Genomic DNA, 47424 nt, shown 5'->3' on the forward strand with positions numbered 1-47424 from the left:
ACCGGATAGACAGGTTATGGTGTCGATAAATTGTTGTTCAAGGTTGTCGTGCTCGATGAGCCACTCTTTTTCCGCCAGGGAACGCAGCAGGTGTCCCTGCTCGGTGCCGTGCCAGCGTGCAATCAGCTGTAGTGGCGCCGGTTGTGGCGTTTTTTGGAGCGCTTCCAGCAGTGAGACGAGCAATTGCGCGTGCGGGTCATCTTCTGCGGCAAGATTACTGGCAGATTCCACCTTGAGCGCCAGTTCCGGGTGGTGCAACAGGCTGCGCATCGCTACCAGGTGGGGTGTCTCGACCTGATGCGGGCTGCGTTGCCGCGCCGGACGTGGCTGCTGTTCCGGGGCCGGATAAGCATGGGGCGGCGGGGCATCGTAGTTGCCGGGGCGGCCACTGTAGCCACTAGTGTCGGCTGCCGGTGCTGTGGCGCGAAATGCCGCAGGCCGTTCCGGCTGGCTCGCCGGGGCCGATACCGGCCTTGGTTGCGAGATGCCCAGCCCGGTCAGCTGCAGCAGCTGGCGCTCCATCAGTTGCTGCAGGTTGTGGCCGGGGATTTTTCCGATCAGCGGGCTGGCCAGCGTGGCCAGATGAGCCTTGCCTTCCAGGCTGTCCAGATCCAGCTCTTCACTCAGGTGGCGGAAGAAATAATCCGACAATGACTGGCTCTGGCTGCTGATACGTGCCCTGAAAGCCTCGGCTCCTTCGTTGCGCACCAGGTCATCCGGGTCGAGACCGTCAGGCAGGAACAGGAAGCGGGCACTGATGCCGTCCTTCATGTGCTCCAGCGTGGCTTCCAGTGCGCGCCAGGCCGCCTTGCGTCCGGCGTTGTCGCCATCAAAACAGAAGGTGATGGTCGGCACGATGCGCAGCAGGCGCTTGATATGCTCCGGCGTGGTGGCGGTGCCCAGCGTGGCCACGGCGTTGCGCAGCCCCTGCTGGGCCAGCGCGATTACGTCCATGTAGCCTTCCACCACCAGGATGTCCTGCAGCTGGCGGTTGTGCTGGCGTGCCTCGTACAGGCCGTACAGTTCCTGTCCCTTGTGGAACACCGGAGTTTCCGGCGAGTTCAGGTATTTGGGCTTGTCGTCACCGAGCACCCGGCCGCCAAAGCCGATTACCCGGCCACGGCTGTCGCGGATCGGAAAAATGATGCGGTCGCGGAACCGGTCATAGCGGCGGCCACTGTCGGGGTTTTCCGCCAGCAGGCCGGCTTCCAGCAGGTATTTTTCTTTCAGGCTGTCGCCGCCAAGCTCGCGCAGCAGGTTGTCCCAGCCGGGCGGGGCGTAGCCGAGCAAAAAGTCGCCGGCGATATCCTTGCTGATGCCGCGCTTGCCCAGGTATTGCACGGCGGTCTGCCGGGCAGGGTGGGCGTGCAGGGCGTTGCCGTAAAAGTCGCTGGCCGCCTGCAGGATGCCGAACAACGGTGACTGTGCCGGCTGGCGCGGTTGTTGCTGGTGCCTGCCTTCTTCGCGTGGCACCTCGACGCCGGCGCGGCGGGCCAGGCTTTCCACCGCCTCGGGAAAATCGACATGGTCATGGTCCATGACAAAGCCGATGGCATTGCCGCCGGCTCCGCAACCAAAGCAGTAGTAGAACTGCTTGTCGGGGCTGACGCTGAACGAGGGGGTCTTTTCCTGGTGAAACGGGCAGCAGGCGGTGTAGTTGCGGCCGGCTTTTTTCAGCTGGATACGCTCGCCCACCACTTCGACCAGGTCGGTGCGGTTGAGCAGGTCGTCGATGAATCCTTGTGGAATCAGTCCAGCCATTGTCCGTAATCCGTGTTGTTGGGGGTGACCGGTACCGCCGGGGCGGGCCGGAATGCTGCTTTTGAGGTGTCCGGGTTGGACCGGCAGCAATGCTGCGTGTTCAGGCTGTGAAGCGCAAAAACCCGGAACATGTCCGGGTCTTTTGGCTGCGAATGTCTGTCAATTAATACAGACGCTCGCGGCGACGTTGTTCGCGCTGTACTTTCTTGGCGTGACGCTTGACGGCGGCGGCCGCTTTGCGCTTACGCTCTGCAGTAGGCTTTTCGTAAAATTCGCGACTGCGCACTTCAGAAAGTACACCGGCTTTTTCGCAGGCGCGTTTGAAGCGACGCAGGGCAACGTCAAATGGTTCGTTGTCTTTCAGTTTGACAGCTGGCATTCAATTCGTACCTTCATCGGGGACCGGTGGTTGATGTGTTTGCTTTCCTGTTGAACAGCAGGCAATGCACATCGCGTATTAAGGGTTGCGGATTATAGACACTTTGTTTGGGGAATGCAAAGTGGGGGGATGAATATTCTGTATACCCCGCACTGCTGCACCCCGTAGGTTCGAATTCATTCGAACAGGCACGCCCGCCCCCAGCGTTGCTGCAACCCCGTAGGTTCGAATTCATTCGAACAAACACGCCCCACCCACGAACCCCCAAAAAACCTACCGAATATCCCCCCGCAACTCGCGGACCTGCTCGAACAGCTGCCCGGGGCTGGCCTCTTCCGGGGCGACGGGAGCGCCAATCCTCAATCCGACACGAGAAAAGAACCCCCGGCGGAACGGCTTGCTCATGGCCTTGCCCTCAATGCGCGAGAAGAAGCTTCCCCACAGCCCCGACAACCCCATCGGGATCACCGGCACCGGCTGCGATTGCAGGATGCGTGTCACGCCGGGGCGAAATGGCTGCATTTCGCCATCACGGGTAATCGCCCCCTCGGGGAAGATGCCGACCAGCTCGCCCTCGGCCAGTGCCTGGTTAATGCGCACAAAAGCCTGCTCCAGCAGCTCCGGGTTTTCCTTGGCCGGCGCAATGGGAATGGCTCCGCTATGGCGGAAAATGAAGCCCAATAGCGGCGTCTTGAAGATACGGTGATCCATGACAAAACGGATCGGCCGTGGCGTTGCACCCATCAGGATCACGGCATCGGCAAAGCTGACATGGTTGGCGACGATCAGCGCGGGGCCGTCCTGGGGAATGTGATCGGTGCCTTCCAGCCGCAGGCGATACAGCGTCTTGACCAGTAGCCAGGCCAGAAAGCGGATGAAAAATTCCGGCACCAAACTATAGATGTAGACGGCAATCGCGGCGTTGCACAGTGCGGCGACGGCAAACAGGGCAGGGATCGACAACCCGGCCGACAGCCCGGCAATCGCCAGCAGTGCGCCAGACACCATGAACAAGGCATTGAGGATGTTGTTGGCGGCGATGATGCGCGCCCGCTGTGTCTCGTTACTGCGGAATTGCACCAGTGCATACAGCGGCACGATAAAGAAACCGCCAAACAGCCCGAGCAGCAGCAGGTCCAGCATCACCCGCCAGACTGGCCACTGGCTGAGCAAAAACAACAGCGAATGCGCCTGCTCGCCGGCCAGATCGACCGGCGCAGCAAAAAACACATCCAGCCCGAACAGCGTCAGGCCGAGCGAGCCCAGCGGCACCAGGCCGATTTCCACCTGGCGGCTGGTCAGGCGTTCGCACAGCAGCGAGCCCGCACCGATGCCGACGGTGAACACCGCCAGCAGCAGGGTGACCATGCTTTCGCTGCCGCCCAGCACCTGCTGGGTAAAGGCCGGTAGCTGAGCGAGAAACAGCGCACCGTATAGCCAGAACCAGGAAATACCCAGAATCGACAGAAACACCGAGCGGTCCTGGCGGGCATAGCCGATGGTTTTCAGGGTGGCGGCGAACAGGTTGAAACTCAGCCGCAAGCCCGGCTCCGGCGCGGGTGCGGGAGGAATGCGCAGGCTGGCAACCAGCCCGGCCACCGCCACCAGCATGCCGGCACCGGCAATCCAGGCCGGGTCGGGCAGGTAGCCGGCCAGCACGCCGCCGGCCAGGGTGCCGAGCAGAATGGAAACAAAGGTACCCGCCTCGATCAGCGCGTTGCCGCCCAGCAGCTCGCTTTGGCGCAGGTGTTGCGGCAGCAGGGCATATTTGATCGGGCCAAACAGGGTGGACTGCAACCCGAGCAGAAACAGCGCCCCAAGCAGAATGTACAAGCTGTGCTGCATGAAGCCCCACAGCGCCACCAGCGTGATCAGCAGCTCCAGCAGCTTGGTCAGACGGGCCAGCGTGGCCTTGTCGTACTTGTCGGCCAGCTGGCCGGCAAAGGCGGAAAACAGGAAAAACGGCAGGATGAAAATTCCCGCAGCCAGGTTGGCCAGCACCCCGGCCGACAGCGTGCTCCACTGCGCGGTATGGAAGGTCAGCAGCACAACCAGGGCGTTCTTGAACAGGTTATCGTTGAAAGCACCCAGAAACTGGGTGACAAACAGGGGGGCAAAACGTTTTGTCTTGAGAAGCCTGAACTGCCCGCTCATCGGCTGGTTCCTTGTGCAGGTTGAGTGGAAGTTTGCACCATACCGCCATGGCCGCCTGCTGACAACAGACAGCGCCATGCGTCAGAAAGCGGTGGAGCTATGGGGCGCGGGGGCTTATCATTGATCCCTTTTTTACGGGCGGGGCTTTATAAATGTTGGTACTGGGGCTGGAAACATCCTGCGATGAAACCGGCGTGGCGTTATATGACAGCGAACAGGGGCTGCTGGCCGATGCGCTGTTCAGCCAGATCGATTTGCACCGCATGTACGGTGGCGTGGTGCCGGAGCTGGCCTCGCGGGACCACGTCAAGCGCATGCTGCCGCTGATCCGCCAGGTGCTGGACGAAGCCGGCCGCACCAGGCAGGACATCAACGGCATCGCCTATACCGCCGGCCCAGGCCTGGTCGGTGCGTTGCTGGTCGGCGCGTCCTGTGCCCGTGCCATGGCTTTTGCGCTCAACATTCCCGCTGTCGGCGTACACCACATGGAAGGCCACTTGCTGGCGCCCATGCTGGAAGAATATCCCCCGCAATTTCCCTTTGTCGCCCTGCTGGTTTCCGGCGGTCATACCCAGCTGGTGCGTGTTGACGGCATTGGCCGTTACCGTTTGCTGGGCGAGTCGATTGACGACGCCGCCGGCGAAGCCTTCGACAAGACCGCCAAGCTGCTTGGCCTGCGCTATCCCGGCGGCCCGGAAATCGCCAGGCTGGCACAGCAGGGCATAGCCGGCCGTTTCAAGCTGCCACGGCCCATGACCGACCGGCCCGGGCTGGAGTTCAGCTTCAGCGGGCTGAAAACCTCGGTGCTCAACCAGTGGAACAAATGCCAGGCTGCCGGCGAGGCCGACGCGCAGGCCAAAGCGGACCTGGCGCTGGCCTTTGAACAGGCCGTGGTCGATACCCTGACCATCAAGTGCCGCCGCGCGCTGGAGCAGGAGGATTTGCAGCGATTGGTGATTGCCGGTGGCGTCAGCGCCAATACTGCACTGCGCCAGTCGCTGGAGCAGATGCTGGGCGAGCTGGGTGGCGAAGTGTTCTATGCCCGTCCGCGTTTTTGCACCGATAACGGCGCAATGATTGCATACGCCGGCTGCCAGCGTTTGTTGGCCGGCCAGCAGGAAGACAACTCGATCAGCGTGCGGGCACGCTGGCCAATGGTAGAGCTGGAGAGTATTTAAGCAAGCGGGGCCGGCGGCTACAGCTTGCGCTCGGTGCCGGCCCACAGAAGCTTCAGGTTGGTGCGGTGAGCCCAGACCAGCAGCAGCGTCAGGATGCTCATCGGCAACATGCTTTGCGGCAGCTGCCAGGCCAGCAATGGCAGGGTTACGGGCAGGGCGCTGAGCGAAGCCAGCGAGCTGGTGCGGGTCAGGTAGAAGGCCAGTAGCCAGACAGACAACGCCAGCAGCGCCGCCGGCGGATACAGCGCCAGCAGCATGCCGGCCGTGGTGGCAACACCCTTGCCGCCACGGAAACGGTGAAACACAGGAAAAAGATGACCGGCCACGGCACAAAACCCCACCCACGCCTGCCATTGCAGCGGCAAACCGAACCAGGCGGCGCAGGCCACCGGCAGCAGGCCCTTGGCCAGATCGCCAAGCAGTGTGAACAGGGCCAGCCGTTTGCCATGCAGGCGCAGCATGTTGGTGGCACCGGGGTTACCGGAGCCGTGCAGGCGGGGATCGGTGCTACCATGGCGCCGGCTCAGCAGAATGGCGAAAGAGACCGAGCCAAGCAGATAGGCAGCAAGGCAAAGAGCAATAAACATAGGCAGAGACCACAGGTTTCCGGAAGCAGGAAAAGGGCCGCTACAACAGGTGGCCTGCTTTCGTACAACGGATTTTAACGGGAGAGGATACAGGTGGATAGCGTTTTTATCGAGCAACTGGCGGTCGAAACCATCATTGGCGTGTATGACTGGGAACGTACCATGTCCCAGCGCTTGCTGCTTGACCTGAACATGGCCTGGGACATCCGCCAGGCGGCACGGGACGACGACCTGCAACACACGCTGGATTACGCCGCGGTCAGCGAGCACGTCATGACATTTGCCGGCGAACACAGCTTCCAGCTGGTGGAAACCTTTGCCGAGCGCCTGGCAGTCGAGCTGATGCAGACTTTCGGCATTTCCTGGCTCAGGCTGAAAATCACCAAGCCCGGCGCGGTGCCGCAAGCGCGTGGCGTGGGTGTGGAGATCGAGCGCGGATGCCGTTGACCGACGTCTACCTGGGGCTGGGCAGCAATATCGAGCGCGAACGCCATATCCTGGCCGCGCTGGATGCCCTGGCCGACGAGTTCGGCGAGCTGGAATGCTCGCCCGTGTTCGAGAGCGAGCCGGTCGGCATCCGCAGCGGCTGCTTCTTCAACATGGTGGTGCACCTGCGCACCCGCCTTGAGTTGCCGGCACTGGTTGCACGCCTCAAGGCGATCGAAGCCCGTGAAGGACGGCTGCAGGCCGCCCCGCGCGAGCTGCCGCTGGATATCGACGTACTGCTGTATGGCGAGCTGGCCGGCGACTTTGCCGGCGTGATCCTGCCGCGTCCGCGCATCCTCGAGAGTGCTCATGTATTATGGCCGCTGGCCGTGCTGGCACCGGAGCTGCGGCACCCCGGCAGCGCAGCCAGTTATGCCGAATTGTGGCGTAGCACCTGCACGCGTTATGCACTGTGGCCGGTTGCCCTGTGCTGGCGCAACCGCCCGCTGACCCCCGCCTGGATGCTGGGCCAGCCGAAAAACGCGGCCATGCAGGCCCCCGTGTTTTAACCCCCCCCGTACTGGAGAACCCCCAATGCTGTTGCGCGGTCTGACCGTACTGATTTTCTTCCAGCTGCTCGGCACCGGACTCAATGCCCTGCTGCTGCCCAAATTGCCCGGGCCGATCATCGGCCTGGTACTGCTGTTTGCCTACCTGCTGATTACCCGCGAGGTCAGCCCGGCGCTGGACCAGGCCGCCGGCGGCCTGCTGCGTTATTTGCCGGTGCTGTTGCTGCCGCCGGCGGTTGGCGTGATGGTACACCTTGCCGACATCCGTGCCGATCTGTGGGCCATCTCCGGCTCGCTGGTCATCTCGCTGGTGGTCTCGCTGGTATTTGTCGGCTGGCTGATGCAGATGCTGATCAACCGCCAGAACCGGAAAAAAGCCCAACAAGGAGAACAGCCATGAGCCTGCCCTGGCTTGCTGCGCTGGACGCAGTCGTCAGCCATCCGCTGTTTGCCGTCGGCATCACCCTCGGGGCCTTCCAGCTGGCCCAGCTGCTGTACGAAAAAACCCGCCTGCTGCTGTTACAGCCGCTGCTTATCGCCACCCTGATGCTGGTCGGCACCCTGCTGGTGCTGGGCATTGATTATCAGGATTACCGCCAGGGCAGCGCCATCCTCACCTTTTTGCTTGGCCCGGCCACCGTTGCGCTGGCGGTACCGCTGTACCAGAACGTGCGCCGGGTACGCGCCGTGCTGATGCCGGTGCTGACCACATTGCTGGTTGGCGGCACCCTGGCCACGGTACTGGGCGTCGGCCTGGCCTGGCTGTTCGGTGCCGAGAACATGATCGTGATGACCCTGGCACCCAAGTCGGTCACCTCGCCGATTGCCATGCTGGTCGCCGAAGAGATCGGCGGCTCGGCCTCGCTGGCGGCGGTGTTCGTCATGCTCACCGGCATGCTCGGGGCAATGTTCGGCGTCGAGCTGCTGCGCCTGTGCCGCATCAAGCACCCGGCCGCCATGGGCCTGACCCTAGGCATGGTCGCCCACGCCATCGGCACCGCTCGCGCCCTGCAGGAAAGCGAAGAGGCCGGTGCCTTTGCCGCACTGGGCATGAGCATCATGGGTGTAGTCACCGCCGTGGCCCTGCCGCTGGTGGTGGCGGCGGTCAGTTAACAGTCCGCCCGCAGTATTTTGAAGTTCAGACAAGACACCGGTTTTGGAGCCACTTATGCAAAGTTTTCCACCGTTTGACCATGCCGCAGTACTGGTTGTGGGTGATGTCATGCTCGACCGCTACTGGTACGGTAGCACCTCGCGGATCTCGCCGGAAGCGCCGGTCCCCGTGGTCAAGGTGACCCGCACCGAAGACCGCCCCGGCGGTGCCGCCAACGTGGCACTGAACATCGCCGCGCTGGGTGCGCAGGCACTGCTGATCGGCGTCACCGGACAGGACGAAGCCGCTGCCGCGCTGGCCGAACAGCTGCACTCGGTGGGCGTACAGACCGACTTTCAGCAGATCGCCGGGCAACCGACCATCGTCAAGCTGAGGGCCATGAGCCGCCAGCAGCAACTGCTGCGCATGGACTTCGAGGAAAGCTTTGCCGTTGACGTATCCGCCCTGCAACAGCAGGTGGAAAACCGTCTGGATGGCGTCAAGGTCTTGATTCTGTCCGATTACGGCAAGGGCAGCCTGGTCAACCACCAGCAGCTGATCCGCGCTGCCCGCACTCGCGGCGTAGCGGTACTGGCCGACCCCAAGGGTACCGATTTTTCCATCTATCGCGGCGCAACCCTGTTGACGCCCAACCAGGCCGAGTTCGAGGCCGTGGTCGGTGCCTGCGCCGACGAACAGCAACTGCTGGAGCGCGGCGTCGCCATGCTGCAGGAACTGGAGCTGCAAGCACTGCTGGTTACCCGTGGCGAGCAGGGCATGACCCTGATTCGTGCCGGCCAGCCGGCCATCCACCTGCCGGCACAGGCGCGGGAAGTCTACGACGTCACCGGTGCCGGCGACACCGTTATCTCCACCCTGGCCACCGCACTGGCAGCAGGGGAAGAACTGCCCGAAGCCATGCATCTGGCCAACGTGGCAGCCGGCATTGTAGTTGCCAAGCTGGGCACGGCCACCGTCAGCGCCCCGGAACTGCGCCGCGCGGTGCAGGGCGAGTTGCGCCATGGTCGCGGCATGCTCGGCCTGCAACAGCTGCAGGCAGCGGTGGCCGAGGCCAAGGCACGCGGCGAGCGGATAGTGTTCACCAACGGTTGCTTCGACATCCTGCATGCCGGCCATGTGCACTATCTGGAACAGGCCCGCGAACTGGGCGACCGGCTGATTGTCGCCATCAATGACGATGCTTCGGTCACTGCCCTGAAAGGCCCGGGCCGGCCCATCAACTCGGTCGACCGGCGCATGGCGGTACTGGCCGGGCTGGGCGCGGTGGACTGGGTCACCAGCTTTGCCGACGACACGCCGATCCCCCTGCTGGAGCTGCTGCAGCCGGACGTACTGGTCAAGGGCGGCGACTATGGCGTTGACGGCGTGGTCGGCGGCGACCTGGTACGGGCCTACGGCGGGGAGGTGAAAGTGCTGGGGCTGGTGGAAAACAGCTCCACCACCGCCATTGTCGAGAAGATCCGCAGCAAGGATCAGGGCTGACGCGGCCCCGGTTGCGGTCGGGCATTTCAAAAGCCGACCGCTCATCCACAATTTGACGAAAGCGCTACAACTTGCGAGCGCTTTGGGCTAGACTCCGCGCTTCAAAATTTGAATGCAGCATGATTTCCGCTACACAGGTACGACAGCCTGGGGCGGTAGCGTGTCCGCGCATGCTGATTTGCCCGCGTGCCCGGCACCATGAAAGGTCATGTAATAGTGCCGGGTTGCATAAAATATCCATAGTAAACAGCTATCTACGCACCAAGAACAAGAAAACAGCATGAATACAGAAGTACTTTTGCACACCTTGCAAAATGCTCCGGAGGCATCAAGCCAGAGCGCCCTGGCCGGGCGTCTGGGCTTCAGCGTCGGCAAAACCAACTACATCCTCAAGGCGGTGATCGCCAAGGGGCTGATCAAGGTCGAACGCTTCGTCAGCAGCGACAACAAACTGGGTTACCGCTACGTTCTCACCCCGAGCGGCCTGCAGGAACGCATCCGCCTGACGGAACAATACATCGAACTGAAAAAGCGCGAATATGAACAGCTGATGGCAGAGCTTGAGCAGTTGCGCGGCCTTTAATACTCCGCTGAAAGGTCTCGTTCCCCGACAAAACTGCTGTCGGCCAACGTGGTGGACACTCCCTTCGCGCAACCTGCTAACGGATTTTGAAAACATTACTCAGTAAGATTTTTAGGTAAAACAATGCTCAAACTTGAAGATGTGAGACTGGCTGTTATTGGCCTTGGCTATGTTGGGCTGCCGCTGGCCGTCGAGTTCGGCAAAGTGCGCTCGGTAGTGGGATTCGATATCAATGCTACGCGTATACGCGCACTTGAAGAGGGGCATGACGCGACTCTAGAAGTAAGCGATGACGACCTTGCTAGTGCACAGCAGCTAAAATTTACAACGGATATTTCAAATTTGGCGGAATGTAATGTGTTTATCGTTACCGTCCCAACGCCTATCGATGAGCATCGTAAGCCTGATCTGAGCCCGCTAGTAAAAGCTTCTGAAACTATCGGGAAAGTGTTGAAACGTGGTGACATCGTCATCTATGAGTCAACAGTATATCCAGGTGCAACAGAAGAAGACTGTGTACCAGTCCTAGAAAAAGTTTCTGGTCTGAAGTTCAATTTTGAGTTTTTTGCTGGGTATAGCCCTGAGCGGATCAATCCGGGTGACAAGGAGCACCGTGTTACAACCATAAAAAAAGTAACTTCTGGCTCTACTGCAGAGGTTGCCGAATTGGTAGATGCGCTCTATAAGCAGATCATCATTGCTGGCACTCATAAAACGAGTAGTATCAAGGTGGCAGAAGCTGCAAAGGTCATTGAAAACACACAGCGGGATCTCAATATTGCGTTGATTAATGAGCTGGCGATAATTTTCAATAAGATGGAAATAGATACTGAAGCTGTACTCCAGGCCGCAGGTACTAAATGGAACTTCCTCCCTTTTCGTCCGGGCTTGGTTGGTGGACACTGCATCGGCGTTGATCCGTATTACCTGACGCACAAAGCGCAATCAATCGGTCACCACCCTGAAATTATTCTTGCCGGTCGTCGGTTAAATGATGGCATGGGAGAGTATGTTGTATCGCAACTGGTTAAGGCCATGATTAAGAGGCGGATCCATGTCGATGGTGCTCGAGTATTGGTTATGGGCTTGGCCTTCAAAGAGAATTGCCCGGATCTGCGGAATACTAAGGTGGTGGATATAGTTCGTGAATTAGATGAATATAATATCCATGTTGATATTTATGATCCATGGGTGAACATCGAAGAAGCACGGCATGAATACAGTATCACGCCTGTGTTGGAGCCCCGCGATGGCGCTTATGATGCTATCATTCTTGCTGTGGCGCATAGCCAGTTTAAGGTCTTAGGTGCTGCTAGAATCCGGGCGTTTGGCAAGACGAAACATGTGCTCTATGATCTTAAGTATTTACTTAGTGCTGAAGAGTCTGATCTTCGTTTGTGACCAATAGTTAATATATGATTCAATGCTCTTTCAAATTATCGATAATTGAAAGAGTAGGAATACCTTACTTAGAGCAACGTCATGACTCCCTACGAATCCTTATTGGAAAAATTGCCAGCTACGCCTAAAACGTGGTTGATCACAGGTGTAGCCGGATTTATTGGTTCTAATTTATTAGAAACCTTACTCCTGCTTAATCAAGAAGTGATTGGTCTTGATAATTTTTCTACGGGTTATCAGCATAACCTTGATGAAATTAAAGAGTTGGTCAGTCAAGAGCAGTGGAAGCGATTCAAATTCATTGTTGGTGATATTCGAGACATTGAAGATTGTCATCAAGCCTGCCGGGGTGTGGATTATGTTTTGCATCAGGCTGCTCTGGGCTCTGTACCGCGCTCTATCAACGACCCAGTTGCAACAAACAGTACCAATATTAGTGGTTTTCTTAATATGCTAGTGGCGGCGCGGGATGCTCAGGTAGAAAGCTTTACCTATGCAGCAAGCAGTTCTACCTACGGTGATCATCCAGGTCTTCCCAAGGTTGAAGATGTAATTGGTAAACCATTGTCACCTTATGCTGTTACTAAGTATGTAAATGAGCTCTATGCAGATGTTTTTGCTAGGACCTATGGTTTTAATGCGATTGGACTACGTTATTTCAATGTATTTGGTAAGCGTCAAGACCCTAATGGGGCATATGCAGCGGTCATTCCGAAATGGGTGGCTGCAATGATTAAGGGCGAAAAAATTAGTATAAATGGTGATGGCGAAACTAGTAGAGATTTCTGCTTTGTCGAGAATGCGATTCAGGCGAATTTATTAGCTGCAACAGCCAATAATTCAGCAAAAAATCAGATATATAACGTTGCTGTTGGAGATCAAACAACGCTCAACGAGCTTTTTTCTTATCTGAAAGAATGTGTGAACCGTAATGGATTTAACTATTCTCTGCCAGTAAGTCATGGTGATTTCCGGCGTGGCGATATTCGACACTCGTTAGCTGATATAAGCAAGGCGAAAAACTTAATTGGATATGAGCCAGCATGGCGAATACGCCAAGGTTTGGAGTCGGCTATACGTTGGTATGCAAAACAGGTTCGTTGAGTATGCTAAAGCGTATTATAACGGTGTTTCTTGGAGATGGATTTTCAAAGGCAATTAATATAGGAGTGTCTCTATATTTAATAAGTTTTCTAGATGTTGATCAATATGCTTATTTTACGGTTGTGTTTACGTCAATCATGATGGGTTATCAGGTAGCCTGTGGCCTGATTGAGCGACTTTATATAACTGATTATTCTAATTTCATAGTTGTATCTCGGCAAAGCTATATGTTGATTGCTTTGCCAATCGGAAGCATATTTTTTATTTATACGATGACGGTTTTAGAAAGCAAGGCAGGCTTATTTTTTTTTGCAGGATATTTAGCGTTCATATTTTTCCAGGTATTAAGAATAGTCGCACAAAAAAAAGAGAATTTTAGAAGGTTTGTCATTCTGGATGTCTTGAAAAATAGCATTTGGGCCGGCCTGACTACTTTGTTGGTTTTCTTGGGGGCACAGCTAGCAGACTATTTCTTGATGGCGCTAGTGTTATCAACATGGGTGGTTGTGTTGTGTGCAATTCATATGCGTTACTTCGACTCTATAGAAACGGGTAAGCCAAAACTTGGTGGTATAATAAGCGCCTTCAATTATTTAATAATGAGAGCGGATGTTGTTTTTTACTCTATTCTGAGCGGTTGTATGCCATATATTGCACTTGTGCTAATCAGTTTTTTGGGTTCAGTTGAAACTGTTGCAGCATATGGTGTTGCAATGCGTTATCAAGCCTTGTTTTCAATGGTGGTTTATGCCATAAACGTTGTACTGCTACCTAGAATGGCAAGCGGTAGTGCTGAAGAAGTTAAGCATGTTATTACCTTTTTTTATAAAAAAGTACCATACGCGCTTCTGGCTTCAATTGTTGCTATCGCACTTGTGTGGCTAATAATGCCTCTTATTGGTGCAGAGAAATATTCTGGGGCCCAGGCAGCCTTTATTTTGTTTGCATGCTGTTCATTGTGTTCTTTGATTTCTGCTCCGGCTGCTTCATATTTACTTGCGTTAAGGCAGTATAGAAGTATGCTGAAGTGTATTTGCTTGGGTCTGCTAGCTATTTTTGCTACTCTGCCAGCTATGCTGCTTCTAAGTAAAATCTATGGAGTGGCATTGGCTTGTGCATTCGGTTATCTCTGCGTTGCATGCGGGTTTATCATGTATATGAAAAGAGTAGCTCATGAAGATATTAATAATTAATTATTATTTTGAGCCGTTTGTCGGAGCTCATGCTTATCGCTGGAGCCAAATTGCAAAGGTATGGGCTGCAGAAGGGCATGAAGTTGAAGTGATTGCAGGGCGTGTAGGTGACACTCGTTGTGAGGTTAGGGACGATGTGACTGTTGAACGTATCGGTTTTGTGAGGCGGCAGAGCGGTATGAGCTCTTCGAGCACGACATCGTCTGAAAAGGTGAACGCTTTAAGGTCAGCTACTGTTGGTTTACTAAAAAAGGTCAATCGTTTTTTTTTCTGGCCTGATGGTCTTTGGCACTGGCTCCCTTTTTTATTAGCCTCTCTACTCAAGCGCAGGCATGTCAAGTATGACCTGGTAGTAAGTTATTCGCCAACTTTCTCAGCACATGTGGGAGGGTTGTTTTTCAAAAAAATAAATAAAAATATTGGCCGTTGGATTGCAGACTATGGAGACCCGTTTTCTACTTCTAATTCAATGCCGCCGAATAATTTCAAGATTTATAAGTGGTTGAATTTCTTTTTCGAGAACAGAGTCTTTAAATTTTGTGATAAGGTTGTTTTTACTAATAAAAGAACCTTGAGGGAGTATGTAGAGTGTTTTGGTTTAACGTCATGCAGTAAAGCTTCCGTTATACCTCATGCAGTAGATGTAGGTGCTTTTTTTCAGCAAAAGAAGCCTGTTAGGACACAACCTTATAATCTCGTGTATGTGGGTGCGTTTCATCGTGGTATAAGAGAGCCTTTTATGATGGTGGGTTTTTTTAATGAGCTCTGCAAGCGTTTAGATATTGTTGTCAATGTCTATGGACCCTTAAATGGTGTGCCTCATTCAGAGGTGAATACAGGGTGCGTTAAACACCATGGTGCAGTTTCTCGCGACCGAGCTATTGAGTTAGTTAGAGAGGCGGATATCCTGATAAATATTGAAAATTCAAATTGTGTTATGACACCGAGTAAAATTGTTGAGTATGTTGCTACTGGCTTGCCAATAATAAATTTTTATGAAAAAGAAAGAGCGGAATTATTGTGTGATGAAAGATTAAGCGGGAGATTGTTACATGTAAAAAACTTGGCATCTTTAGATTCTGCTTGTGCCTTTATTTCTAGAGCTGTTCTGGAACGGGTTTCTTTAGATCATATAGAGATGGTTCTTTTTTCTTATTCTATAAATAATGTGGCTGATAAATACTTGGATGGTGTTTGTGAGTGATTTTATTTTATTTTTGGTTGTTTTGTGTGTTGGGATTTTAATGTTTTTTTTGAACAAAGATTTGCTATCTCCCGGGAAATTATTTTTTATCTTTACGTTTCTATTTTATCTTGGGGTCTTTGCTGATGATGTTTCTAGTTTAACAATTTTTGCATATTTGTTTTTGATGACCGCTTTAGCGGTGGTAGCGTTTGTGGATTTAAGGGTTCCGCTTAGTGGGCTCTTTAGAAAGCAAATTGTCCCTGTGGGGAAATATATTGTGCTTTTTTTGTTATTTTTGCCAGCGCTTTTCCTGAAAATTAAAATGGTCGTTGATGAAGGGGGGATTATTGCGTATTTAATGTCCCTTGCTTTTAGAGTGATTGAATTTGAGGGGCGTGGCTGGGTCTTGGTTTTGTTTTCTTCGGTTCAGATTGTTTATGTGTATTTGTGTTATATCTTTATGCTTGATAATCGAAAGAATTTACTTAAGTTTTGTTTCATTTTTCTTTCCACTATCATATTTTTATTTATTGGCATAACTTCAGGGTCACGCTCTTCTTTGTTGATGCCATTGGTTTCAGTGTTGGTAATGAGGCATTATCTAGTTAAAAGAATAAGTATTATGGCTATTGCTGGTTGTTTAATTTTGTTTTTGTTTTTTATTGCTTTCTATGGGGCGTTTAGAAATGATTTTGGAGGAAGCGGTTTTTCAGAGTTTAGTTTGTCGAAGCTAAATTTCGCTCATTTTTATTATGGAACAAATCCTTTAGAAATTTTGGCGAGCAGTGACGTAAATGAACCTTTGTTGGGGGCTACATATGCCACTTTCCTTACAAATTTTTTGCCTCGAGGTCTTTACCCGGAAAAACCTGATACTGGCGGCTTGGTTTTCACAAAGATTTATACTGGTGATCAGTGGGGAGGTATGTCTAATCTCGCACCAGGGTCTTTTGTGGAGGGAATTATGAATTTTGGGTTGATTCCCGGGTTTCTTTTTGGTGGGTTTTTAACTATAGTTATAATGATTAGCTCTGTGTGTCTTTTTAGAAAAAGCATTCTTTATTTCTTCAGTGGAGGTTCTGATTTTTATTTTAAAGGGTTTTTTTTTATAGCTGCGTTTAATTATGTTTTGGTTGCGGCGAGGTTTAGTTATTCTGAGTTTACAAATGTTTTTTTCTCTTTTATTTTGTTTGTTCTTTTCCCGCTTAGTGTTTCGTATTTCTTTCTTCGATTAAAGGTCCGACTATGATAGTTGTTATTAACGCGTTCTCTGCTAAGGTGGGAGGAGGGAAGACGTATCTTTATAATTTGCTGGAAAATGTTCCGGCAAAGCAAGTTCAGGTATATATCTTCGGTTACGATGATCTCGATCAGTTTCAGACGGCGAGCGTGCGTCGTATTCGAACCCGTTTTCCAGTTTACAATCCGGTACTTAGATTATTTTGGGAGCGTTTTATTTTGCCTATCTGGCTTTCCAAGTTGCAGGCAGATCTCTTGTTTTGTCCGGGTGGTGTTGTGAATACTCGGCCGCCAGCAGGTTGTCGAGTGGTAACCATGTTCAGGAATATGCTTCCATTTGATGAGCAGGCACTGGCAGACACAAGATCAATAAAGCTTAAGTTTAAAAACTATCTTTTAAAAAAGCGTATGCTCGCCAGTATGGCATCAGCAGACTTAGTTATTTTTGTATCAGACTATGCACGCAGTATTATTGAGCGACAGATAACGATCAAGCAGGCAGTTACTATTTCGCATGGTATTGGAGATAACTTTTTTGTGATGAATGATGAGCCAGAGCGGCCTGTACTTCCATTTTCCGGTAAGTATATTTTGTATGTTTCAAGGTTTGAGTTTTATAAACGTCACTTACAGCTGGTTAAAGCCTATGCTCTATTGAGTGACTGCATTCGTGATGAGTATAAATTGTTGATTGTGGGGGGCGGCGGCGGGCAGACCGCTACCGAAGTACATGATTTTGTTGCAAGCCAGGGGCTGGGAACGTCGGTATTTTTACTTGGCGAGTACCCCTACGCTGCATTGCCTGCGCTCTACAAACATGCGAGCTTGTTTACGTTCATGTCGGCCTGTGAGAACTGTCCCAATATTCTTCTGGAGGTGATGGGCGCCGGTGTACCTATCGTATCGTCCGATTATGCTCCGATGCCTGAGTTCGGGGGAGATGCAGTCCGGTACGTATCCCCGGATGATCCGCAGCAGGTGTCGCAGGTTTTAACGGATACGCTGTCTGATCCTGCGCTCTTAAACACACTTTCTGCACGCGTGGCTGAACGGTCGCTGCTCTACAAATGGTCTCGTACGGCGATGCTTACCTGGCGTGCGCTTTTCAAGGTCGCGAATACGTGAAGATACTATTGGTTACACAGTATTTTTGGCCTGAGACGTTCATCATCAATGATCTGGTAAAGACCCTGGTCGCTCAAGGGCATGAAGTACAGGTCTTTACCGGTAAGCCCAACTATCCGGAAGGGAAAATATTTACTGGATACACATCGCATGGTTGTTACCAGGAACTTTATGCTAACCATGTGCCTGTCTTTCGAGCTCCATTACGACCTCGTGGGCGCGGTCCAATAAAATTGGTGTTGAACTACTTGTCTTTTGTTTGCAATGGTATTCGTTTTTTTCCCAAGGCCCTCCAAAGAGAAGGCGCGCCCTATGACGTGATCTTCGTTTTTGCGCCTTCACCGATTTTATCCGTGCTACCAGCAATACTGTTGAAGTGGAAAACTAAAACACATCTTGCAGTGTGGGTGCAGGATCTTTGGCCGGAAAGTCTCAGGGCGACAGGGTTTGTTAGTAACGGTTTTGTATTATGGTGTATTGGAATTCTTGTAAGAGCGATTTATGCATGCAGTGATACGCTACTCATTCAATCACGTGCCTTCAAGGCTTCGATGATGCGTTATGCCGATGCAAAGAAGATTGTCTACTATCCAAATTGCTACGCACAGGATGCGTCTGAGGCTGCAGGCAAGACGGAGGTTCCCGCAGAGCTGCTAGCTTTCATGGAACAAAGTTTTTGTTTGGTTTTTGCAGGTAATCTCGGTACAGCTCAGTCACTTGAGACCTTAGTGGATGCTGCAACACGGTTAAAGCATCTGCCCGCTTGCAAGTTCATAATTGTAGGGACTGGTAGCATGTCTGCATGGCTTGAGGCGCAGAAAGTGGCATTGGGACTGGATAATATGCACTTGGTTGGTCGTTTTCCATCCTACGAGATGCCTCAGTTTTTCAGTCGCGCAGCAGGTCTTCTTGTTACATTGAAGAAAAGTGATATTTTTTGCCTGACTATACCGAGCAAACTACAGGCTTACCTTGCTGCTGGGCGGCCTATTATTGCTGCCTTGGACGGTGAGGGTGCACGAATCGTTGAAGAGGCGGGGGCCGGGCTTTGCTGTGCAGCTGAGGACGGTGCCGGCTTGGCCCGCACAATTGAAAAGCTATTTCGAATGCCAGCCTCTGAGCGCACCCAATTGGGGGTCTCAGGGCGGCGCTATTTTTCTGCGAATTTTGATATGGATAATCAAGGCAGGCGTTTAGTCGAGATCCTTGAAGAAAGGATTGCTCAAGATAGAGAGGTTGATAGGTGAGAGTTTTAGTCTTAGGTGTTACAGGCATGCTCGGTAGTGCCGTTTTCAAGCAGTTTGCATGCGATTCGGCGTTCCAGACTTGGGGTACTTTGCGCAACTCCGCAGGGCGATGTTATTTTTCTGAAACGCTTCATGCTCAGTTAATCAGCAATGTCGATGTTCTTGACCAGGATGCACTTGTCAATGTGCTGGCGCATATCCGTCCGGATATTGTCATCAATTGTGTTGGCCTGATCAAGCAGTTAGCTGACGCCAAAGATCCGGTTTCTGCTTTACCGATTAACGCTATGTTACCGCATCGATTGGCGAAGCTCTGCGATTTGTTGGGCGCTCGATTGGTTCACGTTAGCACGGACTGTGTGTTCTCTGGCCGTAAAGGGATGTATACCGAGGTTAACCAGTCGGACGCTGAAGATCTCTATGGCAAGTCCAAGTTTATAGGTGAATTGCATCAAGTGCCGCACGCGATTACACTGCGTACTTCGATCATCGGCCATGAGCTGGGCACCAACTTTTCACTGATTGACTGGTTTCTTTCACAAAACGATCCGATCAAAGGCTATGCAAAAGCCATCTTCTCTGGCTTGCCCACTGTCGAGCTAGCTCGAGTGATAAAAGATTATGTGCTCACGAATCCCGAACTGTACGGTCTTTATCATGTCTCGGCTGAGCCGATCGACAAATTGTCGCTGCTCAGGCTGGTGGCGAAGGTCTACGGGCACAAGGTTCAGATCGTTCCAGACGAGCAAGTCTCTATCGACCGCTCACTGGATTCTTCCCGGTTCCGCCAAGCTACAGGTTATCTGCCTCCAGCTTGGCCTGAACTGGTCAAGATGATGCGTGATCAGCGTTAATTTTTATATTTTTGAGCATGGTTACTGTTTATGTTTGATGACAAAACTTTGATGATTACTGGCGGGACCGGATCCTTCGGCAATACCGTGTTAAAACGCTTCCTCGATACCAGTGTTAAGGAAATTCGGGTATTCAGCCGCGACGAGAAGAAGCAAGAAGATATGCGTATTGCTCTGGCCAATGATAAGGTCAAGTTCTATATCGGTGATGTGCGCGATTATAACAGTATTTCGCAAGCTATGATTGGTGTTGATTATATCTTTCATGCTGCTGCGTTGAAGCAGGTACCCTCCTGCGAGTTCTATCCGATGGAGGCGGTGAAAACCAATGTTATCGGCACAGAGAATGTTCTTAATGCGGCGGTAGCCATGGGAGTTAAACGGGTTGTAGTTCTCTCGACCGACAAAGCTGTTTATCCCATTAACGCCATGGGGATCTCTAAAGCAATGGCGGAGAAGCTTATGGTTGCCAAGTCAAGGCTCATGCCAGAGAGTGGCCCTGTGGTCTGCGCAACACGTTACGGTAATGTTATGGCATCACGAGGCTCTGTAATTCCCTTGTTCATCGACCAATTAAAAAGTGGTGAATCACTCACCATCACTGATCCGAGTATGACCCGTTTTCTAATGTCATTAGAAGATTCGGTCGATTTGGTGCTGTATGCCTTCGAGCATGGCCAACAAGGTGATATCTTCGTTCAGAAAGCGCCAGCCTCTACTGTAGGTGATTTGGCCCAAGCACTTAAAGAACTGTTTGTTCATGATAATCCTATCAAGGTCATAGGAACTCGGCACGGCGAGAAGTTATATGAGTCGCTGATTTCTCGTGAGGAAATGGCAAAATCGACGGATATGGGCCGCTACTACCGCATCCCTGCTGATAACCGCGATCTGAATTACAAGAAGTACTTTGTTGAGGGCGAGGCGAGGATCGCTGAGTTCGACGACTACACCTCGCACAACACCGAGCGCCTTGGAATTGAAGGCATCAAGCAGTTGTTGCTCAAGCTCGATTACATCAAGGAGCAGCTTAATGCTTAAGGTTATGACCCTGGTCGGCACCCGTCCGGAGCTAATCAAGATGAGCCGGGTAATTGCCGAACTCGACCGCCAGATTAATCACGTTCTGGTTCACTCGGGGCAAAACTACGACTACGAGTTGAATCAGGTCTTCTTCGACGATCTGGAAATCCGCAAGCCGGATCACTTTCTTGGTGCTGCCGGTGAGACTGCTGCACAGACTATCGCCGAGGTAATTGCCAAGGCCGATGAAGTCTTCGAATTGGAGAAGCCCGACGCACTGCTGCTCTACGGTGACACCAATACCTGCCTGGCGGTGATCGCCGCCAAGCGCCGAAAGATCCCGGTTTTTCATATGGAGGCGGGCAACCGCTGCTTCGACCAGCGAGTGCCGGAGGAGCTAAATCGCAAGGTGCTCGATCATCTCTCTGACATCAATATGGTGCTGACCGAGCATGCTCGTCGTTACCTGATTGCCGAGGGAATTCGTCCTGAGACCATAATCAAGACTGGCTCGCACATGCAGGAAGTGCTTGAGTACTACATGCCGAAGATCGAGCAGTCCGAGGTGCTGAGCCGTGAAGGCCTAGAGCCCGGTAAATTCTTCGTGGTAAGTGCCCACCGCGAAGAAAACGTTGATACCCCGGACAACCTGCGTGGTTTGCTGGTAACCCTGCGAGGGCTAGCCGATGAGTACGGTTATCCGTTGATCGTCTCGACGCATCCGCGTACCCGCAAACGTCTTGAGGCGTTGGGTGAATCACTGGAGCATCCACTGATTCGCTTTGTCAAACCTTTCGGCCTGCTGGATTATATCAAGTTGCAGATGTCCGCTTTTTGTGTGCTTTCTGACAGCGGCACCATTACTGAGGAGTCTTCGTTACTCAACTTGCCGGCGGTGACCTTGCGCAACGCCCATGAGCGCCCAGAAGGTATGGATGAGGGCACGCTGATCATGAGCGGTCTGACTAAGGACTCGGTATTAGCGGCGGTCAAGGTCATCACCAGTCAGCATCAGACTGACAGCCGAGCAATACCTGTGGTGCCCGACTATCAAGGAGGGCCAGTGTCATTGCAGGTTGTGCGTGTAGTCTTGAGCTATACCGATTACATCAATCGGACTGTTTGGCATAAAGGTTGAGAGTCTACATTTCAACTGAGGCATAGCGTTATAGTTAGAAAAGTAACCATTTCCTTGTTTCGATACTGTAGTCATTGTATTTAGTAATATTAAGCCTGAGCCACTAGTAGCCTGTTCACTGGTTATTATGCTCGGGCCTTCTGGTTTTGGGACGTTTCATTTCAGGACATAAAGCAACAGTAATGAACAAGATTCTTGTAACCGGTGCTACCGGTTTTGTTGGCTCTGCTCTCTTGCGTGTGTTGCAGCAGCGCAACGACCTGGAGGCGCTGGGGCTTTGTCGTACGTTACCCACAGATGCTGATGAGTCGCTGGTTGCTGTAGGCGACTTGGCCGATGCTGATTTATCTGTGGTGCTGCCGGGTATCGATGTGGTCATTCATGCCGCTGCCCGTGCCCATGTCATGCAGGATGCGGCCACTGATCCGCTGACTGAATATCGTCGCGCCAATGTCGAAGCCAGCCTGAACCTGGCCCGACAGGCCGCCGCTGCCGGGGTGAGGCGCTTTGTTTTCATCAGCTCGGTCAAGGTGAATGGCGAAAGCACCAGTGGTCGTGGCCCATACAGTGCAGACCAGATGCCTGCGCCCGAGGATGCTTACGGTATTTCAAAACATGAGGCAGAGCAGGCGCTGCAGTTGCTGTGTGCGGAGCAGGGCATGGAGCTGGTGATTGTGCGGCCGCCACTGGTATATGGGCCGGGCGTGAAGGCCAATTTTGCCAGCTTGGTGCGGCTGTGCAGCAAACCCATCCCCCTGCCGTTTGGCAGCGTCAACAATCGGCGCAGCATGGTGTATCTGGGTAATCTGGTTGATTTCATTATTTGTTGTGCCACTCACCCGGCTGCCCCAAATCAGGTGTTTCTGGTATCGGATCGGCATGACTTGTCACTGGCTGAGCTTATTGGTGGTATTCGCGTAGCCATGGGCCGCAAGCCGGCGTTGCTGCCGGTTCCTGTCGGGTTGTTCCGTTTGGCGGGCTGGCTGACTGGCAAGCAGGGCGTGGTTGAGCGCCTGGTAGGTGACTTGCAAGTGGATACCAGCAAGGCGCATGAACTGCTGGGTTGGCAGCCGCCCTACACGGTAGAGCAGGGGCTGGCCGCTACGGTGGCGGGCATGCCAGCGGTGGAGTCTGCAGGTGATCGTAACCTGCCGTTGCTGCGCGTGCTGGATTTTATTTTTGCGCTATGCGGGCTGGTGTTTGGCTTGCCGGTGCTGGTGGTGATCTATGTGCTGGGCCTGTTCGATACCGGCTCGCCGCTGTTTTTGCAGGAACGGGTCGGCCGCAACAAAAAACCCTTTACGCTGGTCAAATTTCGTACCATGAAGGTGGATACGGCTTCGGTAGCCAGTCACCTGGCCTCTTCGGCGTCGATCACCCGCATGGGCGGTTTCTTGCGCAAGACCAAGCTGGACGAGCTGCCCCAGCTGTGGAATGTGCTCAAGGGCGAGATGAGCCTGGTCGGCCCGCGCCCTAACCTGTACAACCAGGACGAGCTGATTGCCGAGCGTGATGCGCTGGGTGTTTATGCTGTGCGGCCGGGTATTACCGGGCTGGCCCAGGTCAACGAGATCGACATGTCCACCCCGCAGCTGCTGGCCGAAACCGATGCGAAGATGATCCGCGAGCTGTCGTTGGGTAATTACTTCAAGTTCATTGTGCAGACGGTGACGGGGAAGGGCTCGGGAGACCGGGTCAGGGGGTAATGGTATTGGTAAAGGGGTCAGGTCCATGGGCCTGACCCCTTTACCTTCAAGCCCTTTTAGCAATTGAAGTGGAAAAAGTCGTGATGCGTGATTTTTTGCTGAATCTGTCACGCCGCCACAAGCGGGCCTTGCAGGTGGTTGCCGATGTGCTGCTGATCTGGCTGTGCCTGTGGCTGGCGTTTGTGGTGCGGGTGGGTTTTGACAAGGCATGGGTGGCCGTACATGAGCACGTGTGGCTGTTTTTTGCTGCGCCGCTGATCACCGTTCCGGTGTGCATTCGTTTGGGCATGTACCGGGCGGTGATGCGCTATCTGGGCCGTGAAGCGCTGGTCGAGATTGCCAAGGCGCTGACGGTTTCGGCGCTGGTCCTGGCGCTGCTGGTGTACTGGATGCAGACACCGGACAAGCCGCAAATTCCGCGCTCGTTCGTCATGCTGTACTGGACCATCAGCCTGATTGCGGTGGGCGGGTTGCGGCTGGCCATGCGCCAGTATTTTCTCGGCGACTGGTATGAGAACAGCAACCGCTTTTTCCGGCCGCGCCGGAATTTGCCCCGGGTGGTTGTGTACGGGGCCGGCTCGGCCGGCAACCAGCTGGTGCGTGCCCTGCGCATGGGCAAGGTGATGGAGCCGGTGGCTTTTCTGGATGACGATGATTCCATCGCCACCCGTACCATTGCCGGGCTCAAGGTGTACAAACCGAAGCATATTGAAGAGATGCTGCGCATCACCGGTGCCACCCAGGTGCTGCTGGCCATGCCTTCGGCCAGTCGGGCCCGTCGCCGCGAGGTGTTGGCCATGCTGGAGCCGTACCCGGTGCATGTGCGCTCGATCCCCGGCTTCATGGACCTGGCCCAGGGGCTGGTCAAGGTCCAGGACCTGCAGGAGGTGGACATTGCCGACCTGCTCGGGCGTGATGCGGTGGTACCGAATCAGGCACTGTTTGAGCGTTGCATCAAGGAGCAGGTGGTGCTGGTGACCGGTGCTGGCGGCTCGATCGGCTCCGAGCTGTGCCGGCAGATTCTGGCCAGTGGTGCGACCACGCTGATCCTGTACGAGCACAGCGAGTTCAACCTGTATGCCATCAGCCAGGAGCTGGAGCAGCGGGTCAGCCATGAGGGGCTACAGGTGCAGCTGATTCCGGTGCTGGGCTCGGTGCGTAACAAGAAACGTCTGCTGGAGGTGTTTCGCAGCTGGCCGGTGAATACCGTTTATCACGCGGCGGCCTACAAGCATGTGCCGATTGTCGAGCACAACACCGCCGAGGGTATCCGTAACAACGTGATGGGTACGCTCTATACCGCGCAGGCGGCGATCGAGACCGGCGTGCAGCACTTCGTGCTGATTTCCACTGACAAGGCGGTGCGTCCGACCAATGTGATGGGCAGCACCAAGCGCCTGGCCGAGATGGTGCTGCAGGCGCTGAGCCGCGAGCCGCAGGTGCAATTGTTCAGCGATACTGACGAGCGTGTTGTGGCCAACAATACCCGCTTTACCATGGTGCGCTTCGGCAACGTGCTGGGTTCGTCCGGCTCGGTGATTCCGCTGTTTCGCAAGCAGATCCGTGATGGTGGCCCGGTCACTGTGACCCATCCGGAAATGACGCGTTATTTCATGACCATTCCCGAGGCGTCGCAGCTGGTGATCCAGGCCGGCTCGATGGGGCAGGGCGGAGATGTGTTCGTTTTGGATATGGGCGAGCCGGTGCGCATTCTGGAGATGGCGCAGAAGATGATCCGCCTGTCCGGTTTGACGGTGCGTTCGGAGGAGGAGCCTGCGGGTGAAATAAGCATCGAGTTCACCGGCCTGCGCCCCGGCGAGAAGCTCTACGAAGAGCTGCTGATCGGCGATAATGTCAGCGGTACGGAGCACCCGATGATCATGCGTGCCAGCGAGGAGTACCTGCCCTGGCACGAACTGTGCGCGGTGCTGCGCCGGCTGCTGGTGCTGGCCGAGCGTGGCGAGTGCGAGGATATTCGCCAGGTGCTGCTCGAGACCGTCAACGGCTACCAGCCCCAGTCGGATATCGTTGACTGGGTGTACCTGCAGGCAGAAGCACGCTGAAGGCTTGCTCGCCTGGAAATTTGAAAAATGATGTGTGATAACGAGCCAGTCAGCTGGTGCTAATGATATTGTTTTTTGTGAAAGACTTGGCTCCGTCCTTCAATAGGGCGGTTTATCTGTGAAGATTTGAGTACACTGATTCAGCGATTACGCATTAAACGAATCTGATAATGTGGCGACCACATAAAGCAGGAGGGCATATGGTAAGCATACCTGTAGACCGAATGACACTGCGGGAAAAACTGGAAATTATCGACTTGCTTTGGAGCAGCATCAGCTCAGAAAATTCTGAGGAGGTTTCGCCACGCTGGCATGGCAAAGAGCTTGATCGACGCTTGAAGCGGGTCGATACCGGTGAATCCGTCTTTGAAGACTGGGACGTCGTGAAACGAGAACTTCAGGAATTGTCTCGTTGAAAATCAAGATACTGAATTCTGCGAATGATGATCTGAAGACTGCTTTCCAGTTTTATGAAAAGCAGCAGGCAGGGCTGGGCAAGTATTTTTTGAGTTCGTTACAAGCTGATATTGATTCACTTCATTTTTTTTCCGGAATTCATCCGATTTATGCTGAAAAATTTTATCGCCTGCTGGCTCGGCGTTTTCCTTATGCCGTCTACTATCAGGTCGAAAATGAGCTAGTCAGTGTTTATGCGGTTTTGGACTGTCGACGGAGCCCGGAGAATAATCAGAAGCGGTTAAAGTGAATTGATACTCTGAGCATCTGATGATGCCAGCTTCACCATTAGCAGAAAACAAAAACGGCCACCCATGGGTGGCCGTTTTAATTGGTGACAAGCCTTACTTGCGGTTGAGCTTGTTTTCCAGGTAGTGGATGTTGACACCGCCGTGCATGAAGCCCTTGTCGTTCATCAGGTCAATGTGCAGGGGTACGTTGGTCTTGATGCCGTCGACAATGATTTCATCCAGAGCGTTGCGCATGCGGCCCATGGCCTCTTCGCGGGTTTCGCCCCAGGTGATGATCTTGCCGATCAGGGAGTCATAGTGCGGTGGCACGCGGTAGCCGCTGTACAGGTGGGAGTCCATGCGCACACCGTTGCCGCCGGGGGCGTGGTAATGCTTGACCAGGCCGGGGCTGGGCATGAAGTTGTCGGGGTCTTCCGCGTTGATGCGGCATTCGAAGGCGTGACCACGGAACTTGATGTCCTTCTGGCTGACCGACAGCGGGTTGCCGGCGGCGATGCTGATCATCTCCTTGACCAGGTCAAAGCCGGTGATCATCTCGGTGACCGGGTGCTCCACCTGGATGCGGGTGTTCATCTCGATGAAGTAGAAGCGGCCGTCCTCGTAGAGGAACTCGAAGGTGCCCGCGCCACGGTAGCCGATGTCGATACAGGCTTGCACGCAGCGCTCGAATACCTGCTTGCGCGCCTGCTCGTCAATGTAGGGAGCCGGGGCTTCCTCGATGACCTTCTGGTGGCGGCGCTGCAGCGAGCAGTCGCGATCGCCGAAGTGTACGGCGTTGCCCTGGCCGTCGGCCATGATCTGGATCTCGACGTGGCGCGGGTTGCCGAGGAACTTTTCCAGATACACCACCGGGTTGCCGAAGGCGGCAGCCGCTTCGTTGCGGGTGTGTACGGCTGCACGTAGCAGGTCGTCTTCATGATGCACCACGCGCATGCCACGACCACCGCCGCCGCCGGCGGCCTTGATGATGACGGGATAGCCCACTTCACGGGCGATGCGCAGGGCTTCCTGCTCGTCTTCGGGCAGCGGGCCGTCGGAACCGGGTACCACCGGCACGCCGGCTTTTTTCATGGCGTCCTTGGCGGCGACTTTGTCACCCATCATGCGGATGACGTCGGCGCTGGGGCCGATGAAGGTGAAGCCGGAGTTTTCGACTTGCTCGGCGAAGTCGGGGTTTTCCGCCAGAAAGCCGTAGCCGGGGTGAATGGCGTTGGCGCCGGTCACTTCGGCGGCGGCGATAATGGCAGGGATTTGCAGGTAAGACTGGGCACCGGGGGCCGGACCGATACAGACGGTTTCGTCGGCCAGGGACAGGTGCATCAGGTCGCGGTCAGCCGAGGAATAGACGGCTACGGTTTTAATGCCCATTTCTTTACACGCACGCATCACGCGCAGTGCAATTTCACCGCGGTTGGCAATCAGGACTTTTTCCAGCATTGCAGACTCCAGGTGATTTAAACGATGGTGAACAGGGGCTGGTCGTATTCAACCGGCTGGCCGTTTTCTACCAGGATTTCGCCGATCACGCCGCCGACATCGCTTTCGATGTGGTTCATCATTTTCATGGCTTCAACGATGCACAGTACGTCGCCTTTTTTCACGCTCTGGCCGGGCTCGACAAAGTTGCCGGAGGTGGGGGAAGGGGCGCGGTAGAAGGTACCGACCATCGGCGAGCGGACCACGGTGCCTTTCAGCTGGGGCGCGGCAGCTTCTGCGGCGGGCGCGGCGGCAGGTGCAGCAACGGGTGCCGGGGCGGCAACCGGGGCCGGAGCGGCAGCGTAAGCGATTGGTTGGGCGGCTACGGCGCTGTGGCGGGTGATGCGTACGGACTCTTCGCCCTCGTGAATCTCCAGTTCGTCAATGCCGGATTCTTCAACGAGTTCAATGAGTTTTTTTACTTTACGAATATCCATCGGGTATGACTCCGCAGGTTGTTTGAGTGGTAATCAGGGATTGTTGACATGCTCGATTGCGGCATCCAGGGCCAGGCGGTAACCGCTGGCACCCAGGCCGCAAATCACCCCTACCGCAATGTCGGAGAAGTAGGAGTGGTGTCGAAAAGGTTCGCGCTTGTACACGTTGGACAAGTGCACTTCAATGAATGGGATGCTCACTGCCAGCAACGCGTCACGTAAAGCAACGCTGGTATGTGTAAAAGCGGCAGGATTGATGATGATGAACGCAGTTTCGTCGTTTCTGGCTGCATGAATGCGTTCGATCAACTGGTATTCGGCGTTGCTCTGCAGGCAATCCAGCCGGTGGCCGGCGGCAGCGGCCTGCTGCTGCAGGGCATGGTTGATGTCGTCCAGCGTGTTTGAGCCGTAAACCCCGGGCTCGCGTGTGCCCAGCAAATTGAGGTTGGGGCCGTGCAACAGAAGAATGGAAGCCATGCCGGTGCCTTGGTATGTAAAAGCGGACAATATGCCTTGAACTGCGGCAAATGTCAGCCCTTGGTAGTCAAATTAAGACTAATGAGTGTGGCGCGGGGTGATAATCCGGTTTTCTGCTGTGTGTTGCAGCCTGAAGGCGGGCCTGGGGCTTCTGTTGTGGCCGGTTGTGGCTGGCGGGCGGCCAGTTATGACTCTGTTGGGCAGGGCCGGGCGCTTATCTTATCCCCGACGGATCAGCCAGACGCCGGCGACGATGCAGGCCATGCCCAGCACCTTGCCGGTGGTGATGGAGGATTCGCGAAAGCCCAGCCAGCCCTGGTGGTCGAGCAGCAGGGCGCTGGCCATCTGCCCGGCCAGTACCAGTGCCATGAACAACAGGGCACCGATGCGCGGGGCGGCAAAGGCGGCGGTGAAGACGAAGAAAGCACCCATCAGGCCGCCGGCCAGATGCCACCACTGCAGTTGTCTGAACCCGGCAAGCGGGATGCTTTCACGTTGCAGCAGCAGGGCCAGGACCAGCCCCAGGGTGCCCATCAGGAACGAGATGGTGGCTGCCGCCAGAACGCTGGACAGTTCGCGGGCCAGCAGGCCGTTGATGCCGGCCTGCACCGGCATGAAGAAGCCGGCCATGAAGGCCATCAGCAGAAATAGCCAGAGTGTCAGTGTGCTCATGGTGTGAATTCTGGATTTCCTGTTTCAGTGTGCCGTTACGGCGCTCATCGTTGCGGCGGGAAGTTTTTCAGCAATCGCCCGGCTGCTTTGCGGATTTCCGCGTCACGTTTTTGTGGGCGGGTGGCGCTGGATGTGGCTGGCCATTGTTCGCTGGCCCGCCAGGCCAGCTTGCCGCTTTGGGCGTCCAGAATGTCCAGTTGCAGGGTGAAGACCCGGTAGCGCACGTCCTGCGGTTCGATCCAGCCGGGGCCGCCCCAGTAACGTCCCCAGGGATCGCCCCAGTAACCGCCACGATGGACATAAACGCGCTCGACGCGGTCTTCCTGGCCCAGCCAGGCACGTACCAGAAAGTCGGGCTGCTCTTCGGTGGGCAAAAAGCCCCATTGCAGCAGCTGGTCGCCGACCACGTCGCGGATGCGTTCCTGGTCGAGGTCGCTGGATTGTTCGCGGCTGTAGAATTCGACGGCGGGCTCGGCCCATTGCCAGCTTTGCCAGTGGGAGAAGTCCTGCCCGGGGTTGTAGTCGAGTTCGGTCAGGGCGGCGGTCTGGCAACCGGTAAGTAAAAAGCTGATCAGCAGAAACTGCAAAATGCGCTGCATGGCTGTTCTCCGTTTGCGTCAGGACTGGCTACAGCATAGCAGAAAGCGGTTTTTGCCATGGCAACTGTTTGCCGTTTTCGGGGTGTTGCCGGGAGTGGCTTTTCTGGCCCGGCTGGGCGCGCAGGTGGAAAAGGGGTGGTGTGCGAGGAGGGCAAGCTGTTTGCACCCGGAAACAGAACAGCCGCCCGGAGGCGGCTGTTCTGGTGTCATGCAAATGCTTGCAGCGACTTACAGCAGGTGGGCAACGCCGGCTTTTTCCTGCTCCAGCTCGTCCAGAGTGATGTTGATGTACTTCTGGCTGAACTCGTCGATTTCCAGGCCCTTGACGATTTCGTACTCGCCGTTGGCGCAGGTGACAGGGAAGCCGAACATGGTGCCTTCAGGAATGCCGTAGGAGCCGTCGGAAGGAATACCCATGGTGACCCACTCGCCGTTGGTGCCCAGCCACCAGTCGTGGATGTGGTCGATAGCGGCGTTGGCAGCGGAAGCGGCAGAGGACAGGCCACGGGCTTCGATGATGGCAGCGCCACGCTTGCCGACGGTTGGCAGGAATACGTTGGCGTTCCATTCCTGGTCGTTGATCAGGTCCTTGACGTTTTCGCCGTTGATGGTGGCGTAGCGGTAGTCGGCGTACATGGTCGGGCTGTGGTTGCCCCAGACGCAGAGTTTGCGGATGTCGGCTACGGCCTTGCCGGTTTTCTCGGCAACCTGGCTCAGGGCGCGGTTGTGGTCCAGACGCAGCATGGCGGTGAAGTTGCGCGGGTTCAGGTCTGGCGCGGACTTCATGGCGATGTAGGCGTTGGTGTTGGCAGGGTTGCCAACCACCAGAACCTTGACGTTGCGGTCGGCAACCTTGTTCAGGGCGCGGCCCTGGACGGTGAAGATTTCGGCGTTGGCGGCCAGCAGGTCGGAACGCTCCATGCCTTTGGAGCGTGGACGGGCACCCACCAGGATGGCAACCTGGATGTCCTTGAAAGCAACTTCCGGATCATCGGAAGCGGTCATGCCGGCCAGCAGCGGGAACGCACAGTCTTGCAGTTCCATCATGACGCCTTTCAGGGCGTCCTGGGCTTGTGGCAGGTCCAGCAGTTGCAGGATTACCGGCTGGTCCTTGCCCAGCATTTCGCCGCTGGCGATACGGAACAGCAGGGCATAACCGATTTGACCAGCTGCGCCGGTGACGGCAACACGTACGGGAGCTTTCATTGGGTCTCTCCAAGTCGTTAGAAACGTAAAATATTCCATGCGGAATGGCAGGTCGGCTCGTGAAGGAAACTCTCTGGGGAGTGCGAGCCGGTTCTCACGGCGGAAAATGGTAGCAAGCCCCTTGTATGAGTACAAGGACTACTTAAGGGGTACGGCTGGCGTGCCGCGCGCAATGGCGGGGGCTTTTCTGTTAGCATGCCCGGTCATGAAAAATCGGGACAGGCCCGGTTTGCCAGCCAAGCAAGTGAGGTGTATGTGTCTACCCCTGAATTGAATACCGATGAGTCCCGCGTCAGCTACGGCATTGGCCGCCAGATGGGCGAACAACTGCGCCAGAACCCGCCCCCCGGCACCAGTATCGAGGCGGTGATGGCCGGTCTGCGTGATGCCTTCAATGGTGCGCCCAGTGCGGTTGAACCTGAGCAGTTAAGCGCAAGTTTTGCAGTGATCCGTGAGCGCATGGAGGCCGAGGCGGCCGAGAAAGCGGCAAAGGCGGCTCAGACCGGTGTTGAATTTTTGCAGGAAAACGCCAAAAAAGACGGCGTTGTCACCCTGGAGTCCGGCCTGCAGTATGAAGTGCTGACCGTTGGCGATGGCGACAAGCCAGGCCGTGACAGCACCGTGCGCACCCATTACCACGGCACCCTGATTGATGGCAGTGTGTTTGACAGCTCCTACGAGCGCGGCCAGCCTGCCGAGTTTCCGGTGGGTGGCGTGATTGCCGGCTGGACCGAGGCACTGCAGTTGATGCCGGTGGGCAGCAAATGGCGTCTGTATGTGCCGGCAGAGCTGGCCTATGGCGAGCGTGCCGTGGGCAGCATTCCTGCGCACAGCGCGCTGGTGTTTGATGTCGAGCTGCTGGACATCCTGTAAGGGCCGGCCGGTGCGAATTGATCCATGGCTATGACTTTGTGTTCTTGCGGGGGCAGATGAGTCCGGGCCCGGGCGGGCTTGTCTGTACTGTGTTTTGTCAGGGCTGCCGGCTCGGCTTTTTGCCTGCGGGGCCATTGCTTGATTGCTATCAAGCATCCTTTGGTGCTGCTTTCATTAGTCTGTGCAGGTAGAAAACAACCTTGTGAGGAATTGCCATGACTGTTGAGAACCACCCGCTGCTGCGCGAAAACCCGGAGCTGGCCGACAAGCTGCTGGCTCGTGCCATGGCTGACGGTGCTTTTGCCCAGCGGGCCCAGCGTTACGCGACTCTGGATGCACTGGTCCAGAACTCTTCCGCGGGTGCTGAAGAAGCTGCCGAATACGCCGCACTGGGCAAGCAGCTGATTGGCGAGCTGGAACTGCCGGTAACAACCAGCTGCTGCGGCGGCTGTGGCGGTAGTGCGCACTAGGATTTGAAGCTGTTGTTGTGACCTGTCCGTGATTGTTTTCTCTCCATGATCACAGGCGGGAGTTGGGCTTGACGCCGGTCTCTGACCGGCGTTTTTTTGCCTGTCTGTTTGCTAGTGCTGGCTCCAGCAACATGTGCGAATGAATTCGCACCTACGATGGGTCCGGATTTATTCGCAGATGTAGGTCCGGATTTATCCGGACAGGCGCGGCATGGCCGGCCGCGGAGGCTCATGTGCGAATGAATTCGCAGATGTAGGTCCGGATTTATCCGGACAGGCGCGGCATGGCCGGCCGCGGAGGCTCATGTGCGAATGAATTCGCAGATGTAGGTCCGGATTTATCCGGACAGGCGCGGCATGGCCGGCCGCGGAGGCTCATGTGCGAATGAATTCGCAGATGTAGGTCCGGATTTATCCGGACAGGCGCGGCATGGCCGGCCGCGGAGGCTCATGTGCGAATGAATTCGCAGATGTAGGTCCGGATTTATCCGGACAGGCGCGGCATGGCCGGCCGCGGAGGCTCATGTGCGAATGAATTCGCAGATGTAGGTCCGGATTTATCCGGACAGGCGCGGCATGGCCGGCCGCGGAGGCTCATGTGCGAATGAATTCGCAGATGTAGGTCCGGATTTATCCGGACAGGCGCGGCATGGCCGGCCGCGGAGGCTCATGTGCGAATGAATTCGCAGATGTAGGTCCGGATTTATCCGGACAGGCGCGGCATGGCCGGCCGCGGAGGCTCATGTGCGAATGAATTCGCAGATGTAGGTCCGGATTTATCCGGACAGGCGCGGCATGGCCGGCCGCGGAGGCTCATGTGCGAATGAATTCGCAGATGTAGGTCCGGATTTATCCGGACAGGCGCGGCATGGCCGGCCGCGGAGGCTCATGTGCGAATGAATTCGCAGATGTAGGTCCGGATTTATCCGGACAGGCGCGGCATGGCCGGCCGCGGAGGCTCATGTGCGAATGAATTCGCAGATGTAGGTCCGGATTTATCCGGACAGGCGCGGCATGGCCGGCCGCGGAGGCTCATGTGCGAATGAATTCGCAGATGTAGGTCCGGATTTATCCGGACAGGCGCGGCATGGCCGGCCGCGGAGGCTCATGTGCGAATGAATTCGCAGATGTAGGTCCGGATTTATCCGGACAGGCGCGGCATGGCCGGCCGCGGAGGCTCATGTGCGAATGAATTCGCAGATGTAGGTCCGGATTTATCCGGACAGGCGCGGCATGGCCGGCCGCGGAGGCTCATGTGCGAATGAATTCGCAGATGTAGGTCCGGATTTATCCGGACAGGCGCGGCATGGCCGGCCGCGGAGGCTCATGTGCGAATGAATTCGCAGATGTAGGTCCGGATTTATCCGGACAGGCGCGGCATGGCCGGCCGCGGAGGCTCATGTGCGAATGAATTCGCAGATGTAGGTCCGGATTTATCCGGACAGGCGTGGCATGACCGGGCCACGGAGGCTCATGTGCGAATGAATTTGCACCTGTAGGTCCGGATTTATCCGGACAGGCGCGGCATGGCCGGCCGCGGAGGCTCATGTGCGAATGAATTCGCAGATGTAGGTCCGGATTTATCCGGACAGGCGTGGCATGACCGGGCCACGGAGGCTCATGTGCGAATGNTTGTTGTGACCTGTCCGTGATTGTTTTCTCTCCATGATCACAGGCGGGAGTTGGGCTTGACGCCGGTCTCTGACCGGCGTTTTTTTGCCTGTCTGTTTGCTAGTGCTGGCTCCAGCAACATGTGCGAATGAATTCGCACCTACGATGGGTCCGGATTTATTCGCAGATGTAGGTCCGGATTTATCCGGACAGGCGCGGCATGGCCGGCCGCGGAGGCTCATGTGCGAATGAATTCGCAGATGTAGGTCCGGATTTATCCGGACAAGCGTGGCATGACCGGGCCGCGGAGGCTCATGTGCGAAAGAATTCGCACCTGTAGGTCCGGATTTATCCGGACAAATCCGGCATGACCGGGCCTCGGAGGTGCCTGTGCGACGTGTGCGAATGAATTCGCGCCTACGATCCGGGTTTACCCGGGCAAACCCGGCATGACCGGGCCTCGGAGGTGCCTGTGCGACGTGTGCGAATGAATTCGCGCCTACGATCCGGGTTTACCCGGGCAAACCCGGCATGACCGGGCCTCGGAGGTGCCTGTGCGACGTGTGCGAATGAATTCGCACCTGTAGGTCCGGATTTATCCGGACAGGCCGGGCAGGGCCCGGCCGCATGCCGGCCAGCTCCGGCATGACTGCTGTATACTTTGCCGCTTTGAACAAGCGGACAAGGAGCACCGATGGCCAAGGCAAAGCGTATTTTCGGCTGCACCGACTGTGGCGCAACCCAGCCCAAGTGGGCGGGGCAGTGCGCCGATTGCGGTGCCTGGAACACCATGGTCGAAACAGTGGTGGAAGGCGCTGCCCGCAGTGGCAGCGCCCGGACCGGCTGGACCGGCGAGCACGCCACCCTGAAAACCCTGGCGGATGTCAGCGTCGAGGAAATCCCGCGTTTCAGTACCCAGTCGAAGGAGCTGGACCGCGTCCTTGGAGGCGGGCTGGTGGACGGCTCGGTGGTGTTGCTGGGCGGCGACCCGGGCATTGGCAAATCCACCATCCTGCTGCAAACCATGTGTAGCCTGGCACAGCATATTCCGGCGCTCTATGTCACCGGTGAGGAATCCCAGCAGCAGGTGGCCATGCGTGGCCGCCGGCTGGAGCTGCCGCTGGACAAGCTCAAGGTGATGACCGAGACCTGCGTGGAAAGCATCATTGCCGTGGCCCAGCGGGAAAAGCCGCGCGTGCTGGTGATCGATTCCATCCAGACCATCTATACCGAGCAGCTGCAGTCGGCTCCCGGCGGTGTGGCGCAGGTGCGGGAAAGCACCGCGCTGCTGGTGCGTTTTGCCAAGCAGACCGGTACCGCCATCTTTCTGGTCGGCCATGTCACCAAGGAGGGTTCGCTGGCCGGCCCGCGCGTGCTGGAACACATGGTCGATACGGTGCTGTATTTCGAGGGCGATGCCGATGGCCGTCTGCGCATGTTGCGGGCGGTGAAGAACCGTTTTGGCGCGGTCAACGAGCTGGGCGTGTTCGGCATGACCGACCGTGGCCTGCGCGAGGTGTCCAACCCCTCGGCGATCTTTCTCAACCGGGCGCAGTCGGCGGTGCCGGGCAGCGTGGTGATGGCCAGCTGGGAGGGTTCGCGGCCATTGCTGGTGGAGGTGCAGGCGCTGGTCGATACCAGCCATCTGGCCAACCCGCGGCGTGTCACCCTGGGGCTGGACCACAACCGGCTGGCCATGCTGCTGGCGGTGTTGCACCGTCATGGCGGCATTGCCAGCCATGACCAGGATGTGTTCCTCAACGTGGTGGGCGGGGTCAAGGTGCTGGAAACGGCCTCCGACCTGGCGCTGATGGCTGCGATCATGTCCAGCCTGCGCAACCGTGCGTTGCCGCATGACTTGCTGGTGTTTGGCGAGATCGGCCTGTCCGGCGAGATCCGTCCGGTACCGAGCGGGCAGGAGCGGTTGCGTGAAGCGGCCAAGCATGGCTTCAGACGGGCTGTAGTGCCCAAGGGCAATGCGCCGAAACAGGCCCCGGCCGGCATGCAGGTAGTGGCGGTCGAGCGGCTGGAGCAGGCGCTGGATGCATTGTTCGAGTGGGCCGAATGATGGCGAAACTGGATATCCGGCTGGTCACCTTTGATCTGGACGATACCTTGTGGCACACGGCACCGGTGATCGCTCGTGCCGAGCAGGCGTTGCAGCAGTGGCTGGCGCAGCGCTCGCCGCAGCTGGGGCTGATGACATTGCCACGCTTGCAGCAGCTCAAGCGTCAGGTGCTGGAGCGGATGCCGCAGATTGTCCATAGCGTTAGCGCGATACGTTTCCAGGTGTTGCGCCAGGCTTATCTGGATGCCGGTGATGCACCGGAGCAGGCTGCGTTGCTGGCCGAAGAAGCCTTCCAGTTTTTTCTCGGCGAGCGGCAAAAGGTCGAGGTCAGCCCGCAGGCAAGGCCGATGTTGCACAGTTTGCGGCAGCAGGGCTATCTGCTGGGGGCGTTGAGCAACGGCAATGCCGATATCCGCCGCGTCGGGCTGGGAGACTGTTTTGATTTTGCCCTGAATGCCGATGCGCTGGGTGTCGGCAAGCCCCATGTGGCGGCCTTTGGTGCTGCGCTGGGGCGCGCCGGAGTTGCGCCGCAGCAGGCGGTGCATCTGGGCGATAATCCGCATGATGATGTTGCCGGTGCCCAGGCTGCCGGCATGCATGCGGTATGGTTCAATGCCGCCGGCCTGGATTGGCCGGGCGGAAAGCCGCCGACAGCGCAGATCCGTTGTTTGAACGAGCTGTCGGACGTACTGGCGGATTTGATGTCCGGATAAATCCGGACCTACATGTGCGAATTCGTTCGCACAGGCACCTCCGAGGCCCGGTCATGCCGGGTTTGCCCGGATAACCCCGGATCGTAGGTGCGAATTCATTCGCACATGAGCCTCCGCGGCCGGCCATGCCGCGCCTGTCCGGATAAATCCGGACCTACAGGTGCGAATTCATTCGCACACGTCGCACACGCCTCTTCGAGGCCCGGTCATGCCGGATTTGTCCGGATAAATCCGGACCGTAGGTGCGAATTTATTCGCACATAAACCCGAAAGCGTCAGCTGGATCAGTGCATCTGCAGGGTATTGCGGATACGCTCAACCAGTCCGTCCATCGAAGCTGCGTCGTTGGTCAGCACGGTCTGGCTGTATTGCTGCTCTTCGGCGGTCAGCGGCTGACGGGTGGCCCGCTGTGCGGCAACCACTTCCGGGGTGGCATCGGACGGATCGATACCTGCTGCGCGGCGCTCGATCAGCCATTGGGCAACTACCTCGTCGGGAGCCTGACAGTCCAGGATCAGCAACGGCACACCGCTGGACTGCGCCACTTCGGCGGCCTGCTGGCGCTGTTCCTGCATCAGGTAGGCCGCGTCAATCACCACCGGATAGCCAGCCTGCAATGCGGCGAGTGCCTGCTGGTGCAAATGGGCGTAGGTCTGCTGCGTCAGTTCGGCGCTGTACAGCCCGGTATCGACCGGGTTGCCGGTCACTGTCTGCTCGCCAAACAGCCGCTTGCGCTCAACATCGGAACGCAGGCGCAGGGCGCCCAGCCCCTCGACCAGCTGCATGGCCACGGTGCTTTTGCCGCAGGCGGAGATACCGTGGGTGATGGCCAGGAAACGTGCCGGAATCGCCGAGTAGCTTTCCGCCAGGCGGGTATAGCTACGGTACTGGCGCAGGACGTCGGTCTGTACTGCCGGGTCGCTTTCCTGCGCCAGACGGAACAGGTTGACCTTGGCGCGCACCATGGCGCGGTAGGCCTTGTAGAAGTTGATCAGTGGCAGGCACTCGTAGTCGCCGGTCTGCTCCAGCCAGTTGTTGGTGAAACGGCGGGCCAGGGCGTGCTGGCCGCGGTCTTCCAGGTCCATGGCGAGGAAGAAGGCGTCGCAGGCAATGTCGATCAGCCGGAAGGGTTCGTTGAACTCGATGCAGTCAAACAGTACCACTTCGCCGTCCAGCACAGTGGCGTTGCCCAGGTGGATGTCGCCATGGCATTCGCGGATGGAACCATTCTGGCAGCGCTGTTCTAACAGGGGCAGCAGACGCTGGAAGCTGTCTTCGGCCCAGGCTTCCAGGGCATTGAGCTGTTGCAGGTCGACGGCTTCGCTGAGCAGAGGGCGAATTTGCTCAAAGTTTTGCCGTACCGGTGCCATAATGGCGTCCGGCTGTGCCAGGGGGTGGCCTTGTGCAACTACCGGGGCATCCAGGTGAAAGCGGGAGATCTGGCGGGTCAGGGCGTCGATTTCGACTGTACCCAGCTCGCCGCGCTGCAGCATCCGGTCGAGCAATTGCTCCTGCGGAAACTGGCGCATGCGGATGGCGTACTCGATGATTTCGCCGCTGCCGCCCAGTTGTGGCGCCTCCGGGCTGCCGGTGATGGCGATGACATCCAGATACAGGCCACTGGTCAGGCGCTGGTTGAGGCGTACCTCTTCCTGGCAGAAGTGCCGGCGGGCATCGAGACTGGTGAAGTCGAGAAAGCCGAAGTTGACCGGTTTCTTGATCTTGTAGGCATAAGGGCCGGTCAGGATCACGGTCGAGATATGGGTTTCGATGACGCGGAAATCTTCGGTGTCATGCGGGTAGATGGCCGGATTTTGCAGGGCGTTGATCAGGGCTTGGTTCACGATTCTTCCTTAAAGGGTGCAGGCGAATGCCGCATTATGGCAACTGTGCACGGTGGTGCAAAGGAAAACACGGGGTTTAACACGGTTTGGCTATGAGCAAACGGCAGGCAAAGGGCAAGAAAAAAACGGTTGGCAGGCGCAGATTCAGTTGGCTGGGGCTGCTGGTCAAACTGTCCATAGTGGCCGCGCTGGCGCTGGCCGGGTACATGATGTATCTGGATGCGATCGTGCAGGAGCGCTTTGCCGGCAAGCGCTGGACGGTGCCGGCGCGGGTCTATGCCCGTCCGCTGGAGCTGTATGCCGGCCAGAAACTGCAGCAGCAGGATTTCATCACCGAGCTGCAGGCGCTGGGGTATCGCCGCACCACGGCGGCGCAGCGCTCCGGCAGCATGTCGGTGAATGGCAATCAGGTCGAGGTGTTTGCCCGGGGTTTCCGCTTCTATGACGGTAACGAACCGGCGCAACGGGTACGGGTACGCTTCTCTGGCGGGCAGGTGGCTGCCCTGAGCAAGGCCGATGGCACTGCTTTGCCGGTGATGCGGCTGGAGCCGTTGCTGATTGGCGGGCTGTATCCGGCGCACCAGGAAGACCGCATCCTGATCCGGCTGGCGGATACGCCGGGTTACCTGATCCAGGCGCTGACCGCTGTGGAGGACCGGGATTTCTTCGAGCACCATGGTGTGTCGCTGCGCTCGATCGGGCGGGCGGTGTGGATCAATGCGTCATCCGGCCGTTTGCAGCAGGGCGGCAGCACCCTGACCCAGCAGCTGGTGAAGAATTTTTTTCTGACCAACGAGCGCAGCCTGAGCCGCAAGTTCAACGAAGCGCTGATGGCGATCCTGCTTGAGCTGCATTACGACAAGGAAGAGATTCTGGAGGCGTACCTCAACGAGGTGTTCCTCGGGCAGGATGGCAGTCGTGCTGTGCATGGTTTCGGGTTGGCCAGCCAGTACTATTTCAGCCAGCCGCTGGCCGAGCTGGAGGTGCATCAGGTGGCCCTGCTGGTCGGCATGGTCAAGGGAGCTTCCTTCTATAACCCGCGCCGTCACCCGGAGCGAACCAAAGAGCGGCGCGATCTGGTGCTGGATATGCTGGCCGAGCAGGGAGCGATCAGCCAGGAGCAGCTGGCGACAGCAAAACAGCAACCGCTGGGCGTGACCAGCCAGGGCAGCCTGGCCAATACCAGCTATCCGGCGTTCATGGATCTGGTCAAGCGCCAGTTGCGCCAGGACTACCGCGAGCAGGACCTGACCGAGGAAGGGCTGCGCATTTTCACCAGCATGGACCCGGTGCTGCAGCAGAAAGCCGAAGCGGCCCTGACTGAGACGTTCGCCCGCATGAGGGGGCGCAGCGGTATTGATCAGGTCGAGGCGGCGATGGTGGCGGTGCGCCCGGGCAGTGGCGAGGTGCTAGCCATGCTTGGCAGCCGGCAGCCGCGTTTTGCCGGCTTCAACCGGGCGCTGGATGCCACGCGACCGGTCGGGTCGCTGGTCAAGCCGGCAGTATATCTGGCCGCGCTGGCGCAGCCGCAACGCTACACCCTGACCAGCTACCTGCAGGATCGGAGCTTCAGCGTGCGTGATAGCAAGGGGCGTGACTGGACGCCGCAGAACTACGACCGTCAGGAGCATGGCACGGTGTTCCTGTATCAGGGGCTGGCGCAGTCCTATAACCTGTCCACGGCTCGTCTGGGGATGGATGTCGGCATTGGCGAGGTGCTGAAAACCGCCCGTCAGCTGGGCGCGGATCATGACTGGCCGGCGTTTCCGTCGATGCTGCTCGGGGCCGGCAGCCTGACGCCGCTGCAGGTGACGCAGATGTACCAGACACTGGCCAATGGCGGTTTTCATACGCCGCTGAGGGCCATCCATAATGTGCTGACTGCAGAAGGAGAGCCGCTGGGACGCTATCCGCTGCATGTCGAGCAGCGCTTTGCGGCAGCGCCCGTTTATCTGGTGCGCGAAGCGATGCGGCGGGCAATGACGGAAGGCACCGGCCGTTCCGCCTACAACCGCATCCCGCGCGAGCTGCGTGTGGCCGGCAAGACTGGTACCAGTAACGACTTGCGTGACAGCTGGTTTGCCGGCTTTGCCGAGGATCTGCTGGCGGTGGCCTGGATGGGACGTGATGACAACGGCAAGACATCGCTGACCGGTGCTACCGGTGCCTTGCAGCTGTGGTCCGAGCTGATGCGCAGTGCTGCGCCCACATCATTGTCGACCAGTGTTCCGGAGGGAATTGCCGAGGTGTGGGTGGACCCCGAACAAGGGTTGCAGGTCAGCGAACCCTGCCCGGGTGTGGTGCGTATGCCCTATGTGCGGGGCAGCGAGCCGGAAGCCGGCTTTTATTGTGGCCTGCCGGCCGTGCCGGAGCCGGCTGATGAGGGTGGCAAGGTCAGGGGCTGGCTAAAAGGCTGGCTAAACCGCTGATGACAGCGTTTAATATCGGGGTTGCGGCCCGGCAGGGCAATGGTTGGCGAGGAGTAAGATAGTGAACAAGATGATGTGTGCGGTGTTGCTGGGGGCGGGTGTGCTGGCGGGTTGTGCCAGTACTTCGCCACGGGAGATTCCGGTGGTGGAGTCGGGGACCCGGCTGTCGCCCGGCCCGCTGCGTGATGTGGGCGGGGGCGCCAGTGCGGTTGTCAACCAGGGTGAGGAGAGCTCGGTGGTGACCGTCATGACACCACCGGAGGCTGGGTTGCCGGCAATTGCCGCCGGTGAGTATCCGTCGACGCCGATTCAGGTTGACGCGGGCAGCGGCGCGGACCTGTTTGACTCGCCGGCTGCCATTGCTGTCGATCCGGTGCCGGAAGTGGCCAGTGCCAGCCGCACGATTGCTGCACCGGTGCAGGCGCTGCTGAATACCGCGCAACAGCAGCGGGCCAATGGCGACCTGAACGGGGCGGCTTCCAGTCTGGAGCGCGCCTTGCGCATTGCCCCGCAGGAGCCGCAGGTTCTGTATCGTCTGTCGGAGATCCGCCTGATGCAGGGTGATGCGGCGCAAGCCGAGCAGCTGGCCCAGCGAGGGCTCAGCTATAGCAGTGGCCGGGCCGGGCTGCAGGCCGGGCTGTGGGACCTGATTGCTGAAGCGCGGGACAAGCAGGGCAACAGTCAGGGTGCTGCCGAAGCGCGCCAGAAAGCCCGGGCCTTCATGTAATGGTGCCGGTTGTGCATGAGCTGGCCGACTGCCTGCTGGAAATCGAGGCAGAGCTGCGCAGTCTGGGCTGGTGGGAAAGCCGGCAGCCCTGCGCGCAGTCGTTGGCCAGCAGCCAGCCGTTCTGTGTTGATACGCTGGCGTTCGAGCAGTGGTTGCAGTGGGTATTTTTGCCGCGCATGAAGGCGCTGCTGGAGCAGGCCGGCGAGTTGCCGGCCCGTTCGGCGATCACCGAAATGGCCGAGATGGCCTATATGGAAATGCCCGGCAGGACGGTAACCTTGCGTCGGCACCTGAAGCGCTTTGACCGCCTGCTGGAGCGTCACGGCCAGGCCGGAGCCTGACCACTTGCATGCAGCTGGTTTGCAGCCGTCAGCTGCTGCAGAATTCGCTGATTTTCTCTTCCGTTTCGCGGATCCGGTTCTGACGCTCTTCTTCGCTCAGGCGTACCATCTGGCCGTCAACCTCGGCCAGCAGGCGCGGGTTGTTTTTCAGCTGGGCCAGACGCGTGCGCATGTCGCGGCAAAAGGTTTCTAGCTCTGCCTGTTCCTGGGCGACCTGGCGCTTCACTTCCCGGTCGGCTTCTTTCTGGGCCTGCTCTTCGCTCCCGTCAGTGGCTGCCTGCTCCGAGCTGCCTGCCTGCGCTGCCGGGGCGTGAATACGGGTGTTCAGGCGTTCGCTGTCCAGACCAAGCGGTGGCTGTGAACCGAAGTGGGTTTGCCCCTGGCTGTCCACCCACTTGTAGACGGTTGCGGCCTGTACAGAGGTAATGCCGGAAAGCAGCAGACCGGCGCAGAGTATGATCGGAAGTGTCCGCATTCTTTTTGTCCTGACAAAACACATAGTGGCTGGATGATACAACATCTGCAGCCAGGGTTTGAGCATGAAAATTGCGAACAGGACAGCAAAAAAACAAATAACTTGCAATATTTTCGAAAACACTCTTGTTTTTAAGGTGATGGCTTGACTTGCCGGACATAAATCCCAACAATTCATCTCCATATTGCTGCAAGCCTCAAAAAGGCTGGCGCAAACAGATTCAGGTCCAGGTACATATCGGTACCGTTCGCTATACCCGTTCGCGTTACCTCGTGCTGGGTGGGAAGTCCCGAGCAGGATTTCTTAAGCTGCCGGCCCGGAAGGGCAGATGGCCTGCGACTACCGTCGCCCGGGCCAGGCGTGCAGCAACCATATTCAGAGTGCTCGTCCGAGCATGATTCTGGCGTATTAGAGGTGTTTACTGTGGAATTGTTATCCGGCGCTGAGATGGTCGTTCGCTCTTTGCGAGACGAAGGTGTCAAGTATATTTACGGCTACCCCGGCGGTGCCCTGCTGCATATCTACGATGCCCTGTTCAAGGAGCATGATCTTACCCATATTCTGGTGCGCCACGAGCAGGCTGCGACCCACATGGCCGACGGCTATGCGCGAGCTACCGGCAAGGCCGGTGTGGTGCTGGTGACGTCCGGCCCCGGTGCCACCAATGCCGTGACCGGCATTGCCACCGCCTACATGGACTCCATTCCTATGGTGGTCATTTCCGGCCAGGTGCCCAGCGCGGCAGTGGGAACCGATGCCTTCCAGGAAACCGACATGATTGGCGTATCGCGCCCGATCGTGAAGCACAGCTTCATGGTCAAGCATCCGTCGGAAATCCCCGAGGTGATCAAGAAAGCTTTCTATCTGGCCGAGTCCGGCCGTCCCGGTCCGGTGGTGGTGGATATCCCCAAGGATATGACCAACCCGACCGACAAGTACGAATACAGCTATCCCAAGAAAGCCAAGCTGCGCTCCTATGTGCCGCCAACCCGTGGCCACTCCGGCCAGATCCGCAAGGCGGTCGAGATGCTGCTGGCAGCCAAGCGGCCATTGCTGTACTCAGGTGGTGGTGTGGTTCTCGGGCATGCGTCCAGCCAGCTGACCGAGCTGGCCAGGGCGCTCAACCTGCCGGTCACCAATACCCTGATGGGGCTGGGTGCCTATCCCGGTACCGATCGTCAGTTCCTGGGCATGCCCGGGATGCACGGCAGCTATACCGCCAACCTGGCGATGCACCACTGCGACGTGCTGTTTGCCGTGGGGGCGCGTTTTGATGACCGCGTGGTCAATGGCGTGGCCAAGTTCTGCCCGACGGCCAAGATCATTCATATCGACATTGACCCGGCCACCATTTCCAAGACCATCAAGGCCGACATCCCGATTGTCGGACCGGTCAACAGCGTGCTGGATGACATGCTGGCCGAGCTCAAGAGCATGAATGTCAAGCAGGATGCCAACGTCGTCAACAGCTGGTGGAAGCAGATCGATGAGTGGCGCGGCAATGGCCGCCTGTTCCCGTACAACGAAGGCGACGGCAGCATCATCAAGCCGCAGGCGGTGATCGAGACGCTGATGGACGTGACCGGTGGCGATGCCTACATCACTTCCGACGTAGGCCAGCACCAGATGTTTGCCGCGCAGTATTACCGTTTCGACAAGCCGAACCGCTGGATCAACTCCGGTGGCCTGGGCACCATGGGCTTTGGTTTCCCTGCCGCCATGGGCATCAAGCTGAGCTTCCCCGATGAGACCGTTGCCTGTGTGACGGGCGAGGGCAGCATCCAGATGAACATCCAGGAACTGTCGACCTGCTTGCAATACGATCTGCCGGTCAAGATTGTCAACCTCAACAACGGTGCTCTGGGCATGGTGCGCCAGTGGCAGGACATGCAGTACAACAGCCGTTACTCGCACTCCTACATGGAATCATTACCGGACTTCATCAAACTGGCCGAGGCCTATGGTCATGTGGGTATCCGCATCACCGACCTGAAGGACCTCAAGCCGAAGATGGAAGAAGCCTTCGCGCTGAAGGACCGGTTGGTGTTCCTGGATATCCAGGTGGATACCAGCGAGCACGTTTACCCCATGCAGATTCGTGATGGCGCAATGCGCGACATGTGGTTGAGCAAAACGGAGCGTACCTGATCATGAGACACATCATTTCATTGCTGATGGAAAACGAACCCGGTGCCCTGTCCCGTGTAATCGGACTGTTCTCCCAGCGCAACTACAACATTGAAAGCCTGACGGTTGCGGCCACTGAAGATCCGACCCTGTCCCGCCTGACCCTGACCACCATCGGCAAGGAAGAGGTGATCGAGCAGATCACCAAGAACCTGAACAAGCTGATCGAGGTGGTCAAACTGGTCGACCTGTCCGAGAGCGCCCACATCGAGCGTGAGCTGATGCTGGTCAAAATCAAGGCCAGTGGTGCCCAGCGCGCGGAAGTGAAGCGTACAGCGGACATTTTCCGTGGCCAGATCGTGGACGTAACCCCCAGTATTTATACCGTGCAACTTGCCGGCACAACGGATAAACTCGACAGCTTTATCCAGGCCGTGGGTGCCGCCTCCATCGTCGAGGTGGTGCGCAGCGGTGTAACCGGTATCGCCCGTGGCGACAAAGTATTAAGCCTTTAATCCAACCCCGGGGAGGGGCAGGGGCCTCTCCCGCTTGAGGAGCGTTTCATGCAAGTGTATTACGACAAAGACTGTGATCTGTCCATCATCCAGGGCAAGAAAGTTGCCATCATCGGTTACGGCTCCCAGGGCCATGCCCATGCCTGCAACCTGAAGGATTCCGGTGTGGACGTCACCGTTGGCCTGCGTGCCGGCTCCAGCTCCATTGCCAAGGCAGAGGCCCACGGCCTGAAAGTTGCCGATGTTGCCACTGCCGTGCAACAGGCTGATGTGGTCATGGTGCTGACTCCGGACGAGTTCCAGGGCAAGCTGTACCGTGAAGAACTGGAGCCGAACCTGAAAAAGGGCGCCACTCTGGCCTTTGCCCACGGTTTCTCCATCCACTACAACCAGGTCGTACCTCGCGCTGACCTGGACGTGATCATGGTTGCCCCCAAGGCACCTGGCCACACTGTGCGTTCCGAGTTCGTGCGCGGCGGCGGTATCCCTGACCTGATCGCCATCTACCAGGACGCCAGCGGCAACGCCAAGAATGTTGCCCTGTCCTACGCCAGTGGTGTGGGCGGTGGCCGTACCGGCATCATCGAAACCACCTTCAAGGACGAGACCGAAACCGACCTGTTCGGTGAGCAGGCTGTTCTCTGCGGTGGTACTGTCGAGCTGGTCAAGGCCGGTTTCGAGGTTCTGACCGAAGCGGGTTACGCTCCGGAAATGGCCTACTTCGAGTGCTTGCACGAGCTGAAGCTGATCGTTGACCTGATGTTCGAGGGCGGTATCGCCAACATGAACTACTCCATTTCCAACAACGCCGAGTACGGTGAGTACGTAACCGGCCCGGAAGTGATCAACGAGCAGTCCAAGGCCGCCATGCGCAATGCGCTGAAGCGCATCCAGAACGGTGAGTACGCCAAGATGTTCATCACCGAAGGTGCCACCAATTACCCGTCCATGACCGCATGGCGTCGCAACAACGCAGCCCATCCGATCGAGCAGGTCGGCGAGAAGCTGCGTGCCATGATGCCATGGATTGCAGCCAACAAGATCGTGGACAAGAGCAAGAACTGATTGCCATCCACCTGAAGAAAAGCGCGGCCCTGATGCCGCGCTTTTCTTTTATGGGGAGAAATACGGTAAAATCTGCCCGTGTACTGAACGTAATTTGATGGATAACACAGCATGAGCGAGAAACCACAGACCAACAGGAACGACGCCGAGCGGGTTCTGGAAAGCATATTGCCGGTTGGCGAGCACGAAGAGGAGGGGCATGACGAGCAGGGGCGGAAAGTGCGTCACCGGGGAGTCTATCTGTTGCCCAACCTGTTCACCACGGCCAATCTGTTTGCCGGCTTTTATGCGATTGTGTGTGCCATCAACGAGAACTTCTATGTCGCCTGTGCGGCGATTTTCGTGGCCATGGTGCTTGATGGCCTGGATGGCCGGGTAGCACGCATGACCAATACCCAGAGTGCTTTTGGCGCCGAGTATGACTCGATGTCGGACATGGTTGCCTTTGGTGTGGCACCGGCCCTGCTCTCATACAAGTGGGGGCTGTCGGAACTGGGCAATGTCGGTCTGACTGTGGCCTTCATCTATGCGGCCTGCGCCGCCCTGCGTCTGGCGCGTTTCAATACGCAGATCGGTGTTGTCGACAAGCGCTGGTTCATCGGGCTGGCCAGTCCGGCTGCTGCTGGCGTGGTGGCCGGGCTGGTCTGGGCTGTCAGTGAACATGATGTCTATGGGCAAAACATGCCAGTGCTGGCCAGTCTGCTGTTTGCAGCTGTGGTGGCTGTGGCCGGCTTGTTGATGGTCAGCAATATCAAGTATTACAGCTTCAAGGATCTGGATCTGAAAGGACGGGTGCCTTTCGTGATGATGCTGGTTGCAGTGCTGGGGTTTGCCGTGGTCTTCAGTGATCCGCCCCGGGTATTGCTGCTGTTGTTCCTGGTGTATGCGGCGTCCGGCCCGGTAAATCTGGCGCTGCGCCTGCGCAGGATTCGCTCGAAGGGGTAACGTACTGTTGGCTGTCGGAGGCTGGTCCACGGTTAGGGCAGGTGACGGCTGTTACGACTGCCCGTTTCTACCGGATGCTGGCCAAATTTTCCTGCAAGGGTTGACAGACAGTTTTTGCGGTGTAGAATGCGCACT

General features: G+C 56.8%; 44 protein-coding genes (1 of these 44 only partly in view). 32 read left to right on the forward strand and 12 right to left on the reverse strand.

Translation table 11 applies throughout. The annotated features are described in order from the left end of the window. The 3 genes from dnaG to AR306_RS01115 all read right to left on the reverse strand — a co-directional run. Positions 1 to 1761, reverse strand: the 5' portion of a protein-coding gene (gene dnaG / locus AR306_RS01105; protein WP_101495706.1) for a DNA primase. 135 nt of this gene lie to the left of the window's left edge; only the first 1761 of its 1896 coding nucleotides appear in the window; its start codon is at positions 1759 to 1761; its stop codon lies off the left edge, out of view. Between the two features lie 163 nt (positions 1762 to 1924). Beyond that, complete coding sequence (gene rpsU, locus AR306_RS01110) at positions 1925 to 2140, reverse strand: 30S ribosomal protein S21 (protein ID WP_101495707.1); 216 nt, start codon at positions 2138 to 2140, stop codon at positions 1925 to 1927. A gap of 273 nt (positions 2141 to 2413) precedes the next feature. Next, positions 2414 to 4294 carry an MFS transporter gene (locus tag AR306_RS01115; protein WP_101495708.1) on the reverse strand — a complete coding sequence of 627 codons (1881 nt, stop codon included), beginning with the start codon at positions 4292 to 4294 and terminating at the stop codon, positions 2414 to 2416. A 152-nt stretch (positions 4295 to 4446) separates the two neighbouring features. On the opposite strand from AR306_RS01115, the gene tsaD reads away from it, so the two are divergent. Beyond that, positions 4447 to 5472 carry a tRNA (adenosine(37)-N6)-threonylcarbamoyltransferase complex transferase subunit TsaD gene (gene tsaD, locus AR306_RS01120; protein ID WP_101495709.1) on the forward strand — a complete coding sequence of 342 codons (1026 nt, stop codon included), beginning with the start codon at positions 4447 to 4449 and terminating at the stop codon, positions 5470 to 5472. 17 nt (positions 5473 to 5489) lie between these two features. Here tsaD and plsY read toward each other — a convergent pair whose 3' ends face one another. Then, positions 5490 to 6059 (reverse strand): glycerol-3-phosphate 1-O-acyltransferase PlsY, encoded by a 570-nt coding sequence (gene plsY / locus AR306_RS01125; protein WP_101495710.1) that lies wholly within the window; start codon positions 6057 to 6059, stop codon positions 5490 to 5492. A 93-nt stretch (positions 6060 to 6152) separates the two neighbouring features. On the opposite strand from plsY, the gene folB reads away from it, so the two are divergent. The 20 genes from folB (at position 6153) to AR306_RS01225 (ending at position 26218) form a co-directional block, all read left to right on the forward strand. Next, positions 6153 to 6506, forward strand: a complete 354-nt coding sequence (folB, locus tag AR306_RS01130) for a dihydroneopterin aldolase (RefSeq protein ID WP_101495711.1) — start codon at positions 6153 to 6155, stop codon at positions 6504 to 6506. Continuing rightward, positions 6497 to 7054, forward strand: a complete 558-nt coding sequence (gene folK / locus AR306_RS01135) for a 2-amino-4-hydroxy-6-hydroxymethyldihydropteridine diphosphokinase (protein ID WP_101495712.1) — start codon at positions 6497 to 6499, stop codon at positions 7052 to 7054. The genes folB and folK overlap by 10 nt, the downstream gene beginning before the upstream one ends. A 25-nt stretch (positions 7055 to 7079) precedes the next feature. After that, on the forward strand, positions 7080 to 7454 hold the full coding sequence (locus AR306_RS01140) for a CidA/LrgA family protein (protein WP_101495713.1): 375 nt from the start codon (positions 7080 to 7082) through the stop codon (positions 7452 to 7454). After that, entirely contained in the window at positions 7451 to 8167 is a 717-nt protein-coding gene (locus AR306_RS01145) for an LrgB family protein (RefSeq protein WP_101495714.1), read from the forward strand. Before AR306_RS01140 ends, AR306_RS01145 begins: the two co-directional genes overlap by 4 nt. Before the next feature lie 55 nt (positions 8168 to 8222). Further along, positions 8223 to 9650 carry a bifunctional D-glycero-beta-D-manno-heptose-7-phosphate kinase/D-glycero-beta-D-manno-heptose 1-phosphate adenylyltransferase HldE gene (hldE, locus tag AR306_RS01150; protein ID WP_101495715.1) on the forward strand — a complete coding sequence of 476 codons (1428 nt, stop codon included), beginning with the start codon at positions 8223 to 8225 and terminating at the stop codon, positions 9648 to 9650. Positions 9651 to 9930: 280 nt separating this feature from the next. Next, positions 9931 to 10233 (forward strand): MarR family EPS-associated transcriptional regulator, encoded by a 303-nt coding sequence (locus AR306_RS01155; RefSeq protein ID WP_101495716.1) that lies wholly within the window; start codon positions 9931 to 9933, stop codon positions 10231 to 10233. Between the two features lie 123 nt (positions 10234 to 10356). After that, entirely contained in the window at positions 10357 to 11634 is a 1278-nt protein-coding gene (gene tviB, locus AR306_RS01160) for a Vi polysaccharide biosynthesis UDP-N-acetylglucosamine C-6 dehydrogenase TviB (RefSeq protein WP_101495717.1), read from the forward strand. Positions 11635 to 11715: 81 nt separating this feature from the next. Continuing rightward, positions 11716 to 12738 (forward strand): NAD-dependent epimerase/dehydratase family protein, encoded by a 1023-nt coding sequence (locus AR306_RS01165; RefSeq protein WP_101495718.1) that lies wholly within the window; start codon positions 11716 to 11718, stop codon positions 12736 to 12738. Between the two features lie 2 nt (positions 12739 to 12740). After that, a complete protein-coding gene (locus tag AR306_RS01170; protein ID WP_101495719.1) occupies positions 12741 to 13931 on the forward strand; it encodes a lipopolysaccharide biosynthesis protein in 1191 nt (396 codons plus the stop codon). After that, a complete protein-coding gene (locus AR306_RS01175; protein ID WP_101495720.1) occupies positions 13912 to 15135 on the forward strand; it encodes a glycosyltransferase in 1224 nt (407 codons plus the stop codon). Before AR306_RS01170 ends, AR306_RS01175 begins: the two co-directional genes overlap by 20 nt. Further along, positions 15128 to 16366, forward strand: a complete 1239-nt coding sequence (locus AR306_RS01180) for an O-antigen polymerase (protein ID WP_166627864.1) — start codon at positions 15128 to 15130, stop codon at positions 16364 to 16366. The genes AR306_RS01175 and AR306_RS01180 overlap by 8 nt, the downstream gene beginning before the upstream one ends. Beyond that, on the forward strand, positions 16363 to 17481 hold the full coding sequence (locus AR306_RS01185) for a glycosyltransferase family 4 protein (RefSeq protein WP_101495722.1): 1119 nt from the start codon (positions 16363 to 16365) through the stop codon (positions 17479 to 17481). Before AR306_RS01180 ends, AR306_RS01185 begins: the two co-directional genes overlap by 4 nt. Continuing rightward, positions 17478 to 18728: a glycosyltransferase family 4 protein gene (locus AR306_RS01190; protein WP_101495723.1), complete on the forward strand. Its 1251-nt coding sequence runs from the start codon at positions 17478 to 17480 to the stop codon at positions 18726 to 18728. The genes AR306_RS01185 and AR306_RS01190 overlap by 4 nt, the downstream gene beginning before the upstream one ends. After that, a complete protein-coding gene (locus AR306_RS01195; protein ID WP_101495724.1) occupies positions 18725 to 19582 on the forward strand; it encodes a dTDP-4-dehydrorhamnose reductase family protein in 858 nt (285 codons plus the stop codon). Before AR306_RS01190 ends, AR306_RS01195 begins: the two co-directional genes overlap by 4 nt. A 30-nt stretch (positions 19583 to 19612) precedes the next feature. After that, positions 19613 to 20623 carry a polysaccharide biosynthesis protein gene (locus AR306_RS01200; protein ID WP_101495725.1) on the forward strand — a complete coding sequence of 337 codons (1011 nt, stop codon included), beginning with the start codon at positions 19613 to 19615 and terminating at the stop codon, positions 20621 to 20623. Beyond that, the gene (gene wecB, locus AR306_RS01205) at positions 20616 to 21743 is read left to right on the forward strand and encodes a non-hydrolyzing UDP-N-acetylglucosamine 2-epimerase (RefSeq protein WP_101495726.1); all 1128 of its coding nucleotides are present in this window, start codon (positions 20616 to 20618) and stop codon (positions 21741 to 21743) included. Before AR306_RS01200 ends, wecB begins: the two co-directional genes overlap by 8 nt. Before the next feature lie 182 nt (positions 21744 to 21925). Continuing rightward, on the forward strand, positions 21926 to 23449 hold the full coding sequence (locus AR306_RS13655) for a hybrid nucleoside-diphosphate sugar epimerase/sugar transferase (RefSeq protein WP_101495727.1): 1524 nt from the start codon (positions 21926 to 21928) through the stop codon (positions 23447 to 23449). An 83-nt stretch (positions 23450 to 23532) separates the two neighbouring features. Beyond that, a complete protein-coding gene (locus tag AR306_RS01215) occupies positions 23533 to 25512 on the forward strand; it encodes a polysaccharide biosynthesis protein (RefSeq protein ID WP_101495728.1) in 1980 nt (659 codons plus the stop codon). A 200-nt stretch (positions 25513 to 25712) separates the two neighbouring features. Next, positions 25713 to 25928: an addiction module protein gene (locus AR306_RS01220; RefSeq protein WP_166627865.1), complete on the forward strand. Its 216-nt coding sequence runs from the start codon at positions 25713 to 25715 to the stop codon at positions 25926 to 25928. Then, positions 25925 to 26218 carry a type II toxin-antitoxin system RelE/ParE family toxin gene (locus AR306_RS01225; RefSeq protein ID WP_101495730.1) on the forward strand — a complete coding sequence of 98 codons (294 nt, stop codon included), beginning with the start codon at positions 25925 to 25927 and terminating at the stop codon, positions 26216 to 26218. The genes AR306_RS01220 and AR306_RS01225 overlap by 4 nt, the downstream gene beginning before the upstream one ends. 94 nt (positions 26219 to 26312) lie before the next feature. Here AR306_RS01225 and accC read toward each other — a convergent pair whose 3' ends face one another. From accC to AR306_RS01255, 6 genes are all read right to left on the reverse strand, one after another. After that, positions 26313 to 27656: an acetyl-CoA carboxylase biotin carboxylase subunit gene (gene accC / locus AR306_RS01230; RefSeq protein WP_101495731.1), complete on the reverse strand. Its 1344-nt coding sequence runs from the start codon at positions 27654 to 27656 to the stop codon at positions 26313 to 26315. 17 nt (positions 27657 to 27673) lie between these two features. Further along, a complete protein-coding gene (accB, locus tag AR306_RS01235) occupies positions 27674 to 28132 on the reverse strand; it encodes an acetyl-CoA carboxylase biotin carboxyl carrier protein (protein WP_101495732.1) in 459 nt (152 codons plus the stop codon). A gap of 33 nt (positions 28133 to 28165) precedes the next feature. Next, positions 28166 to 28609 (reverse strand): type II 3-dehydroquinate dehydratase, encoded by a 444-nt coding sequence (aroQ, locus tag AR306_RS01240; RefSeq protein WP_101495733.1) that lies wholly within the window; start codon positions 28607 to 28609, stop codon positions 28166 to 28168. 219 nt (positions 28610 to 28828) lie between these two features. Next, entirely contained in the window at positions 28829 to 29281 is a 453-nt protein-coding gene (locus AR306_RS01245) for a DMT family transporter (protein ID WP_101495734.1), read from the reverse strand. Positions 29282 to 29325: 44 nt separating this feature from the next. Then, positions 29326 to 29880, reverse strand: a complete 555-nt coding sequence (locus AR306_RS01250) for a DUF4136 domain-containing protein (protein ID WP_101495735.1) — start codon at positions 29878 to 29880, stop codon at positions 29326 to 29328. A gap of 228 nt (positions 29881 to 30108) precedes the next feature. Continuing rightward, the gene (locus tag AR306_RS01255) at positions 30109 to 31086 is read right to left on the reverse strand and encodes a malate dehydrogenase (protein ID WP_101495736.1); all 978 of its coding nucleotides are present in this window, start codon (positions 31084 to 31086) and stop codon (positions 30109 to 30111) included. A 255-nt stretch (positions 31087 to 31341) separates the two neighbouring features. On the opposite strand from AR306_RS01255, the gene AR306_RS01260 reads away from it, so the two are divergent. The 4 genes from AR306_RS01260 (at position 31342) to AR306_RS01275 (ending at position 36821) form a co-directional block, all read left to right on the forward strand. Next, complete coding sequence (locus tag AR306_RS01260) at positions 31342 to 31959, forward strand: FKBP-type peptidyl-prolyl cis-trans isomerase (protein ID WP_101495757.1); 618 nt, start codon at positions 31342 to 31344, stop codon at positions 31957 to 31959. Positions 31960 to 32174: 215 nt separating this feature from the next. Further along, complete coding sequence (locus tag AR306_RS01265; protein ID WP_101495737.1) at positions 32175 to 32429, forward strand: hypothetical protein; 255 nt, start codon at positions 32175 to 32177, stop codon at positions 32427 to 32429. Between the two features lie 2305 nt (positions 32430 to 34734). Then, complete coding sequence (gene radA / locus AR306_RS01270) at positions 34735 to 36108, forward strand: DNA repair protein RadA (protein WP_101495738.1); 1374 nt, start codon at positions 34735 to 34737, stop codon at positions 36106 to 36108. Then, positions 36105 to 36821 (forward strand): HAD family hydrolase, encoded by a 717-nt coding sequence (locus AR306_RS01275; RefSeq protein ID WP_101495739.1) that lies wholly within the window; start codon positions 36105 to 36107, stop codon positions 36819 to 36821. Before radA ends, AR306_RS01275 begins: the two co-directional genes overlap by 4 nt. A gap of 284 nt (positions 36822 to 37105) precedes the next feature. On the opposite strand, the gene AR306_RS01280 is transcribed toward AR306_RS01275, so the two are convergent. Continuing rightward, on the reverse strand, positions 37106 to 38665 hold the full coding sequence (locus AR306_RS01280; RefSeq protein ID WP_101495740.1) for a bifunctional aminoglycoside phosphotransferase/ATP-binding protein: 1560 nt from the start codon (positions 38663 to 38665) through the stop codon (positions 37106 to 37108). Between the two features lie 92 nt (positions 38666 to 38757). Between AR306_RS01280 and mrcB the strand changes: the two genes are divergently transcribed. From mrcB to AR306_RS01295, 3 genes are all read left to right on the forward strand, one after another. After that, positions 38758 to 41094: a penicillin-binding protein 1B gene (mrcB, locus tag AR306_RS01285; protein WP_101495741.1), complete on the forward strand. Its 2337-nt coding sequence runs from the start codon at positions 38758 to 38760 to the stop codon at positions 41092 to 41094. 70 nt (positions 41095 to 41164) lie between these two features. Beyond that, the gene (locus AR306_RS01290; RefSeq protein WP_206167938.1) at positions 41165 to 41821 is read left to right on the forward strand and encodes a tetratricopeptide repeat protein; all 657 of its coding nucleotides are present in this window, start codon (positions 41165 to 41167) and stop codon (positions 41819 to 41821) included. Between the two features lie 11 nt (positions 41822 to 41832). Next, positions 41833 to 42162, forward strand: a complete 330-nt coding sequence (locus tag AR306_RS01295) for a YqcC family protein (RefSeq protein ID WP_407071171.1) — start codon at positions 41833 to 41835, stop codon at positions 42160 to 42162. Between the two features lie 28 nt (positions 42163 to 42190). On the opposite strand, the gene AR306_RS01300 is transcribed toward AR306_RS01295, so the two are convergent. After that, complete coding sequence (locus tag AR306_RS01300; protein ID WP_101495743.1) at positions 42191 to 42637, reverse strand: DUF4124 domain-containing protein; 447 nt, start codon at positions 42635 to 42637, stop codon at positions 42191 to 42193. Between the two features lie 423 nt (positions 42638 to 43060). Between AR306_RS01300 and AR306_RS01305 the strand changes: the two genes are divergently transcribed. The 4 genes from AR306_RS01305 (at position 43061) to pssA (ending at position 47289) form a co-directional block, all read left to right on the forward strand. Then, the gene (locus tag AR306_RS01305) at positions 43061 to 44785 is read left to right on the forward strand and encodes an acetolactate synthase 3 large subunit (RefSeq protein ID WP_101495759.1); all 1725 of its coding nucleotides are present in this window, start codon (positions 43061 to 43063) and stop codon (positions 44783 to 44785) included. Positions 44786 to 44787: 2 nt separating this feature from the next. Then, positions 44788 to 45279, forward strand: a complete 492-nt coding sequence (ilvN, locus tag AR306_RS01310) for an acetolactate synthase small subunit (RefSeq protein ID WP_101495744.1) — start codon at positions 44788 to 44790, stop codon at positions 45277 to 45279. 48 nt (positions 45280 to 45327) lie between these two features. Further along, positions 45328 to 46344, forward strand: a complete 1017-nt coding sequence (ilvC, locus tag AR306_RS01315) for a ketol-acid reductoisomerase (RefSeq protein WP_101495745.1) — start codon at positions 45328 to 45330, stop codon at positions 46342 to 46344. A gap of 111 nt (positions 46345 to 46455) precedes the next feature. Then, positions 46456 to 47289, forward strand: a complete 834-nt coding sequence (gene pssA / locus AR306_RS01320) for a CDP-diacylglycerol--serine O-phosphatidyltransferase (RefSeq protein WP_101495746.1) — start codon at positions 46456 to 46458, stop codon at positions 47287 to 47289. Positions 47290 to 47424 lie beyond the last annotated feature (135 nt).

Source organism: Thiopseudomonas denitrificans (assembly GCF_002866065.1).
Classification (GTDB): Bacteria; Pseudomonadota; Gammaproteobacteria; order Pseudomonadales; family Pseudomonadaceae; genus Thiopseudomonas; species Thiopseudomonas denitrificans.

Bases quoted from the DNA above. Each gene is read 5' to 3' on its own strand.
- rpsU (WP_101495707.1), bottom strand. From the start codon at position 2,140: ATGCCAGCTGTCAAACTGAAAGACAACGAACCATTTGACGTTGCCCTG.
- AR306_RS01115 (WP_101495708.1), bottom strand. From the start codon at position 4,294: ATGAGCGGGCAGTTCAGGCTTCTCAAGACAAAACGTTTTGCCCCCCTG.
- tsaD (WP_101495709.1), top strand. From the start codon at position 4,447: ATGTTGGTACTGGGGCTGGAAACATCCTGCGATGAAACCGGCGTGGCG.
- plsY (WP_101495710.1), bottom strand. From the start codon at position 6,059: ATGTTTATTGCTCTTTGCCTTGCTGCCTATCTGCTTGGCTCGGTCTCT.
- folK (WP_101495712.1), top strand. From the start codon at position 6,497: ATGCCGTTGACCGACGTCTACCTGGGGCTGGGCAGCAATATCGAGCGC.
- AR306_RS01140 (WP_101495713.1), top strand. From the start codon at position 7,080: ATGCTGTTGCGCGGTCTGACCGTACTGATTTTCTTCCAGCTGCTCGGC.
- AR306_RS01145 (WP_101495714.1), top strand. From the start codon at position 7,451: ATGAGCCTGCCCTGGCTTGCTGCGCTGGACGCAGTCGTCAGCCATCCG.
- hldE (WP_101495715.1), top strand. From the start codon at position 8,223: ATGCAAAGTTTTCCACCGTTTGACCATGCCGCAGTACTGGTTGTGGGT.
- AR306_RS01155 (WP_101495716.1), top strand. From the start codon at position 9,931: ATGAATACAGAAGTACTTTTGCACACCTTGCAAAATGCTCCGGAGGCA.
- tviB (WP_101495717.1), top strand. From the start codon at position 10,357: ATGCTCAAACTTGAAGATGTGAGACTGGCTGTTATTGGCCTTGGCTAT.
- AR306_RS01165 (WP_101495718.1), top strand. From the start codon at position 11,716: ATGACTCCCTACGAATCCTTATTGGAAAAATTGCCAGCTACGCCTAAA.
- AR306_RS01170 (WP_101495719.1), top strand. From the start codon at position 12,741: ATGCTAAAGCGTATTATAACGGTGTTTCTTGGAGATGGATTTTCAAAG.
- AR306_RS01175 (WP_101495720.1), top strand. From the start codon at position 13,912: ATGAAGATATTAATAATTAATTATTATTTTGAGCCGTTTGTCGGAGCT.
- AR306_RS01185 (WP_101495722.1), top strand. From the start codon at position 16,363: ATGATAGTTGTTATTAACGCGTTCTCTGCTAAGGTGGGAGGAGGGAAG.
- AR306_RS01200 (WP_101495725.1), top strand. From the start codon at position 19,613: ATGTTTGATGACAAAACTTTGATGATTACTGGCGGGACCGGATCCTTC.
- wecB (WP_101495726.1), top strand. From the start codon at position 20,616: ATGCTTAAGGTTATGACCCTGGTCGGCACCCGTCCGGAGCTAATCAAG.
- AR306_RS13655 (WP_101495727.1), top strand. From the start codon at position 21,926: ATGAACAAGATTCTTGTAACCGGTGCTACCGGTTTTGTTGGCTCTGCT.
- AR306_RS01215 (WP_101495728.1), top strand. From the start codon at position 23,533: ATGCGTGATTTTTTGCTGAATCTGTCACGCCGCCACAAGCGGGCCTTG.
- AR306_RS01220 (WP_166627865.1), top strand. From the start codon at position 25,713: ATGGTAAGCATACCTGTAGACCGAATGACACTGCGGGAAAAACTGGAA.
- accC (WP_101495731.1), bottom strand. From the start codon at position 27,656: ATGCTGGAAAAAGTCCTGATTGCCAACCGCGGTGAAATTGCACTGCGC.
- accB (WP_101495732.1), bottom strand. From the start codon at position 28,132: ATGGATATTCGTAAAGTAAAAAAACTCATTGAACTCGTTGAAGAATCC.
- aroQ (WP_101495733.1), bottom strand. From the start codon at position 28,609: ATGGCTTCCATTCTTCTGTTGCACGGCCCCAACCTCAATTTGCTGGGC.
- AR306_RS01245 (WP_101495734.1), bottom strand. From the start codon at position 29,281: ATGAGCACACTGACACTCTGGCTATTTCTGCTGATGGCCTTCATGGCC.
- AR306_RS01250 (WP_101495735.1), bottom strand. From the start codon at position 29,880: ATGCAGCGCATTTTGCAGTTTCTGCTGATCAGCTTTTTACTTACCGGT.
- AR306_RS01255 (WP_101495736.1), bottom strand. From the start codon at position 31,086: ATGAAAGCTCCCGTACGTGTTGCCGTCACCGGCGCAGCTGGTCAAATC.
- AR306_RS01265 (WP_101495737.1), top strand. From the start codon at position 32,175: ATGACTGTTGAGAACCACCCGCTGCTGCGCGAAAACCCGGAGCTGGCC.
- radA (WP_101495738.1), top strand. From the start codon at position 34,735: ATGGCCAAGGCAAAGCGTATTTTCGGCTGCACCGACTGTGGCGCAACC.
- AR306_RS01275 (WP_101495739.1), top strand. From the start codon at position 36,105: ATGATGGCGAAACTGGATATCCGGCTGGTCACCTTTGATCTGGACGAT.
- mrcB (WP_101495741.1), top strand. From the start codon at position 38,758: ATGAGCAAACGGCAGGCAAAGGGCAAGAAAAAAACGGTTGGCAGGCGC.
- AR306_RS01290 (WP_206167938.1), top strand. From the start codon at position 41,165: ATGATGTGTGCGGTGTTGCTGGGGGCGGGTGTGCTGGCGGGTTGTGCC.
- AR306_RS01300 (WP_101495743.1), bottom strand. From the start codon at position 42,637: ATGCGGACACTTCCGATCATACTCTGCGCCGGTCTGCTGCTTTCCGGC.
- ilvN (WP_101495744.1), top strand. From the start codon at position 44,788: ATGAGACACATCATTTCATTGCTGATGGAAAACGAACCCGGTGCCCTG.
- ilvC (WP_101495745.1), top strand. From the start codon at position 45,328: ATGCAAGTGTATTACGACAAAGACTGTGATCTGTCCATCATCCAGGGC.
- pssA (WP_101495746.1), top strand. From the start codon at position 46,456: ATGAGCGAGAAACCACAGACCAACAGGAACGACGCCGAGCGGGTTCTG.